Annotated in this window: 51 protein-coding genes and 2 pseudogenes (2 of these 53 only partly in view); 19 read left to right on the top strand and 34 right to left on the bottom strand. The window is 70.6% G+C overall.

The features are described from left to right. From ACWD4O_RS23240 to ACWD4O_RS23225, 4 genes are all read left to right on the top strand, one after another. Positions 1-635, top strand: partial view of an MFS transporter gene (locus ACWD4O_RS23240; protein WP_451282416.1) — the 3' portion only. The gene continues 94 nt to the left of window position 1, outside the view; 635 of the gene's 729 nt are visible here — the last part of the coding sequence; the start codon falls outside the window, past its left edge; the stop codon is at positions 633-635. Positions 636-690: 55 nt separating this feature from the next. Then, positions 691-2,085: a glucose-6-phosphate dehydrogenase gene (gene zwf, locus ACWD4O_RS23235; RefSeq protein WP_451282414.1), complete on the top strand. Its 1,395-nt coding sequence runs from the start codon at positions 691-693 to the stop codon at positions 2,083-2,085. 111 nt (positions 2,086-2,196) lie between these two features. Beyond that, positions 2,197-3,369: an MFS transporter gene (locus tag ACWD4O_RS23230; protein ID WP_451282412.1), complete on the top strand. Its 1,173-nt coding sequence runs from the start codon at positions 2,197-2,199 to the stop codon at positions 3,367-3,369. Positions 3,370-3,433: 64 nt separating this feature from the next. After that, entirely contained in the window at positions 3,434-4,396 is a 963-nt protein-coding gene (locus ACWD4O_RS23225) for an SDR family NAD(P)-dependent oxidoreductase (RefSeq protein ID WP_451282411.1), read from the top strand. A gap of 112 nt (positions 4,397-4,508) precedes the next feature. Here ACWD4O_RS23225 and ACWD4O_RS23220 read toward each other — a convergent pair whose 3' ends face one another. The 7 genes from ACWD4O_RS23220 to ACWD4O_RS23190 all read right to left on the bottom strand — a co-directional run bounded on the left by ACWD4O_RS23220 (position 4,509) and on the right by ACWD4O_RS23190 (position 8,761). After that, positions 4,509-4,685, bottom strand: coding sequence for a hypothetical protein (locus tag ACWD4O_RS23220; RefSeq protein ID WP_451282409.1), 177 nt, complete (start codon positions 4,683-4,685; stop codon positions 4,509-4,511). Between the two features lie 130 nt (positions 4,686-4,815). Beyond that, a complete protein-coding gene (locus tag ACWD4O_RS23215; protein ID WP_451282407.1) occupies positions 4,816-5,049 on the bottom strand; it encodes an alcohol dehydrogenase catalytic domain-containing protein in 234 nt (77 codons plus the stop codon). 98 nt (positions 5,050-5,147) lie between these two features. Then, complete coding sequence (locus tag ACWD4O_RS23210) at positions 5,148-6,008, bottom strand: helix-turn-helix domain-containing protein (protein WP_451282406.1); 861 nt, start codon at positions 6,006-6,008, stop codon at positions 5,148-5,150. Positions 6,009-6,162: 154 nt separating this feature from the next. Next, positions 6,163-6,861 (bottom strand): type 1 glutamine amidotransferase domain-containing protein, encoded by a 699-nt coding sequence (locus ACWD4O_RS23205; RefSeq protein ID WP_451282404.1) that lies wholly within the window; start codon positions 6,859-6,861, stop codon positions 6,163-6,165. A gap of 25 nt (positions 6,862-6,886) precedes the next feature. Beyond that, a complete protein-coding gene (locus ACWD4O_RS23200) occupies positions 6,887-7,279 on the bottom strand; it encodes a nuclear transport factor 2 family protein (protein WP_451282403.1) in 393 nt (130 codons plus the stop codon). 49 nt (positions 7,280-7,328) lie between these two features. Continuing rightward, complete coding sequence (locus tag ACWD4O_RS23195) at positions 7,329-7,928, bottom strand: flavodoxin family protein (protein WP_451282401.1); 600 nt, start codon at positions 7,926-7,928, stop codon at positions 7,329-7,331. Between the two features lie 233 nt (positions 7,929-8,161). Next, entirely contained in the window at positions 8,162-8,761 is a 600-nt protein-coding gene (locus ACWD4O_RS23190) for a TetR/AcrR family transcriptional regulator (protein ID WP_451282400.1), read from the bottom strand. A 126-nt stretch (positions 8,762-8,887) separates the two neighbouring features. On the opposite strand from ACWD4O_RS23190, the gene ACWD4O_RS23185 reads away from it, so the two are divergent. Next, a complete protein-coding gene (locus ACWD4O_RS23185) occupies positions 8,888-9,682 on the top strand; it encodes an alpha/beta fold hydrolase (RefSeq protein ID WP_451282398.1) in 795 nt (264 codons plus the stop codon). A 324-nt stretch (positions 9,683-10,006) separates the two neighbouring features. Here ACWD4O_RS23185 and ACWD4O_RS23180 read toward each other — a convergent pair whose 3' ends face one another. Both ACWD4O_RS23180 and ACWD4O_RS23175 read right to left on the bottom strand, forming a co-directional pair. Further along, entirely contained in the window at positions 10,007-10,699 is a 693-nt protein-coding gene (locus ACWD4O_RS23180) for a response regulator (protein WP_451282397.1), read from the bottom strand. A gap of 187 nt (positions 10,700-10,886) precedes the next feature. Further along, positions 10,887-11,819 (bottom strand): NADP-dependent oxidoreductase, encoded by a 933-nt coding sequence (locus ACWD4O_RS23175; RefSeq protein ID WP_451282396.1) that lies wholly within the window; start codon positions 11,817-11,819, stop codon positions 10,887-10,889. 423 nt (positions 11,820-12,242) lie between these two features. On the opposite strand from ACWD4O_RS23175, the gene ACWD4O_RS23170 reads away from it, so the two are divergent. The 4 genes from ACWD4O_RS23170 (at position 12,243) to ACWD4O_RS23155 (ending at position 17,897) form a co-directional block, all read left to right on the top strand. After that, positions 12,243-12,623 (top strand): amidohydrolase family protein, encoded by a 381-nt coding sequence (locus ACWD4O_RS23170; protein WP_451282395.1) that lies wholly within the window; start codon positions 12,243-12,245, stop codon positions 12,621-12,623. A 38-nt stretch (positions 12,624-12,661) separates the two neighbouring features. Next, the gene (locus ACWD4O_RS23165; protein WP_451282393.1) at positions 12,662-13,156 is read left to right on the top strand and encodes a hypothetical protein; all 495 of its coding nucleotides are present in this window, start codon (positions 12,662-12,664) and stop codon (positions 13,154-13,156) included. An 878-nt stretch (positions 13,157-14,034) separates the two neighbouring features. Further along, a complete protein-coding gene (uvrA, locus tag ACWD4O_RS23160; protein WP_451282391.1) occupies positions 14,035-16,881 on the top strand; it encodes an excinuclease ABC subunit UvrA in 2,847 nt (948 codons plus the stop codon). Beyond that, positions 16,878-17,897 carry an RNA polymerase sigma factor gene (locus ACWD4O_RS23155; RefSeq protein ID WP_451282389.1) on the top strand — a complete coding sequence of 340 codons (1,020 nt, stop codon included), beginning with the start codon at positions 16,878-16,880 and terminating at the stop codon, positions 17,895-17,897. Before uvrA ends, ACWD4O_RS23155 begins: the two co-directional genes overlap by 4 nt. Before the next feature lie 259 nt (positions 17,898-18,156). Here ACWD4O_RS23155 and ACWD4O_RS23150 read toward each other — a convergent pair whose 3' ends face one another. From ACWD4O_RS23150 to ACWD4O_RS23135, 4 genes and pseudogenes are all read right to left on the bottom strand, one after another. Further along, entirely contained in the window at positions 18,157-19,068 is a 912-nt protein-coding gene (locus ACWD4O_RS23150; RefSeq protein WP_451282387.1) for a helix-turn-helix domain-containing protein, read from the bottom strand. Between the two features lie 255 nt (positions 19,069-19,323). Continuing rightward, entirely contained in the window at positions 19,324-19,563 is a 240-nt protein-coding gene (locus tag ACWD4O_RS23145; RefSeq protein ID WP_451282385.1) for a transposase, read from the bottom strand. Further along, positions 19,524-19,706, bottom strand: a pseudogene (locus tag ACWD4O_RS23140) (transposase); the annotation flags it as partial. The pseudogene ACWD4O_RS23140 and the gene ACWD4O_RS23145, both read right to left, overlap by 40 nt. Beyond that, a complete protein-coding gene (locus ACWD4O_RS23135; RefSeq protein WP_451282383.1) occupies positions 19,694-20,524 on the bottom strand; it encodes an NmrA family NAD(P)-binding protein in 831 nt (276 codons plus the stop codon). The gene ACWD4O_RS23135 and the pseudogene ACWD4O_RS23140, both read right to left, overlap by 13 nt. A gap of 83 nt (positions 20,525-20,607) precedes the next feature. Here ACWD4O_RS23135 and ACWD4O_RS23130 point away from each other — a divergent pair, with 83 nt between their 5' ends. Further along, positions 20,608-21,588 carry an AraC family transcriptional regulator gene (locus ACWD4O_RS23130; RefSeq protein WP_451282381.1) on the top strand — a complete coding sequence of 327 codons (981 nt, stop codon included), beginning with the start codon at positions 20,608-20,610 and terminating at the stop codon, positions 21,586-21,588. Positions 21,589-21,797: 209 nt separating this feature from the next. On the opposite strand, the gene ACWD4O_RS23125 is transcribed toward ACWD4O_RS23130, so the two are convergent. Beyond that, entirely contained in the window at positions 21,798-22,394 is a 597-nt protein-coding gene (locus ACWD4O_RS23125; protein ID WP_451282380.1) for a TetR family transcriptional regulator, read from the bottom strand. A gap of 753 nt (positions 22,395-23,147) precedes the next feature. On the opposite strand from ACWD4O_RS23125, the gene ACWD4O_RS23120 reads away from it, so the two are divergent. Further along, positions 23,148-24,095, top strand: a complete 948-nt coding sequence (locus tag ACWD4O_RS23120) for an alpha/beta fold hydrolase (RefSeq protein WP_451282378.1) — start codon at positions 23,148-23,150, stop codon at positions 24,093-24,095. A 241-nt stretch (positions 24,096-24,336) separates the two neighbouring features. On the opposite strand, the pseudogene ACWD4O_RS23115 reads toward ACWD4O_RS23120, so the two are convergent. Then, positions 24,337-24,513 (bottom strand): annotated as a pseudogene (locus ACWD4O_RS23115) (IS5/IS1182 family transposase); the annotation flags it as partial. Positions 24,514-24,596: 83 nt separating this feature from the next. On the opposite strand from ACWD4O_RS23115, the gene ACWD4O_RS23110 reads away from it, so the two are divergent. Continuing rightward, the gene (locus ACWD4O_RS23110; RefSeq protein ID WP_451282574.1) at positions 24,597-25,352 is read left to right on the top strand and encodes a hypothetical protein; all 756 of its coding nucleotides are present in this window, start codon (positions 24,597-24,599) and stop codon (positions 25,350-25,352) included. A gap of 136 nt (positions 25,353-25,488) precedes the next feature. Here ACWD4O_RS23110 and ACWD4O_RS23105 read toward each other — a convergent pair whose 3' ends face one another. Together ACWD4O_RS23105 and ACWD4O_RS23100 are read right to left on the bottom strand one after the other, a co-directional pair. After that, positions 25,489-27,324, bottom strand: coding sequence for a glycoside hydrolase family 15 protein (locus ACWD4O_RS23105; RefSeq protein ID WP_451282376.1), 1,836 nt, complete (start codon positions 27,322-27,324; stop codon positions 25,489-25,491). Positions 27,325-27,651: 327 nt separating this feature from the next. Beyond that, the gene (locus tag ACWD4O_RS23100) at positions 27,652-28,611 is read right to left on the bottom strand and encodes a helix-turn-helix transcriptional regulator (protein ID WP_451282374.1); all 960 of its coding nucleotides are present in this window, start codon (positions 28,609-28,611) and stop codon (positions 27,652-27,654) included. Positions 28,612-28,995: 384 nt separating this feature from the next. Here ACWD4O_RS23100 and ACWD4O_RS23095 point away from each other — a divergent pair, with 384 nt between their 5' ends. Together ACWD4O_RS23095 and ACWD4O_RS23090 are read left to right on the top strand one after the other, a co-directional pair. After that, positions 28,996-29,763 (top strand): SDR family NAD(P)-dependent oxidoreductase, encoded by a 768-nt coding sequence (locus ACWD4O_RS23095; RefSeq protein WP_451282372.1) that lies wholly within the window; start codon positions 28,996-28,998, stop codon positions 29,761-29,763. An 86-nt stretch (positions 29,764-29,849) separates the two neighbouring features. Then, positions 29,850-30,695, top strand: coding sequence for an SDR family oxidoreductase (locus ACWD4O_RS23090; RefSeq protein ID WP_451282370.1), 846 nt, complete (start codon positions 29,850-29,852; stop codon positions 30,693-30,695). 83 nt (positions 30,696-30,778) lie between these two features. On the opposite strand, the gene ACWD4O_RS23085 is transcribed toward ACWD4O_RS23090, so the two are convergent. The 4 genes from ACWD4O_RS23085 to ACWD4O_RS23070 all read right to left on the bottom strand — a co-directional run bounded on the left by ACWD4O_RS23085 (position 30,779) and on the right by ACWD4O_RS23070 (position 35,559). Beyond that, the gene (locus ACWD4O_RS23085) at positions 30,779-31,765 is read right to left on the bottom strand and encodes a hypothetical protein (protein WP_451282369.1); all 987 of its coding nucleotides are present in this window, start codon (positions 31,763-31,765) and stop codon (positions 30,779-30,781) included. Positions 31,766-31,797: 32 nt separating this feature from the next. Further along, entirely contained in the window at positions 31,798-34,008 is a 2,211-nt protein-coding gene (locus ACWD4O_RS23080; RefSeq protein ID WP_451282367.1) for a hypothetical protein, read from the bottom strand. After that, positions 34,005-34,562, bottom strand: a complete 558-nt coding sequence (locus ACWD4O_RS23075) for a hypothetical protein (protein ID WP_451282365.1) — start codon at positions 34,560-34,562, stop codon at positions 34,005-34,007. The genes ACWD4O_RS23080 and ACWD4O_RS23075 overlap by 4 nt, the downstream gene beginning before the upstream one ends. Positions 34,563-34,746: 184 nt before the next feature. Further along, positions 34,747-35,559, bottom strand: a complete 813-nt coding sequence (locus ACWD4O_RS23070) for a hypothetical protein (protein ID WP_451282363.1) — start codon at positions 35,557-35,559, stop codon at positions 34,747-34,749. 442 nt (positions 35,560-36,001) lie between these two features. Here ACWD4O_RS23070 and ACWD4O_RS23065 point away from each other — a divergent pair, with 442 nt between their 5' ends. Next, a complete protein-coding gene (locus ACWD4O_RS23065) occupies positions 36,002-38,056 on the top strand; it encodes a phosphocholine-specific phospholipase C (RefSeq protein ID WP_451282361.1) in 2,055 nt (684 codons plus the stop codon). Between the two features lie 62 nt (positions 38,057-38,118). On the opposite strand, the gene ACWD4O_RS23060 is transcribed toward ACWD4O_RS23065, so the two are convergent. Further along, positions 38,119-39,072 carry a hypothetical protein gene (locus tag ACWD4O_RS23060; protein ID WP_451282359.1) on the bottom strand — a complete coding sequence of 318 codons (954 nt, stop codon included), beginning with the start codon at positions 39,070-39,072 and terminating at the stop codon, positions 38,119-38,121. Continuing rightward, on the bottom strand, positions 39,069-39,872 hold the full coding sequence (locus ACWD4O_RS23055) for a phosphatase PAP2 family protein (RefSeq protein ID WP_451282358.1): 804 nt from the start codon (positions 39,870-39,872) through the stop codon (positions 39,069-39,071). The genes ACWD4O_RS23060 and ACWD4O_RS23055 overlap by 4 nt, the downstream gene beginning before the upstream one ends. A 233-nt stretch (positions 39,873-40,105) precedes the next feature. Here ACWD4O_RS23055 and ACWD4O_RS23050 point away from each other — a divergent pair, with 233 nt between their 5' ends. Further along, a complete protein-coding gene (locus ACWD4O_RS23050; protein ID WP_451282356.1) occupies positions 40,106-40,732 on the top strand; it encodes a TetR-like C-terminal domain-containing protein in 627 nt (208 codons plus the stop codon). A 149-nt stretch (positions 40,733-40,881) separates the two neighbouring features. On the opposite strand, the gene ACWD4O_RS23045 is transcribed toward ACWD4O_RS23050, so the two are convergent. Further along, the gene (locus ACWD4O_RS23045) at positions 40,882-41,910 is read right to left on the bottom strand and encodes a DUF2510 domain-containing protein (RefSeq protein WP_451282354.1); all 1,029 of its coding nucleotides are present in this window, start codon (positions 41,908-41,910) and stop codon (positions 40,882-40,884) included. A 307-nt stretch (positions 41,911-42,217) separates the two neighbouring features. Between ACWD4O_RS23045 and ACWD4O_RS23040 the strand changes: the two genes are divergently transcribed. Beyond that, entirely contained in the window at positions 42,218-44,935 is a 2,718-nt protein-coding gene (locus tag ACWD4O_RS23040) for an ATP-binding protein (RefSeq protein WP_451282352.1), read from the top strand. A 108-nt stretch (positions 44,936-45,043) separates the two neighbouring features. Here ACWD4O_RS23040 and pcaDC read toward each other — a convergent pair whose 3' ends face one another. The 7 genes from pcaDC to ACWD4O_RS23005 all read right to left on the bottom strand — a co-directional run bounded on the left by pcaDC (position 45,044) and on the right by ACWD4O_RS23005 (position 51,641). Next, entirely contained in the window at positions 45,044-46,183 is a 1,140-nt protein-coding gene (gene pcaDC, locus ACWD4O_RS23035) for a bifunctional 3-oxoadipate enol-lactonase/4-carboxymuconolactone decarboxylase PcaDC (protein ID WP_451282350.1), read from the bottom strand. Next, complete coding sequence (gene pcaB, locus ACWD4O_RS23030) at positions 46,180-47,484, bottom strand: 3-carboxy-cis,cis-muconate cycloisomerase (protein WP_451282572.1); 1,305 nt, start codon at positions 47,482-47,484, stop codon at positions 46,180-46,182. The genes pcaDC and pcaB overlap by 4 nt, the downstream gene beginning before the upstream one ends. An 83-nt stretch (positions 47,485-47,567) precedes the next feature. Continuing rightward, positions 47,568-48,173 carry a protocatechuate 3,4-dioxygenase subunit alpha gene (gene pcaG, locus ACWD4O_RS23025; protein WP_451282348.1) on the bottom strand — a complete coding sequence of 202 codons (606 nt, stop codon included), beginning with the start codon at positions 48,171-48,173 and terminating at the stop codon, positions 47,568-47,570. A gap of 6 nt (positions 48,174-48,179) precedes the next feature. Next, positions 48,180-48,953: a protocatechuate 3,4-dioxygenase subunit beta gene (pcaH, locus tag ACWD4O_RS23020; RefSeq protein WP_358804041.1), complete on the bottom strand. Its 774-nt coding sequence runs from the start codon at positions 48,951-48,953 to the stop codon at positions 48,180-48,182. A 17-nt stretch (positions 48,954-48,970) separates the two neighbouring features. Then, entirely contained in the window at positions 48,971-50,185 is a 1,215-nt protein-coding gene (locus ACWD4O_RS23015; RefSeq protein WP_451282345.1) for a thiolase family protein, read from the bottom strand. After that, positions 50,182-50,829, bottom strand: a complete 648-nt coding sequence (locus ACWD4O_RS23010; protein WP_451282343.1) for a CoA transferase subunit B — start codon at positions 50,827-50,829, stop codon at positions 50,182-50,184. The genes ACWD4O_RS23015 and ACWD4O_RS23010 overlap by 4 nt, the downstream gene beginning before the upstream one ends. Next, complete coding sequence (locus ACWD4O_RS23005; protein WP_451282341.1) at positions 50,829-51,641, bottom strand: CoA transferase subunit A; 813 nt, start codon at positions 51,639-51,641, stop codon at positions 50,829-50,831. The genes ACWD4O_RS23010 and ACWD4O_RS23005 overlap by 1 nt, the downstream gene beginning before the upstream one ends. A 239-nt stretch (positions 51,642-51,880) precedes the next feature. Between ACWD4O_RS23005 and ACWD4O_RS23000 the strand changes: the two genes are divergently transcribed. Continuing rightward, positions 51,881-52,345 carry a MarR family winged helix-turn-helix transcriptional regulator gene (locus ACWD4O_RS23000; protein WP_358804044.1) on the top strand — a complete coding sequence of 155 codons (465 nt, stop codon included), beginning with the start codon at positions 51,881-51,883 and terminating at the stop codon, positions 52,343-52,345. An 88-nt stretch (positions 52,346-52,433) separates the two neighbouring features. On the opposite strand, the gene ACWD4O_RS22995 is transcribed toward ACWD4O_RS23000, so the two are convergent. The 3 genes from ACWD4O_RS22995 to ACWD4O_RS22985 all read right to left on the bottom strand — a co-directional run bounded on the left by ACWD4O_RS22995 (position 52,434) and on the right by ACWD4O_RS22985 (position 55,609). Continuing rightward, positions 52,434-53,459: a DUF3048 domain-containing protein gene (locus ACWD4O_RS22995; protein WP_451282339.1), complete on the bottom strand. Its 1,026-nt coding sequence runs from the start codon at positions 53,457-53,459 to the stop codon at positions 52,434-52,436. 256 nt (positions 53,460-53,715) lie between these two features. Continuing rightward, positions 53,716-54,807, bottom strand: a complete 1,092-nt coding sequence (locus ACWD4O_RS22990) for an ATP-dependent DNA ligase (protein WP_451282337.1) — start codon at positions 54,805-54,807, stop codon at positions 53,716-53,718. 151 nt (positions 54,808-54,958) lie between these two features. Further along, positions 54,959-55,609 carry a PASTA domain-containing protein gene (locus ACWD4O_RS22985; RefSeq protein ID WP_451282336.1) on the bottom strand — a complete coding sequence of 217 codons (651 nt, stop codon included), beginning with the start codon at positions 55,607-55,609 and terminating at the stop codon, positions 54,959-54,961. A gap of 185 nt (positions 55,610-55,794) precedes the next feature. Between ACWD4O_RS22985 and ACWD4O_RS22980 the strand changes: the two genes are divergently transcribed. Continuing rightward, positions 55,795-56,073 carry the 5' end (the start) of a hypothetical protein gene (locus ACWD4O_RS22980; protein WP_451282335.1) on the top strand. The gene runs 465 nt beyond the window's last position, so the window shows 279 of its 744 coding nt (coding positions 1-279); it begins with the start codon at positions 55,795-55,797; the stop codon falls past the right edge of the window.

Here is a 56,073-nt window from a genome sequence, read left to right as displayed (position 1 = left end):
CGTACTACGGCGACTACATCGCGGTGATGTCCCCGCCCACGGTCAGCAAGGCGCTGCGGGTGCGTGACGTCGTCGGTGAGGGTCAGCGGGTCTCCACGTTGAGCACGGTGCTGTCCGTCGGCGCCTTCGCCGCCGCGATCGCCTCCCCGCTCCGGGGCGCCCTGTCCGACCGCACCACCCTGCGCTTCGGGAAACGCCGGACATGGCTGGTGATCGGCCCGATCGAACCAGGGATGCGGGGCCGGGTCAGCGGCTTGATGGGCCCCGCCATGCCCGTCGGGATGGTCGCCGCAACCCTGTTGGTCAGCCTGCTGGACTTCAGCCCCGCACTGATGCTGCTCGTCCCCGGCCTCATCGGCGTGGCAGGTGCGGCTTTGCTTGTCGCCGTCGTCCCCGATGCGCCCGCCGACAAGACCGCCCTCCCGCCCCTCGGCCCGCGGGTTCTTCTCCAGCTTCTACGTGAACCCGCGCCGCCACCCCGCCTACGCCTGGGCCTTCGTCAGTCGGTTCCTGATGTTCTCCGGCGTCTTCTCATCGTCGGAGCCGACGACAGCTATCCGCCGTTGGTCGTGGTCGGCGCCGTTTGCTCGGCCCTCGCCATTGCCGCACTCGCGGGCGTGCGCGGCGTCAGGTGACGCGCACACGACCACCGCGGATCGCGCTCGTGACCCCCACGTTCCAGGAGCGATCATGACCACCCAGACCCCCCGCGCGGATGCCCTCGTCCTCTTCGGCGTCACCGGCGACCTCGCCAAGAAGATGCTGCTGCCTGCCTTGTACCACCTGACCCGCCAGGGCTTCCTCGACGTGCCCGTCATCGGCGTCGGCCGCAGCGACTGGGATGACGAACAGGTGCGCCGGCATGCTCGCGAGGTGCTGAGCGTCGCGGAAGTCCCGCTGGATGAGGGAGTGTTCGACAAGTTCGCCGCGCTGCTGAGCTATGCCCGCGTCGACTACGACGACCCCGCGACCTTCACCGCACTCGCCGACCGGGTCCGCTCGCACGGCTTCCTGACGCACTGCGTCGCCCTGCCGCCGTCCACCTACCCCGTCATCGCCCAGCGACTGGCCGAAGCCGGTCTGGCCGCCAACGCCCGGCTCGTCGTCGAGAAGCCCTTCGGCCACGACCTGCGCTCCGCCCGCGCCCTGCAGAGCGAACTGACCCGGCACTTTCCCGAGGAACGACTGCGCCGCGTCGACCACTTCCTCGCCAAGGACGTCATCGAGGACCTGCTGGCCTTCCGCTTCGGCAACACCACCATCAACGCCGTACTGGACCGCCGCTTCGTACGCAGCGTCCAGATCACCATGGCCGAGGACTTCGACGTGGCCGACCGCGGCGGCTTCTACGACGCGACGGGCTGTCTGCGCGACGTGGTCCAGAACCACCTGCTGCAGATGCTCGCCTACTTCGTCATGGACGCGCCGCACACCGGCTCGGCCCCCGATGTCCTCGACGAACGCATCCGTGCCCTCCGCGCGGTCCGTACCGTCCGGCCCGAGAATTACGTACGCGGTCAGTACGACGGCTACCTCGACGTCGAGGGCGTCAAGGCGGGATCGACCACCGACACCTACTGCGCCCTGCGCACCTGGGTGAACCTCGATCGCTGGGCCAGGGTCCCCTTCACGATCCGGGCGGGCAAGGCCATGGCTGCCACCGCCATCGAGATCGTCGTCGAACTACACCGACCCGTCGCGGGCCTTTACCGCACTGCCGGCGCTCAGCAGGCTCCTGCGAACCTGCTGCGTTTCCGCATCAGCCCTCGCGCGGGCGTCACCTTCGATCTGCTCGCCCAGCACGAGGGAGAGGCCGGCGAGGTCGACCAGGTATCCGCGACGCTCGACTTCGCCCACCTGACCGGAAGCAACTCCGTCGCGTACACCCATGTACTGGCCGACGCGATCACCGGCGACCCGCGCCGCTTCACCACCATGGACATGGTCGAGGAGCTCTGGCGCATCGTCGGCCCCGTCCTCGACCTGCCCGGCGCGCCCCACCACTACGACGTCGGCAGCTGGGGTCCCGTGGAAGCCGACCACCTGGCCACCGACGGCCGCTGGCTGCCCCTGGAACAGGCCTAGCCCAGGCCTGGCCCGGCCTGCCCCGTACTCGACTGGACACCACCCATGGCTACCCCCGACACTCCCACGCCGCCCACCGCGAGCGCCCCCGCCGCAGCGGACAGGAAAACAATGAGCCGCGGCCTGACACTGCTGTTCGCGATCGCCGGCGGCACCGCGGTCGCCAACCTCTACTGGGCACAGCCGCTGCTCGACTTCATCGGCCGCGACCTGCACGCCTCCACCGCTTCGGCAGGTTGGCTCGTGACAGCCACACAGATCGGTTACGCGGCCGGTGCCCTGCTGCTGGTGCCGCTCGGCGATGTCCTCGACCGGCGCCGGTTCATCCCCGGGATGATGCTCTGCTCAGCCCTCGCCCTCATCGCCTGCGCACTCGCTCCGTCCATCGGCTCGCTCCTGGTCGCGACGACCCTTCTGGGTCTGACCACCGTCAGCGGCCAGTTGCTCACCCCGCTCGCAGGCGACCTCGCCGACGACACCGACCGTGGGCGCTTGGTGGGAACGGTGGTCTCCGGGCTGCTCATCGGCATCCTCACCTCCCGTACCGTCAGCGGACTCATCGCGGATGCAGCCGGTTGGCGCGCCGTCTACTTCGCTGCGGCAGCGGTCTCCGCTGCCTTCGCGTTGCTTCTTCGCCGTGCGATCCCTTCACTCGCCCCGAAGGTCCACCTGCCCTACCCGCAGTTGCTGACCTCTGTCTGGCAGGTGATCCGGCAGGAGCGCGCGGTGCGCTGGACCCTCTTCCTCGGCGGAACGGCCTTCGGCGTCTTCACCATGTTCTGGACCGCACTGACCTTCCTGCTCAGCGCGCAGCCGTTCTCCTATTCGGTCTCCGCCATCGGCCTGTTCGGCCTCATCGGCCTGGCCGGAGCGCTGGCCGCCCGGCGTGCGGGGCGGTTCCACGACCGTGGCCGGTCCGTGCCGGCGTCCGGATGGGGGTGGGCCGCGATCGTGATCTCGTTCATCGTCGCAGCCTTCACCGACCGTTCCGTCGCAGGGATCGTCGTGGTCGTCGTGCTGCTCGACATCGCCGTACAGGGCGTGAACATCCTCAATCAGACTCGGCTGTTCGCGGTCGCGCCGCAGGCCCGGAGCCGCCTCAACACGGCCTTCGTCACCTGCAACTTCCTCGGCGGCGCGGTCGGCTCCGCGGCCGCCTCCGTCCTGTGGACCGTCGGCGGCTGGAAGGCCGTCACCCTGACCGGCGCCGGCCTCGCCTGCGTCGCGCTCCTCGTGTGGGCGCTCGGCCGCCGCGGACCGCTCCTCAACGAGCAAAGCCGCTGAACTGATCCACAGAGCCCCACTGGTCAAGATATTTCTCCCCTGCCCTGGTTTGGAGCAATGGAACATGAGCACTGCACAGCACAAGATCGGCTCCGGTTACGACGCCACGAGCACCGCCGACGACGTCCTCCAGGGCGTCGACCTGAGCGGCAAGCTGGCGATCGTCACCGGCGGCTACTCAGGCATCGGCGTGGAGACCACCCGCGCGCTCACTCGGGCCGGCGCCCATGTCGTCGTCCCTGCCCGTAGGCCGGACGATGCGCGGGAGGCCCTGGGCGGGGTCGACGACATCGAGGTGGGCGAACTGGACCTCGGCGACCTGGAGAGCGTGCGCGGTTTCGCGGAGCGGTTTCTCGCCTCGGGCCGGACGGTCGACCTGGTCATCGACAGTGCCGGGATCATGGCCTGCCCCGAAACGCGGGTCGGGCCCGGTTGGGAGGCGCAGTTCGCGATCAACCACCTAGGCCACTTCGCCCTTGTCAACCGTCTGTGGCCGGCTCTGGCACCTGGTGGTGCACGGGTCGTGTCCGTGTCCTCCGGCGGCCACCACATGTCCGGCATTCGCTGGGAAGACGTCCAGTGGGAGCGGGGTTACGACAAGTGGCAGGCGTACGGGCAGGCCAAGACCGCGAACGCGCTCTTCGCAGTGCATCTCGACAGGCTGGCCAAGGAGTCCGGCGTCCGAGCCTTCGCCGTGCATCCCGGCGTCATCATCACGCCGCTCCTGCGGCACGTGGCCGAGGAGGAGAAGGTGGAGTTCGGCTGGTTCGACGAGGACGGCAACCTGCGCAACCCCGAGTTCTTCAAGAGCCCGCCGCAGGGCGCGGCCACGCAGGTCTGGGCGGCTGCCTCACCCCAACTGGCCGACCTGGGTGGTCTCTACCTCGAGGACTGCGATGTCGCCGAGCCTGCTCCCGCCGACGGTGAGATGCGCGGTGTGAAGGACTGGGCGACAGACCCCGAACAGGCGGCACGTCTGTGGGAGCTGTCGGCGCAGCTGACTGGCGTGAACGCGTTCGCCGCGTAGTGAGTCTCCGGAGCGCGCGAGCGAGGCCGGACGTCGTACGACGTCCGGTCGCAGCACGGGGTGGGATTGAGGGCCGCCGCCCGGGAGCCCATGCGTGACGTTGTTCAGAACGTCAGGACCAGGCCCCCGTACACCGCCTGCGGCGAGAGGCCGGAGTGCTTCGGCGTGCCTGCTCCGCGGGAAACGTCCTGGCGACCCGGAGGGCGATGCTGCCTTCCTCCACCTGCTGCCGCAGCCGGTCGAGCTTGGCGTGCTCCCGGGCGTAGCGGAACACGACGGCGTCGGCCACTACCCGCAGCCCGTCCGCCTTGGCCAGCTGGACCGCGTGCCGCCCACCGCGCCGGCAGCTCCGGTGATCGCGACGGTCTGGCCGGGCTCCAGACCGAGCGTGTCCAGAGCCGGGCGCGCGGTCAGGCCGTTCATCGGCAGCGACGCCGCCTGCACATCGCTCGAACCGTGGGAGTACGGACGACCGATTCCGCCGGGAGCACGACCTGCTCGGCGTAGGTGCCGCGGGAGCCGTCGGCGAGCACGATCGCCATCACATGGTCGCCGAGGCTCCGGTCCGTGTCCGTACCCGCGCCTGTCTGGTCCACGACGCCTGCGGCCTCCATGCCGGGCCCGCCGAATTCCGTGAAACCTACAGCCTTCATTCGAAGCACCTCAATTGCTCGGCATGCGGTCGTTGAGGTGTCCGGCCTTCCGTCTACCCCGCGCACGGAAAAAGGGAAGGTTCTTGGCGGAAATGCGGTCATAGGGGGGACGAACTGGTCCGCCCTATGGCACGGGAAGCGAGAAGGCGCAGCCTGTCGTGGGAGGGGGTGCCGGGTTCGGCGTTCCACACGATGATGTGCTGGTCGGGATCCGTGCCGCAGGTGAGTGTGTTCCAGTCGAGTGTCAGCTCTCCCACCACCGGGTGGCGGAGCTTCTTGATGCCTTTGCCCCGCAGGGCCACGTCGTGCTCGGTCCACCACTGCCGGAACTGGCCGTCACGGGCGGAGAGCTCCTCGACCAGGGCGGTGAGGCGCTGGTCGTCGGGGTAACGCGCGCTCTCCATGCGCAACTGGGCGATGGCGAGGCGGGTGACCTCCTCCCAGTCGACGTACAGCGTGCGCATCCAGGGCTCCGTGAACAGCAGCCGGACGAACACCCGCTCCTGCGTCGGGTAACGCGCGAAGTCGGTCCACAGGGCGGCGGCGAGACTGTTCCAGCCCAGGATGTCGGTCCGTCGGCCGATCACGAAGGCCGGAGTCGCGGTGAGGTCGTCCAGCATGCGCTGCAGCTGCGGGTCCACCTGCTGGCGATCGTTTGCCGTGGTGGACCGCACCCTCTCCTTCACCGCCAGTTCGAGGAGGTAGGTGCGCTGGTCGTCGTTCAGGCGGAGCGCCTGGGCGATCTCGTTGAGGAGCGGAGTCGATGCCTGGAGCCTGCCCTGCTCGATCCGTGTGTAGTACTCGGTGCTGATCGCGGCGAGAAGGGCCACCTCCTCTCGGCGCAGACCGCTCACGCGGCGTCGTTGACCACCGCGCAGGCCGACATCCGAAGGACTCAGCTCGGCACGGCGGGCCTTGAGAAACTCACCCAGCTCGTTCAGGTGAGGGTTGCGGTGCATGTCTGCAGCCTCGCACAGAATGGTGGCGTCGCGCGGGGTGAAATGCACCCTTTTTGGGCTTACCGGCGCACGAAAACCGTACCGGTTCCGCCTGTACGGCTGCACACGGAACCGGGTCGGCGGCGCGTACCGAGCCGCCGACCCGGTTCCGTCGTCAGCGCAGTGCCTTGAGCAGTTCCTTGGCCAGCGGGACGGCCGAGTACGGGTTCTGGCCGGTGTAGAGCGTGCGGTCCACCACGACGTGCGGGGTGAACGGCTGGTCCTCGCGGTAGTCCGCCTTGAGGTCGGCCACGAGGCGGTCCTGGAGCAGCCATTTGGCCCGGTCGGCGAGGCCGTTCTGCTTCTCCTCGGCGTTGGACAGGCCGGTCATCCGGTAGCCGGTGAACGGGGAGGCCCCGTCCGGGCCGATCGTGGCCAGCAGTGCCGCGGGGCCGTGGCAGACCAGGGAGACGGGCTTGCCGGAGGCGAGCCACTCGGTGAGCAGCTTGCCGGAAGCTGCATCGTCGGGCAGGTCTTCCATCGGGCCCCAGCCGCCGGGGTAGAAGACGGCCACGTAGTCGTCGATGGTGACGTCCTCGATGCGCATCGGGTTCGCCAGTTCGGTCGCCTCGCGCAGGGCGGTCCGCATGCGCTCGGCGCCTTCCTCGCCGCCGTTGAACTCCGCGGTGAGGCTGAGCGCGTCCGCCGTGGGCGGCACACCGCCGGGCGTCGCTGCCGCGATCTCGAAACCGGCCTCCTTGAAGACCTGGTACGGACCGATTGCTTCCTCGGCCCAGAAACCGGCCGCGTGCCGGGTTCCGTCGGCCAGCGTCCAGTGGTCGGACGCGGTGATCACGAAGAGGATCTTCGCCATGGGGAGCTCCTGATGGGTGGGAGTGTCAGCCCTTGAGGGCTTCCTGGATGACGTGGCTGTCGGCGGCCTGACGCATCTCCACGACCTTGCCGTCCCGGACGGTCCAGAAGTGGATGAACCGGATGTCGGCCTTGTGTCCCGTGGTGGTCTCGGCGTGGTAGTGCCCGTAGACGAAGACATGGCCGGCCTCGTCCGCGTAGAACTCCTGGGGCACCGCGCCGAAGGTCTCGATGTTCGGCATCGGCTTGCCGAAGAAGTCCTTGGCCACGCTGTCCCAGCCGTGGTAGACGCCGCTGTTCGGGAAGCCGGGAGTGATGTCCCAGACGAAGTCCGGAGCCATCACCTCCGCGGTGACCTCGGGAGCCATTCGGGACTCGTAGACCCGGCGGATGAGGGCGAGGCTCGGGGAATCGGACATGGGTGCTCCTTGCGGGGGGTGGATGAAAGAGGGAAAGGAGGTCCTGTGATCAGGCGGCGAGGGCGGTCCGCCCGGCGCGGAAGATCGAGGCCTGGCGTGCGACGCGCGCACCCAGGTGCTCAGCGGTGGCGATGTCCGACCTGTGGACCGCTTCCGGGCCGGCGTCGGTCGGGCTCTGCGCGCCGGCGCCCAGGAAGAAGCCCAGCCGGTTGATGTCGTCCTCGCTGCCCGTGGTGGAATCCCAGCCCGGCATCAGGCCCAGACTGATCCAGTGCATGCCGTGCTGGGCCGCCAAGGTGGCGAAATAGCCGAGCGTGGAGGACTTGTCGCCACTCTTGGCGCCGGAGTTGGTGAAGCCCGCGGCCAGCTTGTCCGCCCAGGCATGGGAGAACCAGCGCCTGCTGCTCGCTTCGGCGAAGGTGTGGAAGGCTGCGGAGGCGGTGCCCATGTATGTGGCGGCACCGAAGATGATCGCGTCAGCCGCGTCCAGCTGCCCCCACTGCTCGTCGGTGATGGTGTCCACGGGGATCAAGGTCACCTCGACGCCGATTGCAGCCGCGCCACGTGCCACGGCTTCGGCGATGACAGCCGTGTGGCCGTAGCCCGAATGAAAGGCCACGGCGATCGTGGGACCGACGGAAGTGGACATGGTGATCGGGCTCCTTGAATGTCTCTCGGTGTGTGACCGAGTTTTGCACTGAAAGAGCGCGCTGTGAGGGGGAAGAATTCGTCCCCTCCCTAGTCTTCGCCGGGTAAGCGATTCTCCCCTTCGGAGTCCCGGGATTGAGCGGTGCTCGGAAAATGCGCGCATACTCCGGTCATCTTTCGAAAGCGCTCCGCAGGACCATTTCGAAGGCCCTTTCCTCGGGAGGGAGCTGCACGCTACCGGGTCCCGTCCGGTGCGTCGGCGGGCTGGATCGTGGTCCGCCAATTGGCCACCACCGCGTTGATGAAGTCGTCGGTGACCTCCCCGCGGTCGAGGAAGAGCCGCGCAAGGACGGGGCCGTAGAGCAGAGTGAACTCGTCTTCGCCGACCTGGATGCCCGAAGGTTCCAGCAGCTTGTTGAAGTCCGAGTGGCGGTCGTCGCCGATTCGGGCGAGTGCCTGGGCGCTGTCCGGGTCGTGGTCGGCCTGGGCGGCGACGGCCAGGGCCGCGGTGCGTACGGCCGGCACGCTGACACCCGCGCGCAGGCTCTTCAGCCAGGCGGTGGCGACGGCACCCACGTCGCTGCCCGGTTCGGGGTAGTCACCGAGGTCGGGGCCTTCGAGGATGAGGTCGAAGAGGAGTGCGGCTCGGGTGGGCCAGTGCCGGTAGAGCGTTTGTCGTGTGACGTCTGCCCGCTCGGCCAGCAGGGCATAGGTCAGCCCGGCCGGTCCGACCTGGGGCAGAAGTTCTCGCGCGACCGCCAGCACACGGTTGCGGGTGCGCTGCACGCGCGGGTTGCCCGGGGTCGGTCGACGGCGGTGGAGGGGCTGCTTCATGCCACCAGTCTACCCAGAAATCATACGCCACGTGTGATTTATGTCACGACCTCAATCATCCATGCTGTGTGATAAACAGGATGGGTAATCACACGCGATGGATGATTCCTTGAAGGAGAGCCGACCGTGTCGACTCACACCGTGCCCCAGCCCGTGTTCGCCCGAACCCGCCTCGGCTCCGGCCCCGGCCTGCTCCTTGCCCATGGCGCGGGCAGCAGTCTGGCCAACACCTACGGCCCTGTCATGGAAGGTCTCGCCGCCGGCCACACCGTCGTCGGTATCGACTATCCCGGCAGCGGTGAAACCCCGCGTTCGACCGCCCCGTTGACGGTCGACGACCTCGCCGACCAGCTGGTGGCCGCCGCCGACGCAGAGGGCCTCGACCGGTTCGCCGTGTCCGGCTTCTCCCTCGGTGGCGCGGTCGCCGTCCGTGCTGCCGCCCGTTATCCCGAGCGCGTCACCGCGCTCGTGCTGACCGCCGCCTTCGCGCACCGGGACAACCGGCTCGCACTCGCGTCCTCGATCTGGAACAAGATCGCTGCATCCGGCGACCGGGAGCTGCTCGCGGAGTTCTTGCTCATGGTGGCCCTCGGGACCCATGGGATCGAGTCGATGCCAACTGAGCAACTGCGGCAGACGCTCGGCTACACGGCTGCCGCCGCGGCCGACGGCAGCTCCGAGCAGAGCGACCTTGTCGGCCGGGTCGACGTCCGGGGCGACCTCGCCACCATCGCCGTTCCCACCCTGGTCATCTCGACCACCGATGACCGGCTCACTTCCACCGCCCTGCACCGCCAACTCGCCGACGCCATCCCCGGCGCCCAGCTCGCGGAGATCGCCACCGGCCATCTGCCGATGCTGGAACGGGCTGACCAGTGGCTGCAACTCATCACCGAGTTCCTCGCCAAGCACGACGCCTGAATGGCGGTGGCGCTGCGGGGCCACGCGGCGAGCAGCGGCGGGGCCCCGCAGGGCGCAGTCCTGGTACGTCGCCTCGAACCGCCAGTGCAGGCTGTTGAGTTCGTCCGGGCCGATGCCCTGTACTGGGTGACGAGAGGTCGTCATCTTCGGCTGTTCCACCCAGGAACGAGCCAAGCGCCGACTCGACTGGAGGACGACCGCAAAGCGCGACACCTGACCGGGCGGCGGACATCCTGTCCGAGGCCGCCGCTCGGCTTCCGTCGGAAGGGCGTTGCAGGGCGGGGAGTTACGACCGCGCACCTGCATGGGCGTTCTACGGATGGCTCAGGAACTCGTCGTGCCGGGGCGGAACATCGGATCGGGGTGAACGTGGCCGGACCGGTAGGCGATGGCGACGAGTTGGGCGCGGCCGCTGACGCCGAGCTTGGCCATGATGCGGTTCACGTGGGTTTTGGCGGTCGACGGCGAGACGTCCAGCTCTTCGGCTATGGCGTCATTGGAGCGACCGGCGGCCACCAGGACAAGTACTTGGCGTTCGCGCCCGGTCAGGCTCATCAGCTCCGCGGAGGGAGTGCTCGTCATGTCCGGTGTGGCGAGGCAGCCGGCGATGAGGGCCCTGGTCGCCCGTGGGGAGAGCAGCGCTTCCCCGGCGGCGACCAGCCGGATGGCGTGGAGGAGGTCGGGGAGTTCCGCCCCCTTCTCGAGGAACCCGCCGGCTCCGGCACGGAGCGCGAGGAAGACATGTTCGTCGGCTTCGAGGCCCGTCAACATCAGCACACGTACGCCTGAGAGGCCCTTGTCCGCCGAGATGACGCGGGTAGCGGCGAGGCCGTCCATACCGGGCATGCGGATGTCGATCAGTACGACGTCGGCCCGGGTGCTCCGGGCCAGTCCGACCGCCTCGTCACCCGTTGCAGCCTCTCCGACGACCTCGATGTCCGTCTCCGATGCGATGAGCAGGCGGATGCCGGCGCGGACAAGGGCCTGGCCGTCGGCGAGCAGCACGCGGATGGTCATCTCTGCCTCTGCTGAGCGGCGGTCATACACACGGCAGGCCCCGGCCGATTCGACGTGAACGACCGGCGGTGAGCGAGGGGGAGCCAAGAGGTCGGTCGCCCCCTCGCACACCGACGACCTCGGACTCCCGACAGGGCCGTGTTTCGCGCGGCCACGCCCATGCGTCCGCCTGTCCTGGACGGGATGCTCAGAACGTGAGGACCAGCCGGCCTCGGACACCGCCCGCAGCCAGTAGCCGGTGCGCCTCGGCGGCCTGTTCCGCCGGAAGTGTCCGGGCGATCCTCAGAGTGATGCGGCCCTCCTCCACCTGCTGCCGGAGCCGGTCGAGCTTGGCGCGCTCGCGGGCGTAGCGGAACACCACGATCGGCTCGAAGACGACACCGCGCTCGCCGGGGCCGTCGAAGCCGCGCAGTGAGACCACCCGGCCGCCGTCGGCGACCGCCCGGGCGGCGAGACCGCCGAGCCCGGCACCGTCGACGAATCCGTCGACCCCGTCAGGGATCTCCGCACGGATCCGGTCCGGGTACTCGGCACCACGACGGAGCACCACATCGGCACCCAGTTCCTTGACCAGTGCCTCGTCCTGCTCTGCGGCGTCGGCCACCACACGCAGGCCCTCCGTCTTGGCGAGCTGGACGGCATAGCCGCCCACCGCTCCGGCCGCTCCACTGATCGCCACGGTCCGGCCGGGCTCCAGGCCGAGCGTGTCCAGTGCCAAGCGCGCCGTGAGACCGTTCATGGGGAGGGATGCGGCCTGCACGTCCGTCGTGCCCTCAGGAGCGCGGACGACCGACTCAGCCGGGACCACGACCTGCTCGGCGTACGCGCCGCGCGAGCCACTGGCGAGCACGATCGCCGTCACGCGGTCGCCGACCTTCAGGTCCGTGTCCGTACCCGGGCCTATTTGGTCGACCACGCCTGCCGCCTCCATGCCGGGAACGAACGGCGGCGGGGTGTCGGGGCGACCGGCGGACCCGCTGCGTTGCAGAGCGTCGACTGCGTTGACGGTCGCGGCGTGCACTCGGACACGTATCTCGCCCGGGCCGGCCTCGGGTGCAGGCAGATCCAGGACCTGAAGCACCTCCGGTCCGCCGAATTCCGTGAAACCTACAGCCTTCATTTCGTTACCCCATTGCTCGCCGTGCAGCTGTTGAGGCATCCGACGCTCTCGCCTCGCGCACGCCGGGAAAAGGGGAAGGTTTTTGACCGGGATGTGCGTAGCGGGGGTACGAAGTCTTCCCCTCCCATGGGGCGTCTTTCCGGTGTTCCACTTCGAGGGTTCCTTCAGGGCCTCATTCCTCCGGCGACGACCCAGAGGGTTCGCACTGCACGTACAGGTCCCGACGACCCGTGCCGGAGGGCGGCAAGCACCGTTGACGCGGAGTCGGCCTCGTACGGCGCCACGCCGATGGAAATCATCTCGCGCGTACAGGAATGAGTCCTTGCGGCACTCGGTTGCCCTTTGACATGAACGAACTGGTGGTGCAGACATGAGTGAGGCAGTAGTAGCGAGGGACATCTGACCGAGCTGCGGCTGGCGGACATGGCCGCGAGCGGCGTTGACGTCCAGATCCTCTCGCTGTCCAAGCCCGGCGTGGAGGTGATCGAGGATCCGGCGGAGGCCGTGACCGCCGCACGGCGGGTCAACGACCATCTGGCCAAGGCGATCGCCGAACGTCCCACCCGGTTCGCTGGCTTCGCGACCCTTCCCCTGCAGGATCCGAAGGCCGCCGTAGTGGAGCTGCGTCGGATGGTCGAGGAGCTCGGATTCAAGGGTGTGCTGCACAACGACCATGTGCTCGGTCACTACCTGGACGAGCCCCAGTTCTGGCCGGTGTGGGTCGAGTTGGAACGCCTCGGGGTGACGCTGTATCTGCATCCGCCGGCGGTTCCGGCGGACAACTGGCGTGTCTTCGAGGGGTAGCCCGTGCTGGTCGGCCCACCTGGGGGTGGACTGCATCGGTGGGCGCACATGCGCTCCGGCTGATCTACAGCGGTCTGTTCGACGATTTCCCCGGTGCGTCACTGATGTTGGGGCACATGGGAGAGCTGCTGCCGTTCCAGACGGCCCGGCTCGACAGCCGCTCCGAGCAGGTGCTCGCCGAGCACAGGACCCGTCACCTGCCCTCGTACTACCTGCGGCACAACGTGTACGTCGTGCTCCGGGTGCAGCAGGAGCTGGGTCAGCTGATCGACGTTGCCGCCGGCGCGGGCGACGTGGCAGGCGATAGCCGCGGTGATCCGGTGACCGTGCTCGGCCGCTCCCTGGCGGTCCGCGCGAAGGATCACGGCCCGCCCGTTGGAGGCGAGTCGGCTGTGGCTGCCGGTGGCATAGCGGCCGGTGAGGTCGCCAAGCAGGACCAGATCGGCCGCAGCCGAGGGCAAGTGGGAGAGGCCCAAAGGGCCGTGGAAGTGGGTGAGTTGTTGTTGGGGGAGTGGCTGGTGGGTGGTGAATGACACGGTGGGGTCGTCTCGCACAGACGTGGACGCCACCCAGGCCCGCCAAAACCACGGGTTCCTGCCGAAAGTGGTCATGTGCGGCATGGCGGTTCCCGTCCCTGTCGGCGGGGCTTCGTGGCCGCGCGTGCCGTGGTTGGAATCAGGGTCGTGAGGGTTGCGGTGGCTCGGCAAGGTGGCTTCTGTCAGGCGGAAGGACTTCTGAGAACAGGCTGGTCAGAGCCCTGTTCTGTCAGCCCCTGGGTGTTTCCGCATGCGCATGACGCTGAGCGCCGCATGAACCAGCAACACGCATAAGCGCTCAGGCAAGGAAAGTCGCATGACAACCGACGTCTGGAGCTGCCCGGCGCCGACCTCTCCGGCGAGGAGCTGGTCGTCCGGGAGCCCGGCCGGAAGCGGGACCGTCGCGACGCAGGTAGGGGTAGAAGGCGTTGGAGACGCCGTGCCCACCGGGGGTACGCACGATGTGCAGGCGAGGCCCGGCACCACCCGTGAACGCGACGTCGAGGACGGTCTGCGTCGCCCTCGTCGCCCTCGGAGCAGCCGAAGGGTGTCCGGGTGCAGTCGAACGGGTCGGTGACGCGTGCCGCGTCACCGGATATCGCGGCGTATGTAGGGAGCAGGAACCGGCTGGTCAAAGGGACCGAATCCTCCCGAAGGGGCAATTGCTCATACGCCCGACGAGAAGTCAAGTGAAGCTCCTGCGTTTTTCTCGCTCCTTTTTTTGATGGGCTGACCTTCCTTGTGCTCACAGGGCCGACTTTCGTGTCAAGGGCGATATTCCCCACACGGGGAAGGTAGTGAACAGCGGACTTTTCCGGCGCTGTTGCGGTGTTACGGTTGGTCTCGGCCAGCTCTCAAGCCGTGAGGTTCGTAAAGTGAGAAATCGGCTCGTCGTCAAGGGCGCCCGTCAGCACAATCTCCGTGACGTGTCCGTTGACTTGCCCCGGGATGCGTTGATCGTATTCACGGGTGTATCCGGATCCGGAAAGTCAAGTCTGGCATTCGACACCATATTCGCCGAGGGGCAGCGGCGTTACGTCGAATCCCTTTCGGTATATGCGCGGCAGTTTCTCGGGCAGTTGGACAAGCCCGATGTCGATGCCGTCGAGGGGCTGTCCCCGGCGATCGCCATCGACCAGAAGACAACGAGCCGCAACCCGCGCTCCACGGTCGGCACCATCACCGAGGTCTACGACCACCTGCGCCTGCTGTACGCCCGGATCGGGCGCCCCCACTGCCCCGAGTGCGGGGAGCCGGTCAGCCGGCAGACCCCGCAGCGCATCGTCGACCTGCTGCTGGCCGAGGAGGAGGGAACCCGCTTCCAGGTGCTGGCCCCGGTCGTCCGTGACCGTAAGGGCGAACACACCGAGATCTTCCAGCAGTTGAACGCCGACGGGTTCAGCCGGGTCCGGGTGGACGGGACGGTCCTTTCGCCGGCCACGCCGCCCGCACTGGACAAGCGCAAGAAGCACTTCATCGACGTCGTCGTGGACCGGCTGGCCGTCAAGCCGGGTGTCCGGCAGCGGCTGACGGAATCCGTGGAGACCGCGCTGGGACTCGCAGGCGGTGTGCTCCGGGTCGAGTTCGTGGATCAGGAACCCGGCTCGGACGGACGCGAGCTGGTGTTCTCCGAGGCGATGGCCTGCCCCCGCGCCCACGACATCGGCCTGGAGTCGCTGGAGCCGAGGCTGTTTTCCTTCAACGCCCCCTGGGGCGCCTGTCCCGCCTGTACCGGCCTCGGCTCGCGCATGGAGGTCGACCCCGCTCTCATCGTGCCGGATGACACCAAGTCGCTGGCGGAAGGCGCCATCGCGCCGTGGACCAACACCAGCGGCGCCGACTACTTCACCCGCCTGCTCGAAGCCCTGGCCGCCGACGCCGGCTTCAGCACCGCCACACCCTGGGGGCAACTTCCCTTCGACATAAGGGAGATGGTGCTGCACGGGGCGGAGCGGCGGCTGCACCTCGCGTACCAGAACCGGTTCGGCCGAGAGCGCTCGCACCTGGCACGCTATGAGGGCGTGGTCCCGCACATCAGGCGCCGCTACGCCGAGGGCATCGAGTCCGGAACCGCCAACCGGTTCGCGGGGTACATGCGCGAGGTGCCGTGCGCGGCCTGCGAAGGGGCCCGGCTCGCCCCGGCCGTCCTGGCGATCACGGTCGGCGAGCGCAGCATCGCGCAGGCGGCCGCGCTGCCGCTCGGCGAACTCGCCACGTTCGTACAGGCGTTGGAGCTGACGGACAGCGAGCGGCGGATCGCCGAAGCCGTGCTGTCGGAGATCGGTGAGCGGCTGCGGTTCCTGCTCGACGTCGGCCTGGACTACCTCTCGCTCGACCGGCCCGCCGCCTCCCTCTCCGGTGGCGAGGCGCAGCGGATCCGGCTGGCGACCCAGATCGGAACCGGGCTGACCGGCGTGCTCTACGTCCTGGACGAGCCGTCCGTCGGACTGCACCAGCGTGACAACCAGCGACTCATCGAGACGCTGAAGCGACTACGTGACCGCGGTAACACGGTGATCGTCGTGGAGCACGACGAGGAGATGCTGAGGGTCGCCGACTGGGTGGTGGACATCGGCCCCGGCGCCGGTACTCACGGCGGCCGGATCGTGTGCTCGGGCACCGTGCAGGAACTGGTGGAGCATCCCGAGTCCGTCACCGGCGCGTACCTGTCCGGCCGCCGTACGATCCCGCTGCCCGCACGGCGAAGAAAGCCGACGGACGGCCGTGCGCTCACGGTGCACGAGGCGTCCGAGCACAACCTGCGGGACGTGACGGTGTCGTTCCCGCTCGGGGTGTTCACCGCGGTCACCGGTGTTTCCGGCTCCGGCAAGTCGACGCTGGTCAACGACATCCTGCACACCGCTCTGGCCCAGCGGATCCACCGCGCGCACAATGTGCCGGGCCGGCACCGCACCATTGCCGGCGTCGAACATGTCGACAAGGTCGTCCAGGTCGACCAGTCGCCGATCGGTCGCAGCCCCCGCTCCAACCCGGCGACGTACACGGGCGTCTTCGACCACTTGCGCAAGTTGTTCGCGCAGACTCCGGAGGCGAAGGTGCGCGGCTACCAGCCCGGCCGGTTCTCGTTCAACGTCAAGGGTGGCCGCTGCGAGCCCTGCTTCGGCGACGGCACCATCAAGGTCGAGATGAACTTTCTGCCGGACGTGTATGTCCCGTGCGAGGTGTGCAAGGGCGCCCAGTACAACCGCGAGACCCTCGACGTGCACTACAAGGGCAGGTCCATCGCGGACGTCCTCGCCATGACCGTGGCGGAGAGCCTGGACTTTTTCGACGGTCATCAGATCATCTCCCGACACCTGCGGACCCTGGACGAGGTCGGGCTCGGCTATGTGAAACTCGGCCAGGCGGCCACCACCCTGTCCGGCGGAGAGGCGCAACGCGTCAAACTCGCCACCGAACTCCAGCGGCGTACTCGCGGTCGCACCCTCTACGTGCTGGACGAACCCACCACCGGCCTCCACATCGCCGACGTCGACAGGCTGCTCACGGCGCTGCAACGGCTGGTCGACGGCGGCAACACGGTCGTCGTCATCGAGCACAACCTCGACGTGATCAAGGCGGCCGACTGGCTGATCGACATGGGCCCGGAGGGCGGTCACCGGGGCGGTGAGGTGGTAGCCGAAGGCACCCCGGAACAGGTCGCGGCCGACTCCCGGTCGCACACCGGAAGATTCCTGAGTTCTCTGCTGGAGACGACGTGAGCATCACGGAGACAGAAGCCCGGGTCGAGGACCCGGCGGAATTCCTTCTCACGGAGGCCGACGAGACCGATGCGCCTGCCCCCCGGCTCTCCTCCGGAGGAGGCACGGTCGATCAGGTGAAGGACTACCTGCGGCTCATCTCCAGGGTCCGGCTGCTGACCGCCGAACAGGAGGTGGAACTGGGCAAGCGCATCGAAGCCGGCCTGTACGCCGAGCACCTCCTCGCCGAAGGATCCGTGCCGGATCCGTGCCTCCGCCGGGAACTGACCCTGCTCGCCGAAGACGGACACCACGCGAAGAACCACCTCACCGAGGCCAACCTCCGCCTGGTGGTCTCCGTCGCCAAGCGTTTCACCGGCCGCGGACTGCTGTTCCTGGACCTCATCCAGGAAGGGAACACCGGGCTGATGAGGGCAGTGGAGAAGTTCGACTACACCAAGGGCTTCAAGTTCTCCACGTACGCGACCTGGTGGATCAAACAGGGGATCACCCGGGCCTTGGCCGACCAGAGCCGCACCATCCGCATCCCCGTCCACACCGTGGAGATCATCAACCGCGTGGCACGGTTCCGCCGCGAGCTGCTCCAGGAGACCGGCGCCGAGCCCACCCCGGAGGCCCTGGCGGAGAAGGCGGAGATCACCGTGGAACGCCTGGCCGAACTCAACACCTACACCAAGGAACCCGTCTCACTCGACACCCCCCTTTCCGACGCCGGTGAAACCGAGTTCGGCGATCTCATCATGGACAGCGATTCCCCCACCCCCTGGGACGTGGTCACCTTCGGCCTCCTCCAGCGAACCATCCAGACCATCCTGGCGGAGATGACCCCACGTGAGGCCGGCGTCATCTCCCTGCGCTACGGCCTCCTCGGCGGCCGCCCCCGCACTTTGGAGGAGATCGGTCAGATCTACGGCGTGACCCGCGAACGCATACGCCAGATCGAGGGCAAGACGATGAGCAAGCTGCGCCACCCCTCGCGCTCGCAGGTGCTGCGGGACTACCTCGATGACGAGTGACGGAAGAGTCGGCGACCAAGGCACATCGAGTGAGCCGGCGCCGAGGCCGAGGAGGGTGTGGGTCAGGCAGGCGCGGCAGGTCGCGGCCTGTGGACCGACCGGAACCAAGAGACACGGGTATGGCGGCTCTGCGTGGAGCCGGAACAGGACTGAGCCATCCACAAGTTGAGCGAGCCCGTACCGGCCAGTCCGAGTGAGGTCCACTCTCGCATGCTGGATGGCCAAGAGCTCGGGGCGTTTCATATCGCTCCGCAACTGCTCAGCCCGCCATGGCAGAGGCGTCGAGCAGTCGCAGGGCTACCAGAGTGGAGACCAGCCCGTCCCCCTCGCGCGGGTTCCACCCCGAAGCGTCGTGCCAACGATCGAGGCGGTACGCGACCGAGTTGGGATGGAGGCCCAGGGCGCGGCCGGCGGCGGCGATCGGGAGGCCGTGGTCGGCGTAGGCGCGTACGGCATCGGCAAGATGTGGCGTCCTGCGGGCTGCCTCGACGGCGCGCGCAAACAGCGGCGCGAGCCGCTCGGCCTGGGGAGCCAGGGCGATGGTGAGCCAGTCCTCGGCGAACCGAACGGTGCCTCCCCGGGCTCCTGCCGCACTCAGCGCCGCCGCCGCCGCGTCGCGGATGCTGTCGCTCGCCCCGGCCAGGCCCTGGCGGACGAGCCCGACTCCCACCGGGCCCCGCGTGTGCTTCTCCACGGCCCGGATGATCTCCAACACCGGCTCGGCGGCTGAGCGCTGTGTGAGGACGAGGACCGATGCACCCCGGGTGACACAGTGGCCCACCCCCATGGCCGTGGTGAGTCTGCGCTGAAGGCTCTCGACCAGTTCGTCGGGCCAGTGATCGGCGGACATGCAGTGGACCTGGAAGTCTCCGTCGGGCCGGAAGCCGAGGGCCGCCGTGGCTTCGGTGTCGGGCTCCTGCGAGGCGAGTGCGTCCAGGAAACGGTGGCGCAGGGCGATCCGTGCCGCCCGCTCCCGGCTGTTCTCCTCGCCGTGCGCGTCGGCGATCGCACCGCCGATGATCCGCAGCCACACCCACAGCAGCCCCGCCTCGTGGGCGAGCGGTCCGGCCATTTCCGGGTCGTGCGCCGCCACCTCGCGCAGCAGGGACTCCCAGGTCTCCTGGTGCGCGATGGCACAGATGTCGAACAACAGCGGCAGCGGCGTGCCCACCCGCGCTTGTGCCGCGCTGTGTTCCCTTACCGCGGCCACCTGCCCGGCGCCGGGAGGCCGCCGCTCGGCGATGCCGGACAGCAGGTCGCCTACGAGGCGGCGTACCCACTCCTGCTGTTCGCGGTTCGGCTGCCAGGGCGTGGGCGACTTCGCTACCGGTCAGTGCCAGGACGTAGGACAGCCCCCGTTCCTCCAGGGCGAGGCGGAAGGCGGTGCTGGCGCCGTGACCGGCGTCGGCGACCATGACCGGCGCGTTCAGCCGCCAGCGGTGAGCGTGTCGGGCAGGCCGAGCGCAAGCCGCCGTCTCTCCCGGTGGCCGATGCCGTCCGCCGCTCCCACCCGGCGGCAGGGGTCCCGCTCGTCCGTCCATTCCGCAGGCAGATACAACTGCCACGCAAGTGGGCAGGAAGCGGCGTCGCCGGCGGCATGGACGCCGACCGCGAACGGGCGTTCGCCCGTTTCCGGATCCGCTGCCGGACCGGCAGCGGATCCCACGGTGACTGGTTCACGAACTGCTGCGGGGCCTGCATGTTGCCGTCCGGCAGCCGCTCGGCCATCGGCTGGATCGACTTGCACAGCCCGTCGAGTATCAGGCCCCGCAGACAGCACTCGGGGCAGGAGCCGGTCAGGTGTTCCACGCGCCCTCTGCAGCGGCGGTGCGGGCGTAGTCGGTGAAGTCCCGGGGCGGGCGGCCCAGTACTTGCTCCACGTCGTCGGTCACCGAGTTCAGGACGCCGGACCGAACATCGGCATAGAGGTCGATGGTCAGCCGTATCCATTCCTCGGGCACGCCGTGGGCACGCTGCTCGGTGGCGTACTCCTCGGCGGCCAGCGCGGTGTAGCGGATGTCGCGGCCGGTGGCGTGCGCGATGGCCGTGACGGCGTCGGCGAACGACATCAGCCTCGGGCCGCTCAGCTCGTACGTCCGGCCGACGTGCCCGCCTTCGGTCAGCGCGGCGACGGCGACGGCGGCGATGTCATCGGCGTCGACGAACGCCTCCTTGCCGTCGCCGGCGGGCAGCCGTACGTCGCCGGACAGGATCGGGGCGCGCAGGAAGTCCTCGCTGAAATTCTGGAAGAACCAGCGCAGCTGGAGCACCGTCGCGTCCAGACCGGCCTCGCCCAGCGCCCGTTCCGCCGCCCGTGCACTCTCGAGACTTCCGGTGTCGGGGAAGGAAGCAAGCACCGCACGACGTACTCCGGCCGCCGCAGCCTCATGGGCGAGAGCAGCGACGTCCTCGGCGGCCTGCGGGTCTCCGAGATGAGGCGCGACCACGTACACAGCGGTCGCGCCTTTGACGGCAGGCAGCCAGGTGCTGCGGTCGTTCCAGTCGAAGCGGACCTCGCCGGAGCGGGCCGCCGCCCTTACCGTCACCGCTTTGTCCCGAAGCCGCCGCACCACACGGCGACCGGTCTTGCCGGTGGCGCCTGTCACCAGAATCGTCTCGTTGTTCATGGCTTCCAGCGAACCAGCCGGTGCACGTCCGCGACCATGGCGAGCAGGCTCACCTCCATACGCGTTCGTCTACGCTGGCCGTCATGGACGCCCTGACACAGGCCGACACGGATCCGCTGACCGAACTGCTCAACGGGGTGCGTACCACAGGGGCGGTCTTCAACTGGTCCCCGCTGTCCGGCAGTTGGGCGGTGCGCTTCGAGGAGGCGGCTCCACTCGCGCTCGCGGTCCCCTTGCACGGTCCTGCTTGGGTGATTCCTGATGGCGGCCGGCCGGTGCGGCTCGGTCCAGAGGATGTGGCCGTGTTCAGCGGTGCCACCCCGTACGTGATCGCAAGCCACCTGGCCGCCGAACCGGAGGCGATCATCCGCTCTGATGGACGCTGTACCCCCCTGGACGGACGAGAGCAGGGCAGCGCACGGGATCCGGGCACCTGGGACGCATCCGCGCCGGACGACACAGTGGTGCTGAACGGCCTGTACACCGTGGGGGCCGGTGCCCCCGGACGACTGCTCGCGGCCCTGCCGCCGCTCGCTTTCATTCCGGCGGAGCAGGGAACCTGCCCCATCAACCCAGCGGCGTTCGAGGACATCGCCCGCCCGGCCCCAGGCCGGCAGGTCCTGCTCGACCGTCTGCTGGACCTGATGCTCATCGCCGCGTTGCGTTCCTGGTTCACCCGCCCCGGTGCTGACGTGCCCGGCTGGTACCGCGCACTCAGCGACCCGGTGGTCGGACGCGCTCTTCGGATGCTGGACGCCGACATGGCCCGCCAGTGGACCGTCGACGTCCTGGCGGCCAAGGCCGGTGTGTCCCGCGCGGCGCTGGCCAGGCGCTTCACCGCCCTGGTCGGGCAGCCCCCGATGACCTACCTGCGCGAGAAGCGCATCACCCTGGCCTCTGCCATGCTGCACGAACCGGATGCCACGATCGGCGCCGTGGCAGCCAGGGTCGGCTTTTCCAGTGCCTTCGCGCTGAGCACCGCGTTCAAACAGGCTCGCGGGATCAGCCCGAGCGAGTACCGGGCAGGAACAGCTCCGACGAGGGACACCGCAGCGAAGGCGTGACCCGGCCGCTGCCGAGGTCGCGCGGGCTGCGGCAAGGACGGCAGGATCACGGTCGCCCCGCTCTGGCCCTCGGCGCGAGCCGCGAAGAAATCGTTCGCCATTGCCCCGAGGATGCCCAGGCGGAACACGGCGCTGGAGTCACCAATGTGACGCTATCCGGGCTCCTGTGATCAGCGAGAGCTCAACCGGTGCTGTTTTGCCTTGCCTTGTCAGGAAGGGAGAGTAAAGGCCGGGGGGCTCGTTGCGCCGGTTCCTGCCTGGTGCAGGCAGTACTTCAACCGTCGCAGGTAGTCGTCGAAGGACTCGTCCGCGCCCCAGGTCTGGTAGGCGGTGGTCTGCGCCGCGAAGGCCAGGTTGAGCTGCAGGGCCGCGGTCATGGGGTCGCCTTCGGGGGCGTGTGACGCCGTCCACTCGCGCACGTCGGTGAGGAACTGTTCGCCGACGACGTCCCAGCTCGACTGGGCGAGGGCAGGGGAGCGGTCCGTGAGTCGTCGTTGCAGGGGGATGCGGTCACCGAGGAGCTCGTTGAAGCCGACCAGGATGGCCGTCAATGAGTCCCACAGCGGCTCGTCGGCGGGGCGGTCCGCCATGATCGCTCGCCAGTGGTCCCGTTGTTCGGGGTCCTGGTCGAAGACGACGGCTTCCTTGCTGGCGAAATAGTTGAAGAAGGTGCTGCGGGAGACGTTCGCGGCGGCCGCGATCTCCTCGACGCTGACGGCCTCGAACCCGCGCTCCTCGAAGAGCTGAAGCGCAGCGGTCCGGATGGCGCGCCAGGCTGCCACCTTCTTACGTTCACGCAGACTCATGACTCATCCTCCCAGGAGGAGCATACAGAAGTAAACGCCGTGCAGATTTGCACGCAGTCCAAAATTCTGTATGGTTGAGCCCAGAACGGATGCGGTCTCCCCCCCGGGGATGACCAAGGCCGTCCCTGCCTTCCGCACACCCTGTCGAGTCCGTTGAGCGGCACCAGGAAAGTGAGCCGAACACATGCCCAGTCCTGACGACGTCGTCCGTGCGATGGTCGCGTGCTGGAACGTCCCCGACCCCGACCCCGGCCGGCGTGACTACTTCGACATGGCCGAGGTCAACCGGGCCCTGGGCCACTGAGCAGTCGGCGCGCCAGAACAGATCCGCGCAGCGCGCACCCCTGGCCACGATGACCTCGTCGCCCGTCGTCCCTCCCACCGTCTGACCCTCGCCGCGACCAGCGCGGATGCAAGCCTTTCCATCAACATCGCCGCCGGCGTTCCTGCCCCGCGATTCCACGCCGTCACCCGCGCCCCACCAGGCCTGCAACGGCCCTGACCTCCGTGGGATCGGCTCATCGACGCCCCCGCTGACCGGGGACGGCGAACCGCCCGCCCGCAGGGCGAGGTCCACCACGTCGCCCTGTCCGGCACCACCGGCCCCAAAGGGCTTCCTCGCCGCGAGAAGCGGCGGCTTCCGCCCCCGACATCGGGGCCCCATGTCCCAGGACTCGCCATGGCGCACGCGCCGTCGGTCCTGTCGCACCACATCACCCGATCCACACCCTCTACGAAGGACGTTCTACGACCATGAATGCCTCCACCGGAGCTCCCACGACCACCGCAGCCGTCGAGTCGGAGGAGCCGCTCAGCCCCGGCTACGACACGGCGACCAAGGACGACGCCGAGTTCAACAAGGACTTCCGCCACTGCTTCACCACCATCGACGACGTGCAGATGCACTACGTCATCGGCGGCGACGGACCGCAGGTCATGGTGCTGCTGCACGGCTGGCCGCACAGCTGGTACGTGTACCGCGAGATCATGCACTCGCTGCTGCCCGGCCGCACCGTCATCGCCATCGACCTGCCGGGCATGGGCGACTCGACCGGAAACCCGCCCTCCATGGCCCGGACGGTCCTGGCCGACTACGTCCACCGGCTGCTGGACCACCTCGGACACCGAGAGAACGTGCAGGTCGTCGCCCACGACTTCGGCGTCGGCGTTGCCTACCCGCTGGCCGCCAACCACCGCGAACAGGTGGCGGGGCTGTTCCTCATGGACTACATACTGCCGGGCAAGAACGCGAAGGGCGCCGACCTTCTCCCCATCTCGTTCCACTTCTCCTTCAACCAGCAGAATCCGCTCGCGGAGGAACTGGTCACCGGCCGGGTCGAGACCTTCCTCTCCCGCTTCCTCCAGTCGATGAAGTCCGGCGCCGGCGAGCCCGTCTCCGACGCAGAGTTCGCCGAGTACGTCCGCGTGTACTCCCGCGACCAGGTCCTGCACGCCGGCTTCGAGCTCTACCGGGTCTGGGACCGGGACGAGACCGAGAACGCCGCCCTGCAGGAGACCCCGCTGACCATCCCGGTCCGCCTGCTCACCCAGGCCGGCTTCGCCCCGTTCATGCTGCCGGCCCTGCAGGACGGCGCCCCCGACGCCACCGCCGGCGACGTCCCCGGCGCCGGGCACTTCCTCGTCCACGAAGCACCCGACCGCGTCCTGGCCGAGATCAACGCCTTCTACCCCACCCGCTGAACGACTCCTCCGCTCGGGGCCTCGAGCACGCCATCAGCGACGTGCTCAAGGCCCCGCCGTGCGGGGCTACTTGAGGCACTGTGGTGGCGGTCTGAAGTCGATTGCCGGAGATCAGCCGCTGCGTGACCATCGTCGGATGGATACGACGGCGGTGTCATCAGCCTTGAGGACTTCCTCGCGGCAGCGGGCCTGGAGTTGGCACCGGGTGCCTCGGTGAGCTGAGGTCGTTGCACGAGGTCAGGTCACAACGGGTCGCGACGGCAAGGGAGTTCTTCAGTCTGTTGACGGCCCGCTCGATCGTGTCGCGCTTCCTGTACCGCTCCTCGTCGAAGCCCGGCGGCCGTCCGCCTCCTGATCCTCTACGCAGGCGGACGGCTCGGCCGTCGGCCTTCTCCGGGATCGTGTGCCGGATGGTGCGCGCGCACGACATGCCCGACACATGAGGCCACGCGAATTCACATGACAGTTGCGAGCCAGCTCCGCGATCATTGGCCGGTGACCATGAGACCTGACCTTCTCAGTCTGAGCATCGTGTGCCCTCCACCCGACGAGGGCAGCGTGCAGGTCCGCCCGATCGTCAATGGCCGGGATCTTCTGGCCGAGGTGGTCCCCGGTGGCCTGGGAGGCTCCTGGTATCTGGGAGTGGGCCCCAGGCATCTGCTGGGCCAGGACGGGCCGTTGCACGCCACGGCGACGCCCCACGAGGTTCGTCTCGCTTCGTCCGGGTGCGGCGTGGAGGAGTGCTGTGGCGCGCTGTACATGACGGTCACGCGTGACGGGGATCATGTTGTCTGGGCGGGCTGGCGCGACCCGGCCAATCAGGACTTCCACCCGCCGGAGCTTCGTTTCACCGCAGATCAGTACGAGGCCGAGGTCCTGCGAGCCGGAGAGGACCGCAGCTGGGAGTGGCCGGCAGGAGCGGTTGCGCGGCTGCTTGAGGCGGGGCTGAGGGGACGCGGGGACTGGCTCGTCAGGTGGGACTGCGAGTTGGAAGGCGTCTGGGCCTTCCGCATGGAACCCGATCGAATCCACGTCGTCCTGTGGCATCCCCGTGACCGGGCCGATGCAGATCTGCCCTGGCTCCAGTTCGGGATGACCTTCCCGATCTCCGCGGACGCCCCATCGGTCCAAGCCGAGCGCCTTGAAGCGCGGCTGACCGCAGGCGATCCCCGTGCCACCGCCGAGGTCTGGGGAGGTTCGCATGATGCCGAGCAACTGGGCTACCCATGGCCGCCGGTCGACCCGCTGTCCATGTGAACGGCAGGCAGAGGCGGAGTTGGCGTGACCGCTGACACCCCTGCGACGTCACCCCCGCCCCGTACGACACCGCCGAACCCGCGTCCTCCTGCCTGACACACGTCAGCATCACCGTCGGCCCGGCGGTGATGCTGTGTCAGCCCAGCGCGCGGTCGAGGTTGAAGGCGGCGCTGATCAGCGAGAGGTGGGTGAAGGCCTGGGGGAAGTTGCCCAGCTGTTCTCCGGTCGGGCCGATCTCCTCTGCGAACAGACCGAGGTGGTTGGCGTAGGTGAGCATCTTCTCGAAGGCGAGCCTAGCCTCCTCCAGCCGGCCTGCGCGGGCCAGCGCCTCCACGTACCAGAAGGAGCAGATCGAGAAGGTGCCCTCGGGGCCGTGCAGGCCGTCCGGGCTGGCGGTCGAGTCGTAGCGGTACACCAGCGAGTCGGAGACCAGGTCCGTGGTGAGCGCGTCCAGGGTGGAGAGCCACTTGGGGTCGGTGGGCGAGACGAATTTGGCCATCGGCATCATCAGCAGCGAGGCGTCCAGCATGTGGTCGTCCAGTGCCTGGACGAATGCTCCTCGCTCGGCCGACCAGCCGCGCCGCATGATCTGCCGGTAGATCGCGTCCCGGGACTCCCGCCAGCGGGGCAGGTCCGCCGGCAGACCGCGGCGGTTCGCCATGCGCATCGCGCGCTCCAGCGCCACCCAGCACATCAGCCGCGAGTACACGAAGTTCCGCCTGCCCGCCCTGGTCTCCCACACCCCTTCGTCGGGCTGGTCCCAGTGCTCGCACAGCCAGTCCACCACGGCGCCGACCTCGTCCCAGCGGTCACTGCTGATCGGCTGCCCCCACTTGTCGTAGAGGTAGATCGAGTCGATCAGCGCACCGTAGATGTCCAGCTGGAGCTGGCCGGTGGCGGCGTTGCCCACCCGGACCGGCGCGGAGCCGAGGTATCCCTCCAGGTGCGGAAGCTCGTGTTCGGGCAGCTCGGTGCGCCCGTCGATGCCGTACATGATCTGCAACGGACCGCTCTCCCCCGTGCCCCGCAGGATGCCCCGGTCGGAGATGAACCCCATGAACGCCTCGGCCTCCGAGGTGAACCCCAGGCGCAGCATCGCGTAGACGCAGAAGGCGGCGTCGCGGACCCAGACATAGCGGTAGTCCCAGTTGCGCCCGCCGCCGATCTGCTCGGGCAGGCTGGTGGTCGGTGCGGCGACGATCGCACCGGTCGGCGCGTAGGTGAGCAGCTTCAGCACCAGCGCGGAGCGGTTCACCATCTCCCGCCACCGCCCGTGGTAGCGCGAACCGGCCAGCCAGTGGCGCCAGAACCGGACGGTCGCCTCGGCCTGCTCCTGCGCCTCGGCGCGCGGGCACGACCGGAGCGGGACGTCGTCGCCGATCTGGTCGAGGGCGAACACATTGGACTCGCCCTCACGGAGCTTGAAGTGCGACCACACGTCCAGGCCGTCGCTTTCCAGGGGTGCGGTGGCGGTCAACGCGAGCGTCAGTGACGGGGAGCGGAACACTGCCGTGCGGCCTTCGAGGTGCGTGGTGTGCGCTTCGGCGCCGTAGCCGAAGCGAGGGGCTATCCGCACCCTGAACGGGAGGGTTCCGCGTACGCAGACCACCCGCCGGATCAGCCGGTGCCGGGCCGCCTCGCGCGACTCGTCGACCACGGGCATGAAGTCCTGGATCTCCGCCACCCCGTCCGCGGCGAAGAACCGCGTGATCAGCACGTTCGTGTCGGGGAAGTAGAACTGCCTGGTGCGGGTCGGGACCTCGGCGGCCAACTCGAACGACCCGCCCCGGTCGGCGTCGAGGATGGACCCGAAGACGCTGGGCGCATCGAAGCGAGGGCAGCAGTACCAGTCGATGGTGCCGTTCGTGCCGACCAGGGCCGTCGTACGAAGATCGCCGATCAGGCCGTGCTCGGAGATCGGTATGTAACGGCAGCCGTCCGCCTGCTCGAAACCAGTCGCGTCGAACGCCATACCGGCCTCCCTGCCGCTGCGGCCCGGGCCTGGAGATGAAGCCTTGCATTTCATGCTAGACCCGCTGCTCTAGGCGTGGGTCTACTGACCTTGCTGGGGTGATGTCGTCAAGGTGAGGCCGGTTTCAGCGAGGCAAAGCGGTTGCGGCGGTCAGCAGATCACGGTCGTCGGTCCAGGTGAGGCTGCGTCTGCCGTCCTGCCGGCCGACGCTCGCCTCGCGGTCTGGCTCGTGCTGGACCTCGTCCGTCTCGCGGGCCTCAGCGTCATGTTCGCGACGGCGTCCCCCGGCCTGACCATCACGCCCGCGCTTGAGGGCGCAGACGCCGGTCAGTCGGGCGTCTCGGCCGGCTCGGCCGGCCCTGAGTCACCGGTCGCGGCGAGCTGCTCGGCTGAGTCAGTGGTCGCCGCCCAGCTGGCCAGCAGGTTCAGCGCGTCCTGCGAGTGCGTTGCGGGCTCGGCGGTGTAGGCGAGGAGGAACTGGCCGGGATCGGCGCCCAGCGGGAAGGTTTCGAAGGGCAGCTCGAGATCCCCGACGACCGGGTGGTGGAGCCGTTTCAGGCCCGTGGTGTGGATCCGGACGTTGTGTGCGGCCCAGCGACGGCGGAAGTCCTCACTGCGGGTGGACAGCTCCCCGATCAGGTCTGTCAGCCGCCGGTCGTGGACATCGCGGCCGGCCTCGGCGCGCAGCATGGCGACCGTGTCGTTGGCGACCTGGTCCCAGTCGCGGAAGAACTCGGTCGCGTGGGGGTCGAGGAAGACGAACCGGGCGTTGCTGGGCGGCCTCGATGGGTCGGCGTAGAGCGGCGAGAACAGGGCGCGCCCGAGGTGGTTGGCGGCGAGGACGTCCAGACGTCCGTTCAGGACGAACGCGGGCGTGCCGCTCATCGAGTCGATGACGCGCTGCACCGCGGGCCGTACGCGCTGCTGGGCCGGTCGACGGCGTGGCGGACGGGTCGTGCCGGCGGTGCGAAGGAGATCCAGCAGATGGGCTCGCTCGGCTTCATCGAGCTGCAGGGCTCGCACGATGCCGTCGAGGACGCCCTCGGAGACGCCGGTGGCGTTGCCACGCTCCAGCCGGATGTAGTACTCGCTCGAGATGCCCGCCAAGAGGGCGACCTCCTCGCGGCGCAGGCCCGATACCTGCCGACGGTCTCCTCCATACACAGGCAGTCCGGCTTGCTCAGGAGTGATCCTGGCGCGTCGCGTGCTCAGGAATTCCCGAATCTCCGAGCGGATATCGCTACGGATATCGCGGTGTGAGTCGTGCGCGTCGTTTGTGCCCGCCATGTCTTTCACTCTACGAGCGATTCCGCATGGCCGGGGGTCCCTGTCAGTACCCCTCTCATCAGGGTCTCCCGCTCGCCCGCGCCAACGGGTTCTGTAGGGGGTGCATCGCCGATGGCGGTCTGAATGGCCAGGAAACGGTAACGCATCTGGCGCCCATCTCCAGTGCCTTCCCGGCCGCCTAGCGCGACCTCATTTCGTCCAGGGTGGCCCGTTCACGCATGTGGCCGACGCACGTGCGAGGACCACATCGCTGACAGAGCAGGCCCGGGCACCTTTCGCCGGCCCGACCTGGCGGTTTACGGCGTCTCATCGGCCCCGAGCGGCTGATGTGACACCTCCCGGACCGCTTCCCCCGCTTCGTACGTCTGGAAAGAGAACCTCCCCATGACAACAAACCTGACCGGCAGTGTCGCGCTCGTCACTGGAGCGAGCAGCGGTATCGGCGCTGCAACCGCCCGTCGACTCGCCGAGCACGGTGCCTCCGTGGTGCTTGTGGCCCGACGCAAGGACCGTCTGGACGACCTCGCCTCCGTGATCGAGAAGGCGGGAGGCACGGCCCTGGTCGTCGAGGCGGACATCACCGACCGCGCTCAGGCCGAGGCCGCCGTGCAGCAGACGGTCGAGCGCTCGGGACGCCTGGACATCCTGGTCAACAACGCCGGCCTGATGCTCCTGGGCCCCGTCGTCGACGCGGACGTCGAGGAGTGGGAGCGCATGATCGCCATCAACCTCCAGGGCCTCCTGTACACCACCCGCGCCGCCCTCCCGCACCTGCTCAAGGCCGCCGAGGAAAGCCCTCGCCGGGTCGCCGACATCGTCAACATCAGCTCGATCGCCGGCCGCGTGGCCTGGAACGGCTACGGCGTCTACAACCTCACCAAGTTCGGCGTCAACGGCTTCACCGAGTCCCTGCGCCAAGAGGTCACCCAGCGGCACGTACGCGTCGGCGTCCTGGAGCCGGGCGGCGTGGACACCGAACTCGGCTCGCACAACGACCACAAGCCCGAGCTCCGCGAAGCGATCCGCACCTTCTACGAGCAGACCGAGGTACTCGCCCCCGACGACATCGCCGACGGTGTCGCCTACATGGTCACCCGGCCCCGCCACACCTCCGTCGGCGAGCTGTGGATCATGCCCACCGACCAGGCCTGATTCCGTCCTCATCACTACCCCACTGCGCACTACCCCACTGCGCACTGCACCGGGCGCCGGAACCGGCGCCTGAAAGGAACCCCCTCATGAGCAAGGTCATCCTCGTCACCGGAGCCGGACGCGGCCTGGGCACCGACATCGCCCGCGAAGCACTCAAGGCGGGCCACCAGGTCGTCGCCACCGGCCGCCGCCCCGCCGAGGTCGAAAAGACCCTCGGCGGCCCCCAGGACAACCTCCTCGTCACCAAACTCGACATCACCGACCCCGCCGACGCCGAAGCCGCCGCCCAGGCCGCCCTCGACCGCTTCGGCCGCATCGACGTCCTCATCAACAACGCCGGCAATTTCTACGCCGGCTACTTCGAAGAGATCCCGGCCGCGCAGATGCGCCGGCAGATCGAGACCAACCTCTTCGGCCCCATGAACGTCACCCGCGCCGTCCTGCCCATCCTGCGCAAGCAGCGCGCCGGCCACATCATCACCCTCTCCTCCTCCGCCGGCATCACCGGCCAGGAGTTCTGCGTCGCCTACGCCGCCTCCAAATTCGCCGTCGAGGGCTGGATGGAATCCCTGCGCTACGACGTCGAGCCGTACGGCATCCACACCACCGTCGTCGAGCCCGGCTTCTTCCGCACCGAACTCCTCGTCGACGCCTCCACCACCTGGCCCGAGCCGACCATCGACGACTACGCCGAACGCACCACCGCCACCGTCGCCGCCTGGAAGAGCATGAACGGCCGGCAGAGCGGCGACCCCGCCAAACTCGCCCGCGCCCTGCTCACCATCACCGACCAGGACAAGCCCCTCCACCGCTTCGTCGCCGGTGCCGACGCCATCCAGGGCGTCCAGGCCAAAGCCAACGAACTCCTCGCACAAGCCGAAGCCTCCCGCGCACTCGGCAACAACCTCGCCCACGACGACACCAACGCGTAGGGCCGGCCGTATTGAGGCCGGACCGACGCCGGACCCGGGCCCAGTGCTGGTCGCCGGTACCGTTGGAACGCCATTGGGGTCGGTCAGGGGACGCGGGCCGTCGCGGCGCGGGCCAGGGCGACGGTGCGGGAGCGGGAGGGCGCCGTGGGGCTGCCCGCCTCGCTGAGGACGACCAGGGTCTTCCCCACGACCGCCAGGACCAGCGTCTCCTGCACGGTGAACGTCCCGGTGGTCGCGGTGACGGTGGCGTGCCACGAGGCGTCCCCGATGCCCGCCGAGCCGTGCGCGACCACCCGCTCCTTGCCGGTCATGCCGTCGCTCCAGCCGATGGCGAACTCGGCGCAGCCGGACAGCACGGCCGCCGCCTGCTGAAGGTCCTGGCGCGCACCGGTGCCCGGCAGCCACCGCACGACCTCCTGCAGGAACGGCCCGCTCTGGCTCTGCGCGAAGGTGGCCCTGGCCTCGACCGCGCCGGGGCGGGTGCTGCGGTAGGACTCCAGGGCGTTGAGCGCATTGAGGCAGTCGGGGCGGTCGGAGCGGGTGGGGGGATCGTTCGGCAGCACGGTCTTCCGATAGCCGGAGGGCAGCTGACCGGTCGTCAGCAGGGCGGAGGACAGCGCGGCGGCGGTCGGGGGCCTGGGCGCAGCGGGAGTGCCGGGGGCTTTCGTCCCGGGCGTGGCGTTGCCCCCGCTCCCGCCTCCGCTCCCGCCTCCGCCGCCCCCGCCTCCGCTGCCGCCGGATCCGCGGCCTCCTGAGGAGCCGCCGGTCCCGCCCGTCGCGGTCGTACCGCTCGGGCGCGTCGAGGGGGACGACGATCCGGCCGAGGCCGTCGGCGAGACGGACGGGGAGCCGGAGACGGTCGGTGACGCGGTCGGGGCCGTCGTCGCGGTCGAGGTGGTACTCGGCGACGTGGACAGTGACGGCTGCGTCGGCGCGACGGTGTCCGCCGACCGGTCGCCCGCGTCGCCGCACGCCGTAAGGGCGGCGGCCAGCAGCGCCGCCACGAGCGGCGGGGCGACCGTCCGGCGCCGACCGGCGGCCCTGGTCATCACGGCGGGTGTCCGGCTCACACATGCCTCCTCGGAGGGCGGGGCGGGGCGGGTCAGCGGCGGTAGCGGAAGTACAGATCGCACCGGAGGACGGACGCGACCAGCGCGTCGCGGTCCACCGGACCGGTCGGGTCGCGCCGGAGCACGGCGGAGGCGGCGCGCAGAACGGTGTCGTCGAGGCCGCCCAGCAGGTCGGCCGTGTCGCGCCGACGCTCCGGGTCGGACCAGACGACGGTTCCGCCGAGGGTCAGCGCACGGCACACCAGGGCGGTGTCCGCGCGCAGTTGCGGCGTGCGCTCCGCCGCGGGCGGGAGGACGGGGAGCTCGTCCAGGGGGACGGTCTCGTCGCCTCCGGCGGCCGCCGAGCCCGGCCGGACGGTGACCGTCGCCGGGGGACCGGAGGACCGGCCGGCCGAGGCCGCCGACACCCCGGCGAACCGGCCGCCGACCATGGCCCACCCGGCCCCCGCCGCGACGACGACCCCGGCGACCACGAACACCGCCACCGGAGGGAACCGGCGTGCGGCGGTGCCCGCCGCGGGGCCGTGGTCGGGCGGTGTCTCCGTTCCCGGAGTTCGTCCCCGGACCCTTGCGACGGCGGCCGACCAGGCGAGGGGGGTCAGCGCGCCGCAGACGGTCACCGCGAACCCCGTCACCCACCAGGGCGAGTCGATCACGCTCCAGCGGATGTCCGGGGTGGCGCGGGCCGCCGTGAGCCGGGCGAAGAGGAACCAACTGCCCAGCGGGACCGCCGTCAGAAGCCCGGAGAGGACGACGGCCGCCGCGCACGCCGGCGCCGAGCGGGGCCCGGTGACCGCGGCTTGCGCGGCTCGGGCGAGGGCAGTGGTCCAGACGCCGAGCAGCGCCCCGCCGATCACCAACGCCGTTGCCAGGGCGAGCACTTGCGCGCGAGGGGCGTGGGCGAGGGAGAGCGCCGTGGCCAGTCCGTCGGCTGCCCCGGTGTCCCGCAGCCAGTCGCCGGCCGCGCGGCCGGACAGCTGGCTCCCGACGAGGACGCCGAGCCCGAGCGCGGCCCCGGCCAGCGCCGGGCGCCCTCCGCGGGCGTCCCGGTGCCCCACCGCGACGGCCCGCCACCACGCCACGGTCGCCACCCCTGCCACCGCCCAGCCGACGAGCAACCCCGTGATGATGTAGGCGAGTTGGGCCTGACTGGGTATCAGGGACGCGACCAGCAGGGCGAGATCGGTGAAGAGCAGGCCCGCGGCGAGTCCCGTCGTCAGGCACTCGGCGGCGGACAGTCCCCAGGTGCGCGCCGGGTCGGCCAGTACGCCGAGTCGGGCGGCGGCGGTGGGGTGGCTGGCGAGGCCCGCGGCCCGCAGGAGCCGACCGCGGCGGTTCTGCGGGAGGTCGGAGCCGAGGTGGTCGGCGGTGGCGCCCACCGGCGCGCGCGGATCCGCCTCCGCGCCGAGATCGGCGTCGTGCTCCCGGACGCGCAGCACCGCGCACAGGGTCAGCAGGAAGATCACCAGTACGACCGTCATCCGTACCAGCAGGTCCGTGCCGAGGAGGCCGGGGTCCAGCACCAGGGCCGCGCCCATCGGCAGGGTGACCCCCATGAGCAGGATCCACCAGGCCGCTGCGGCGAGCCGTACCCGGCTCACGTCCCGCAGGCGCAGATGGGCCAGTTCATGGCGGAAGATCGCCTCCACCTCCCAGTCGGGCCGGCTGAAGACGTGCGAGTCGGCCACGATCCACGGCTTGCGGACGGTCCCCGACGCCCGGGCCTGGACGCCGACGCGCCGTGGGCTGCGCACCCACAGCGTCGGCCGGAGGCCGTCGCCGTCATCGCGGTCGTCGCCGTCGGGCAGTACGGCGGCCAGGCGTGCGGCGAGGGACGAGTCCTCGTCGGCCTTCTCCGCCGCCCACCGCCACAGGCTCAGCCGGCGTGCGGCGGCCCGGCCGAGCAGGGCGAGGGCCAGCAGCGCGAGCGGCCCGCACAGCACCATCGCCGACTGGGCCAGCCGGACGTCGTTGACGCAACCGGTGAAGCGGGCCAGAACCGCGTCCGGTGAGGCGGCAGCCGTGGTCTCGGGGGCGGGCAGACAGGCGAGTTGGGCGCCCGGCCAGTTGTCCCGGCCCAGGACCAGCCACCACCACGTGGCGAACGTGGCTCCCGCGGCGGCCACGAGGACCAGCAGCACCAGCCGGGTGGTGGTGGGCAGCGGCAGCGGGCTGGAGACGAGCGCGCGGGCGACCTCGCGGCGGTCGGCGGCGGGCGTGGCGGCGCCCGGCGCGACGCTCACGACGGCGGCGTGTCGGCGGACGCCTGCACATCGCCGGCCTCGTCGCCGGCCTCCGCGCGGGCGTCCGTCGCCGGGGTGCCCGCCGGCTCGGCCTCGGGCCGGACCACGGCCACCACGATGACGTGGGCGCATGCTTCGGCCTGGGCCGGCGACAGGCCGACGGCCCGGCTCTGGGCCAGCGCCCACTCGGTGAGTTCCTGCCGTGTCACGTCGGAGAGCTGCGGCACGGCGGAGGTCAGCGCGGCGCGTCGGCCCTCGGCCTCGGCCCGGCTCGCTCGCCGTCGCCACCACCGGGACAGCCGGCCGCCGCCCGCGCGGATGCGTCCGGAGGCCAGGTCGGCGAGGATCTGCGAGACCACGGCCACCAGGACCGGCAGGAGGACGAGCGTCTGGATGCCGTCGCCCAGCGGGTCCCCGGTCGGCCGATGCAGGGGCTGCGGGGGGTAGGGCCGAGCGAGGTAGACCCGGCACGTCTCGTCCAGCTTCTCCAGTTCGGCCGGCGCGACGCTGCGGACCACGTCCCGCAGGACGTCCTGCCCGTTGCGTGGGTGCATGAGTTCCTCCCGTGGAGACATGGGGACATGGGGACATGCGGATATGGAGACACAGGGACGTGGGGACGTTGAGACGTGAGGACGCTGAGGAGCGGGGACGGCGAGACGTGGGACGGACCGCTGTTGCGCACCCGCGTCCCGCGGCGGGCGCAGCGGGCGCGACGGGCGCGGCGGCCCGCCGGGATCAGTCCTGTCCCTGTCCCCGTCCCTGTCCCCGTCCCCGCGCCCGTCCGTGGGCCGGGCGTCGGGTCATGGCGAGGGCGACACCGGCGGCGCACACGAGCACGGACACGCCGGCGATCGCGGCCGCGGCCGGGGTTCCACTGTTCGCGAGCTGGTCGCCTCCGGTGCCGCCGGTCAGTGCCGACGGGGCCGGAACGGCGGACAGCGTCGGCGCGCCGGACGTCGGTGACGCGGACGGTGTCGAGGAGCCGGGGGCGCCGCCGCTCGGTGTCGCGGTGTCGCTCGCGGAGGCGCTCGGCGTGGCACTGGCGGACGTCGAGGCCGACGTCGACGGCGAGTTCGAGGCCGTCGTCCGTGTGACGACGGTGTACGAGGCCTTGCCGTCCATCAGCACCACCGGGTCGATCAGCGGGCTGGGCTGGATGAGGCCCTGCGCCACGAACTGGAGCGTGGTCGCGGTCGGCACCTCCGGGGCGAGCGAGATGCGCAGGCCGATCCGGGCGCTGCCGGCGGCCGGGAGCGAGCCCACGGAGGGCAGCCCGGCGTCCGTGCTGAGGTAGCCGCTGAGCGCGGTCGTGCCCGAGGTCAGCTCCACCGCCCGCCACACCGACGCGGCCGCGTCGAACCATTCCACGGTGACCTGTTGGGGCGTCAGAAGTGGTGCGGGCGGGGCGAGTCGGATGCCCACGGCGACGATGAAGCTGTCCGTGATGGCCGTGTCCAGGGTGTTGTGGAACACGGCGTCGACGGTCAGTGGGGTGCCGCCGGGCGACAACTGCCCCGAATCCGGGGCCAGTTCCACGTATGGTGCCACCGGGTCCGCGGCGTGTGCCGGCGCCGGGTGAATCCCCGATGAGAACAGAAGTGCGGCACAGCCCAACAGGGTGGCGAAAAACGCTCTACGGCGCACGTCGACCAGCTCCCCCCGACAGCGCGCCCCCGGCGCGCTTCCTGGCGTGATGTCGGAGAGTTTAAAGGATAAAACACCTAAAGCGATAGTCTCGCTACATTCGGTCAATAATTAACAGAAGTGGGTGTTTTCGTCTCCTGTGGCGAAAGAGAACGCACTTCCCGGACAGGGGATTTCGGGCGGGTTCGCGGACCTCTTGGCCCGTCGCACCCCCCACGTACCGGCGACCTTCACACCGGCGTCATCCGACCCTTCCCGGACGTTCTGTGCCCTTGGAACACTCCTTGCGCGCGCATTCCGCATGAACCGGCCGGCAGAACCCTTCTGCACGAGAGGTGCCTCACCCATGTCCGAAGTCAACCGGCGCCGCTTCCTCCAGCTCACCGGCGCCACCACGGCGTTCACCGCTCTGTCCAGCAGCATCGCACGCGCCGCGGCGCTGCCCGCGAACCACCGCACGGGGTCGATCGAGGACGTCGAGCACATCGTCGTCCTGATGCAGGAGAACCGCTCCTTCGACCACTACTTCGGCAAGCTGAGGGGCGTGCGGGGCTTCGGCGACCCGCGCCCGGTCACCCTCGCGAACGGCAGGTCCGTCTGGCACCAGGCGGACGCCGGCGGCAAGGACGTCCTGCCCTTCCACCCGGACGCCGACGACCTGGGCATGGCCTTCCTCCAGGACCTCCCGCACGGCTGGAACGACGGGCACGCCGCCTTCGACGGGGGCAAGTACGACAAGTGGGTCCCCTCCAAGGGCGCCACGACCATGGCGTACCTGACCCGCGACGACATCCCCTTCCACTACGCGCTCGCCGACTCCTTCACCATCTGCGACGCCTACCACTGCTCGTTCATCGGCTCGACCGACCCGAACCGCTACTACCTGTGGACGGGTTACACCGGCAACGACGGCAAGGGCGGCGGCCCGGTCCTCGGCAACGACGAGGTCGGCTACAGCTGGACGACGTACCCCGAACGTCTGGAGCAGGCGGGCGTCTCCTGGAAGATCTACCAGGACATCGGCGACGGCCTCGACAAGGAAGGCAGCTGGGGCTGGATCCAGGACGCCTACCGGGGCAACTACGGCGACAACTCGCTGCTCTACTTCACCCAGTACCAGAACGCCCAGCCCGGCGACCCGCTGTACGACAAGGCCCGCACCGGCACCGACGCCCGTAAGGGCGAGGGTTTCTTCGACCAGCTGAAGGCCGACGTCAAGGGCGGCAAGCTGCCGCAGATCTCCTGGGTCGTCGCCCCCGAGGCCTTCACCGAACACCCCAACTGGCCCGCCAACTACGGCGCCTGGTACGTCGCCCAGGTCCTCGACGCGCTCACCGCCGACCCCGAGGTGTGGGCGAAGACGGCCCTGTTCGTCACCTACGACGAGAACGACGGCTTCTTCGACCACCTGCTCCCGCCGTTCCCGCCGGCCTCGGCCGCGCAGGGCAGGTCGACGGTCGACGTCGGACCGGACCTCTTCAAGGGCGACGCCGGCCACACCGCCGGCCCCTACGGGCTCGGCCAGCGGGTGCCGATGCTCGTCGTGTCCCCCTGGAGCAAGGGCGGTTACGTCTGCTCCGAGACGCTCGACCACACCTCGGTCATCCGGTTCATGGAGCGCCGCTTCGGCGTCCACGAGCCGAACATCTCGCCGTGGCGGCGCGCGGTCTGCGGCGACCTGACCTCCGCGTTCGACTTCTCCCGCAGGGACACCCGGCCGGTCGTCCTGCCGGAGACCGACGGTTACCGGCCCCCGGACAAGGACCGTCACCCCGACTACGTGCCCACCCTGCCCGCCCAGCCGGTCCTGCCGAAGCAGGAGCGTGGCCTGCGGCCCACCCGCCCGCTCAGGTACACGCCCAGCGTGGACGGTTCGGTGGACTCGACCGCCGGGACCCTCACCCTCACCTTCGCCTCCGGGGCCAAGGCCGGCGCCGCCTTCCTGGTCACCTCCGGCAACCGCGCCGACGGCCCGTGGAGCTACACCACCGGGGCGGGCGCGACCGTCTCCGACACCTGGAACTCGGCGTACTCCGGCGGTGCGCACGACCTGACCGTGCACGGCCCGAACGGATTCCTGCGCGTCTTCAAGGGGAGGGCGAAGGCGGCCGGCACCGAGGTGGTCGCCCGGCACGTCGGCGACTGCGTCGAGCTCACCTTCAACCACCGGGGCTACGGCACGGCGGAGCTGAAGGTGGCGGACGGGTACGGCGGCCGGACCACGACCGTCAAGCTGCGCCCCGGCGCCATCGTCAAGCGCACCGTGGACCTGCGGGCGAGCCGGCGGTGGTACGACCTGACCGTCACGTCGTCCGCCGATCCGACGTTCCTGCGGCGGTTCGCCGGTCACGTCGAGAACGGCCGCCCCGGCGTCAGCGACCCGGCGATCGTCACGGAGTGACCTTGCCTGTGGAGGAATGTGACGCACTCGACAGCGCCACATTCCTCTACAGAGCTACAGAGCTACAGAGCGGTGAGGTGCCCCGGTTCGGACGTCGGCCGGGGCAGCAGCGCGGGCTCCGCCGACGCCGTCTCCGGCCGCAGGGCCAGCACCGCCGCCACGGGGTGGTCCTCCTCGGGGACGGCCAGGGGCTCGGGCTCCGGTGCGGCCTGCGACAGCTGCACCACGCCCCACCCCGCGAGTCCCGCTCCGGCCAGCGCGAGGAGCACGCCCGCCGCCCCGCCCTGGAGTCGCTCGCCCAGGAGCACGAGGCCGATCGCCGCGGCGGCCACCGGGTTCGCCAGGGTCACCATCGCCAGCGGGGCGCCGAGGCCGCCGCGATAGGCGGTCTGCGACAGCAGCAGCCCGCCGGTCGCGAAGGCCGCGACCAGCAGCGCCACCCCGATCACCTGCACGCTGAGCAGCGGGCCCGAACGGTCCGTCGCGGCCACCGTCACCGTCTGGGTGAGCGCCGAGGCGACGCCCGAGGCGAAGCCGGACGCGGTCGCGTGCCGCAGCCCGGGCTTGGCGCCGGGCCGGGCCAGCAGCCCGATCAGCGCCGAGGTGGCGCCCGCCACCGCGACCGCCTCCGGCACGCTCAGGACGTCCTCGGGAGCCGGGCCCGACGCCGTGACCAGGATCGCGGCCAGACCGGCCAGGGTGAACGCGGTGCCGCGCCACTCGGCGGCGCTGACCCGGCGCCCGGCGACCCGGGCGCCCATCGGCACCGCCGCGACCAGGGTGAGCGCGCCGAGCGGCTGCACCACGGTGAGCGGCCCGTACTTGAGCGCGACGACGTGCAGCAGCGCGGCGGAGGCGTTCAGCCCCACCGAGGACCACCAGGCCCCGTTGCCGAGCAGCCGCGTCAGGCCCGTGCCGGGATTCCGGGAGGCCAGCCGCTCCTGGGCGACGGCGGCGGCCGCGTAGGCGGCGGCCGAGAAGAGGGACAGGGCGACGGCGACCAGGGTGGCGTTCATCGGCGCGCCCCCACCAGGACCGGCTCCTCGGCCGGGACGACGGTGTCCGCACCGGGTTCCGCCGTGGCGGCCGGGGCCGTGCGCCGGGGGGCGTGGATCAGCGCGAGCGCGAGCGAGAGCAGGACGCCCGCCACGATCGCGTCGAGCCAGTAGTGGTTGGCCGTGCCCACGATCACCAGCAGGGTCACCAGCGGATGCAGCAGCCACAGCCACCGCAGGCGCGAGCGGGTGGCGACGATCAGGCCGATCGCGACCATCAGGGCCCAGCCGAAGTGCAGCGAGGGCATCGCCGCGAACTGGTTCGACAGATGGTCCGTCTGCGGCGGGCCGTACACCGACGGCCCGAACACGCTCGCGGTGTCGACCAGGCCCGTCGCCGCCAGCATCCGCGGCGGGGCGAGCGGGAACACGAGATGCACCGCCAGCGCGGCGGCGGTGACCACGGCCAGCACCCGGCGGGCCCACACGTAGTGGGCCGGCCGCCGCAGGTACAGCCAGACCAGGAAGGCCAGGGTGGCGGGGAAGTGGACGGTCGCGTAGAAGGTGTTCGCGGCCTCGGCCAGGGCGTCCCCGTGCAGCAGCAGGGACTGCACCGAGCCCTCGCCGGGCAGCCGCAGCCACCGTTCGAGATGCCACACGTCGTGGGCGTTGCGGAAGGCCTCGGCGGTATGGCCGGCGGCCAGCTGCCTGCCGAACTTGTAGACGAGGAAGAGCCCTGCGACAAGCAGGAGCTCGCGGACTATGGGCGGCCGCGCCGGTGTGGCCGGCTCCGCTTCTGCAGGCTCGGTGCGGGCATTCATCCCCCGACCCCTTCGCTGACGGTGGTGCGTGTGAGGCGGTGCTGCCGTGCTCATGACCCGTGCATGCACCACCGATACGATTTCGTACCGATACGCCAGTGTACCGATACGCGCTCGTACCGGTACACTGGCGTATCGATTGACATAGGACACACTGGAGAAGAGGCCCCCGGCAGGCGGCAGGGGCCTCGAGGCGAGTGGCCCGAGTGGCAGAGAAGCGAGGCGAAGAGCAGATGACGTCGCAGGCAGCGGACGGACCCGAGTCGGTCTCCGCCACGCGCCGCTCCAAGATCACGCCCGAGCGTGAGCGGGAGTTCTTCGACGCCGTCCTCGACCAGGTCCGCGAGTGCGGGTACGAGGCAGTCACCATGGAGGGCGTCGCCGCCACCACCCGCTGCAGCAAGTCCACGCTCTACCGGCAGTGGAAGACCAAGCCCCAGTTCGTGGTGGCCGCCCTGCGCGCCCGCCGGCAGGCCCGGCTCACCGGCATCGACACCGGCTCGCTCGCGGAGGACCTGCGCGAGGCCGCGCGGGCCACCGGCCGCTGGTCCAGCAACGACACCAAACTGCTGCAGGCTCTCGGCCACGCCGTCACCGGCGACGAGGAACTCGCCCTGGCGCTGCGCGAGGCGCTCGTCGACCCCGAGATCGCCGCGCTGCGGGAGATCCTGCGGCGCGGGGTCGAACGCGGCGAGATCGCCTGCGACCACCCGGCGCTGGAGTACATCCCGGCGCAGATGTTCGGAGTGATCCGCGCACGTCCCGTCGTCGACGGGCAGTACGCCGACCAGGAATACCTGGTCCGCTTCGTGGAGGCAGCCGTGCTGCCGGCGCTCGGCCTCACCGGGCCGAAGACATAAGGCTCAGGCCGCCGTCCACGGGATGACTGGACGGCGACCTGTATCGCGCCGCACCGTGGGGACGGGGGCGGCGCGCACCACCGGCCGGGTGGGGCTCCCCTTTGAGCGGAGGGGCCCCCGCCCGGCCGACCGTGTCTGCGCGGGCCGGGTCAGACGTCCTGTCCGCTGCCGCCGCCCGTCGACACCTTGATCCCCTTGGTGATCGTGTCGATGACGGACACGCTCTGGTCGGCGTCGACACCGAAGCGCAGCACCACCAGCCGCTTGGTGTCCGCGGGGGCCGGGAAGGCCAGCGACTCGACGTAGCCGTCCGCGCCCTTGCTCGTGACCGCCTTCCAGCGCACCAGATAGCCCTTCTGCCCGGCCACCGTCACCGCCTTCGAGGCGAGCACCGTGTGCGAGGTGATCGCGCCGTACGTCGTGCCGCCGTAGGACTCCTCGGCGTTGGCAGCGATGTCCGCCTTCGCGACCTCCTCGGCGGTGTCGCCCTTGGTCTCCAGGACCTCGACGGGCGCCGAGTACACGCCTCCCTTGGTGCAGGTCTTGGAGGTGTCGCCGGGGCACTTGTAGGAGGCGTCGGAGGTTATCTGCGCGCCGACGCTGAGCTCCTGGCCGGTCCAGCCGGCCGGGATGGGGATGCTGATCCCGTTGAGCGCGTCGGTCACCGAACCGCTCTTGATCTTCGGCGCCTCGGACGCCTCGGGCGAGGGGGACGCCCCGCCCGAACCGCCGGAGCCCCCCGAACCGCCCGAGCCGCCCGACCCGCCGGAGTCGCCGAAGGGCCCGCCCTGGCCGCCGGAGCCGCCCTGTCCGCCCTGCCCGCCCGGGCCCTGGGCCGTGCCGCTGCCGCCGCCCGAGCCGTCGTTGGACAGCGCCCACACGCCGACCCCGATGCTGGCCAGGACCGCGACGGCCACGCCGACGGCTATCCCGGTCCGCAGCCCGCGCCGCGGCGCCGCGACCGGCACCGCCGGATACCCCGGCTGCCCCGGATACCCCGGGTACGCCGGATACGTTCCGTCGGCCGGGGTCTGCGCCGGCGGACCCCATACGGCGGCCGAGCCCGCGGCGCGGGTCTGGTCCGTCCATGCCTTGCCGTCCCACCAGCGTTCGGTGGCGGGACCGTCACTTGTCTGCCCCGGGTCGGGATACCACCCGGGAGGAGTCACCTGCGTCATGCCCCCACCGTATGAGGCATCGGTGAAAGCCGGATGAGAGGGAGGGCACTCTCTTGAAATCGGTTCCGGACATCCCGCCACCCGTACGCCACCCTCCGCCACCCGCGTGGCGCGAATTCGACGTCAATTCGGCGCGCGTCACTCGCTGTTGACGTCATGGGGGCACATCCGCAGGCCCGCCGGGGCATCCCGGGCCGCCCCCTGTCACTCGTGGAGGCGGACCTGCCCGGACCGCCCTCCGCGAGGGCCCCCGGACGGCTACGCTCGACGTCGGTACGTCGTTCGGGCGACTTGGGGAGGTAGCGGGATGACGGAGGTCAGGCCGGCGGCGGCCGCCTCGGCTTCCCTGTGGGAGCGCGACGAGGAAGTGGCCGCCATCGCAGAGGCGGTGGAGACACTCTGTGCCGACACGTCCTCCTCGGGGCACCTGCTGGTGCTCCGGGGCGAGGCGGGGTTCGGCAAGACCGCGTTGCTGGCCGAGACACGCCGGATCGCCGAGGACCGCGGCTGCGCCGTGTGGTCGGCCCGCGGCGGCGAGACACTGAGGTCCGTCCCCTTCAACGTGGTACGGCAGCTGCTCCAGCCGGCGCTGCTGTCCCTGCACCCGGAGGAGGCCCGCGAGTACCTCGGCGACTGGCACGACATCGCGGGCCCCGCCCTGGGCATAGCGGAACCCGGCGAGGGCCACGCCGACCCGCAGGGCGTGTGTGACGGCCTGGTGGCCGCCGTGACCCGGCTCGCCCGGCGGGACTACCCGCTGGTGCTGCTGGTCGACGACGCGCACTGGGCCGACCAGGAGACCCTGCGCTGGCTCTCCGTGTTCGTCGAACGCCTCGACGAACTCGCCGTCCTGATCGTCGTGGCCCGCAGGCCGGGCGAGGTGAAGGGCGAGGCCGCCCGCCACCTCGACGCCGTCGGCGAGGCCGCCGGCCGCGCCGTCACCGTCCTCAACGCGCTCACCCCGCCCGCGGTCGCCGGACTCACCCGGGCCACGCTCGGCGAGCACGCCGACGCCGCGTTCTGCCGTGAGGTGTGGGCGGTCACCGCCGGCAACCCCTACGAGACCGTCGAGCTCCTCGCCAAGGTCCGCGAGAGCCGACTGGAACCGAGCGAGTCCTCGGCCACCGAGCTGCGCCCCCTGAACCGCGCGGCCCGCGGCGGCGGCCTCGTCGACCGCCTGGAGACCCTGGGCATGGAGGCCCACAAGTTCGCCATGGCGGCCGCGATCCTCGGCGCCGACATCTCCGTCGCCCAGGCGGCCCGGCTCGCCGGCCTGGAGCGGGACGAAGCGGTGCGCTGTGCCGAACTGCTGCGCAACGCCCGCATCCTCACCGAGCCCGACCCCGGCGCGGTCCCCGCGGACGACGGCGACCTGGAGTTCGTCCACCCGCTGATCGCCACCGCCGTCTACGACTCCATCCCCGGCGGCCTGCGCACCGCGATGCACGGCATCGCCGCCCAGGTCGTCACCGACGCCGGCAAGGGCCTCGCGGCCGCCTCCCGGCACCTGCTCCAGGTCCACGCGGACGGCGACGAGGAACTCGTCGAGCAGCTGCGCGAAGCCGCCCGGGAACACCTGGCCGTCGGCGCCCCCGACGCGGCCCGCCGCTGTCTGGAGCGGGCCCTGAAGGAACCGCCCGCCCCCGAGGTCCACGCGCGCGTGCTCTACGAACTGGGCTGCGCCACTCTCCTCACCGCGCCCGCCCGGACCATCGAACACCTGCGCACGGCACTCGCCACCCTGCCGGGCCTCGAGGGCGACGACCGCGTCGACGCCGTCTACCGCCTGTCCCAGGCACTCCTGCACAACAACCAGTTGGAGGAGGCCGTCCGCACCGTCGAGGCGGAGGCCGCCCGGCACGCGCCCGGACCGGCTCGGCTGCGGCTGCAGGCCGTGCAGTTCATGTGGGAGGGCGTCCACGCGGGCGAGGCGACCACACCGCGCCGTTCGGAGCGGCTCGCCGAGCTCGCCTCGACCTGCACCGGCCGGGACAACGCCGAACGCGCGCTGCTCATCCTGCGCGGCTTCGACGCCGTGACCCGCGGCGAGAACGCCGAGGAGGTCGCCGAGTTCTGCGACCGCGCCCTGGTCAACGGCAGCCTCGCCCCCGGGCTCGGCTGGACCGACCAGGAGTGGGGCATCGAGCTGCTGATGATGCTGGCCAGCTCCTACGCCTACACCGACCGGCTCGACCGCGCCGTCGGCCTCTTCAACGATGCCCTGCGCACCTATGTGTCGGCGGGCTGGAGCGGCGGCCACCTCGCCCTGGCCCACGCCTACCTCGGACTGGGCCTGCGCCGCCGGGGCCGGCTGAAGGAGGCGGAGGAGTCCCTCAGGGAATCCCTGCGGGTCGCCGAACGCGTCGGCCGCGGCCTGCCCCTCTACTGGTCCGCCACCTGCAACCTCGTCGACACACTGCTGGCCCGCGGCCATGTCGCCGAGGCCTGGGAGATCGCCGAACAGTACGACTTCGCCCCGCCCTACCCGTCGACGATCGTGCTGCCCGACCCCCGTTCCGTGCGCGGACGGCTGCTGCTGGCCGTCGGCCGCGTCAAGGACGGCATCAACGAACTGGAGGCGGCCGAGAAGGCGGCCGCCGTCCGCGGTCACCTCAACCCGGTGATGGTCCCCTGGGCCGTCGACCTCGCCCGCGCCCTGGCCGTCGAGGACCCGGCCCGCGCGAGCCGGCTCGCCACCGAGGCCCGCCGCCAGGCCGAGCGCTTCGGCACCGACACCGCGATCGGCGAGGCCCTGCGCTGCGCCGCCGCCCTGGAGACCGGCCAGCGCGCGGTCCGGCTCGCCCAACAGGCCGTCACCTACCTGGAGTCCTCGCCCTGCCAGTACGAACACGCGGCCGCACGCGTCGAGTACGGCATCCTCTCCCGCTCGGTGTCCGAACTCGGCCGGGGTCTCACCCTGGCCCGGTCCTGCGGCGCGGACGGCCTGGCGGACAAGGCACAGCAGGCCCTGCAGAGCCTGGGCGCACCACAGGTGGGACTGGTCCCCGGACAGACCCGGAGGTAGCGGTCCAGGACAGGGGCCGCGGACGAAGACGTCCGCCGCCGGCCCTGCGCACGCGCGCAGGGCCGGAGGTGCCGGCGGTGGCCGCGGTGCCGGAAGGCGGGATCCCGCTCATCCGGTCCCGGCTTCCCCCTCCGTGTCCTCCTCCGCCAGGACCCGCTGGGCCGTCGCGAACGCCGAGTTCGCCGCCGGGACCCCGCAGTAGACGGCCGTCTGGAGCAGGACGGCGCCGATCTCCTCCGGAGTCAGCCCGTTGCGCCGGGCCGCCCGTACATGCATGGCCAGCTCGTCGTAGTGGCCGTGCGCCACCAGCGCGGTCAGTGTGATCATGCTGCGCTCACGGCGGCTGAGCGTGGGATCGGTCCAGATCTCGCCCCAGGCATAGCGGGAGATGAAGTCCTGGTAACGCGCGGTGAACGTGTTCTGCCGGGCCTGCGCCCGGTCCACGTGCGCGTCGCCGAGCACCTCGCGCCGCACCGCCATGCCCCGCTTCGCCCCGCCGTCCAGATGGGCCCGCAGCGCGGTCAGCACGGCCTCCGGGCACTGGGCGGGCGCGAGGTGAGCCGCCGCAGGCAGCTCGACCAGCGTCGCGTCCGGCACCGCGTCCGCGATCTCCCGCAGATGCGCGGGCGGCGTCGCCTGATCCTTGCGCCCGGCGATCAGCAGGGTCCGTACGGCGATCTCCGGCAGCCGCTCGCGCACATCGAACGCGCCCAGCGCGTCACAGCACGCGGCGTAGCCCGCCGGGTCGGCGTCGCGGTGGTCGGCGACCAGCTCCGGCACGGTGAACCCCGGGGTGAACCAACGGGCGTTCGCGGTCTCGGCGAGCCCCGCCAGCCCCTCGCGGCGCACCAGCGCGGCCCGCTCCTCCCACGGCTTCGACCCGTTGAAGTGGGCCGACGAGCAGATCACCGCCAGCGACGACACCCGCTCCGGGTGGTCCAGCGCCAACTGCAGCCCCACCGCGCCGCCCAGCGACACGCCCGCATACGCGAACCGCTCCACACCGAGCGAGTCGGCCAGCGCCAGCACCAGGTCGGCGAGGTCGCCCACGGTCGCGCCGGGGCCGATCAGGTCGGCCGCCGAACCCCCGTGTCCGGGCAGGTCCCAGCGGATCACCCGATGCGTGATGGACAGCTCGGGGGCGACCTTGTCCCACAGCGCGTACGACGTGCCCAGCGAGGGGCCGAGCAACAGCGGGGGAGCGGAAGTCGGCCCCTCCGCACGGTGGTTGAGCAGCTTCTCGGTCAACGTCGCTCCAGCGCACGGTCGGTGAGGGCTCCGGCGGAGCCGGTGTAGCGGGCGGGGTCGGTGAGGTCGCCGAGATCGACGCCCTTCAAGTCGGGCTCCTCGGCCAGGAGTTCCGCCAGCGGACGGTTCTCCGCGTAGGTGCGCCGGGCCAGCTCGGTGAGGAGTTCCCTGGCGCGGGCCCGGCCCAGCAGGACGGACAGCTCGGCGGACAGCCGCTCGGAGACGATCAGCCCGTGGGTGCGATCGAGGTTCGAGCGCATCGCGTCCGCTTCGACCCGCAGCCCCTCCGTCAGCTCGGCCGCGTCCCGGGCGGCCCCGCCGACCAGCCGCAGCAGATCCCTGAGCGGCTCCCACTCGGCGTGCCAGGCCCCGGCCGGCCGTTCGTCATCCGCCACCAGCGACCCGAACAGCGTGGCCGCGAGCTGCGGGCCGCGTCGGGCGGCGGCCGCGATCAGCGTGGACCGTACGGGATTGGCCTTGTGCGGCATGGCCGAGGAACCGCCCCCGCTGCCCTCCGTCAGCTCGCCGATCTCGGTGCGGGCGAGGGTGAGCACGTCCGTCGCGATCTTCCCGAGGGCGCCCACCGTGAAGGCGAGGCAGCCGGCCAGGTCGGCGATCGGCGTCCGCAGGGTGTGCCACGGCAACAGGGGCGGCCGCAGCCCGAGTTCACCGGCGAACGCGGCGGGCAGCGCGGTCGCGTCGACGGCGCCGTACGCGGCGAAGGCCGCCAACGTACCGGCGGCGCCCCCCAGTTGGGCGGGCAGCGTGTCCCGTACGGCAGTCACCCGGTCCCGTGCGTCCAGCACCAGGGACCGCCAGCCGGCCGCCTTCAGTCCGAACGTGGTCGGTACGGCGTGCTGGGTGAGCGTCCGGCCGGGCATCGGCGTGTCGCGGTGCTCGGCGGCGAGCCGGGCAAGCGCCCGCCCGGTGCGGTCGAGGTCGGCCAGGACGAGGCCGAGGGTGCGCACCGCGACCAGCATCGTCGCGGTGTCCATGATGTCCTGGCTGGTCGCGCCCCGGTGGACGTACGGCCCGAACTCCTCGCCGACGGCTTTCGTCAGGTCGGAGACCAGCGGGATCACCGGGTTTCCGCCGCCGCGGGCGCGCTCGGCGAGGGAACGCACGTCGAAACCGTTGTCGTCGGCCGCCGCGGTGACCGCGGCCCCGGCCCCTTTCGGGGCCAATTCCAGTGCTTCCTGGGCGCGGGTCAGCGCGGCCTCTGCGTCGAGCAGCGCCCGCAGAAAGGCGCCGTCACCGGTCGCGGAGGCGGCGGGGGAGCCGGTCCACCCGGGGGCGAGCAGACCGGCGTCGGACCGGGCGTCGGACCGGGTGTCGCACGAGGTGCCGGACCGGGCGCCGGACGAAGCATCGGACTGCGCAGCTGTCACTGGAACTCCAGGAAGACCGTTTCGCCCTCGCCCTGAAGGCGGATGTCGAAACGGTAGGTCCCCAGCTCGCCGCGTGTCGCGATCAGCGTGTCGCGCCGCGCCGGGTCCACCTGCCGCAGCAGCGGGTCCGCGGCCAGCGCGGCCTCGTCGCCCGGCAGATAGATCCGGGTGAACAGATGGACGAGCAGACCGCGCGCGAACACGCACACGCTCAGATACGGCGCGCTCAGGCCACGCGCGCCGGGCCGCAGCGTCCGCGCCGACCAGTGGCCGTTCGCGTCCGTCTGGATCCGGCCCCAGCCCGTGAACTCGACGCCGTTGCGGCCGAGAAAGCCGCCGCTCGACGGATCGCGCCGCATCGAGCCGTCGACCTGCGGCAGATGGCCCTCGGGGTCCGCGCCCCACAGCTCCAGGAACGCGTCCGGCAGCGGGTTGCCCTCGCCGTCGTACACATAGCCCTGCAACGCGATCGTGTCCGGGTGGCCGGCCGGGGCGATGTCACCGCCGCCGGGGAACGGCAGGGCGTGGCCGTAGAACGGGCCGACCGTGTGCGACGGAGTGGGCAGCACGCTCTCCGGACGGCTTGTGTCGATCTTCGTCATGGCAGGTCAGCGTCCTTCTTCGATCCAGGTGGCGTGCGGCCCGTCGAGCACGATGTCCCAGTGGTAGCCCATCGAGAACTCCGGCACCGACAGACTGTGGTCGTAGGTCGCGACCAGCCGCTGGCGGGCCGCGTCGTCCGTCACCGACTGGATGATCGGGTCGTACGGGAACAGCGGGTCGCTCGGAAAGTACATCTGCGTCACCAGCCGCTGGGTGAACGCCGAGCCGAACAGCGAGAAGTGGATATGGGCCGGCCGCCAGGCGTTGACGTGCTGACGCCACGGGTAGGGGCCCGGCTGGACCGTGGTGAAGCGGTAGAAACCGCTGTCGTCGGTCAGCGTGCGGCCGACGCCCGTGAAGTTCGGGTCCAGCGGCGCGTCGTGCTGCTCGCGCTGGTGCGCATAGCGACCCGCCGAGTTGGCCTGCCAGATCTCGACCAGCTGACCGCGGACCGGACGTCCGTCGCGGTCCAGCAACCGGCCGGAAACCGTGATCCGCTCACCGATCGGCTCGCCGTTGTGCTGCCGGGTCAGATCGTTGTCGATCTCGGTGATGTCCCGCTCGCCGAACGCGGGGGAGGACAGCTCCACCAGCTCCGGGTCCTGGCTCACGTCGATGGCGACGGGCGGCTGCTTCGGGTGGCGCAGGACGGAGGAGCGGTACGGCGCGTAGTCGCGGCGCGGCTGGTGCTCGACGGGGGCGCCGTCGGCGATGCGCTTCTCGTAGGCGGCGTGCTCGGCCGCGATCTCCTGATCGATGTCATGCTGCGTGAGAGTCATGGTGTTTCCTGGGTTTCTCAGCGTTCGAGGACGAGGGCGAGGCCTTGGCCCACGCCGATGCAGAGGGTGGCGACCCCGACGCCGCCGCCCCGACGGGCGAGCTGATGGGCGACGGTGCCGGCGAGCCGGGCGCCCGACGCGCCGAGCGGGTGACCGAGGGCGATCGCGCCGCCCTGCGGATTGAGGACCGCCGGGTCGAACTCGGGCCACTCGGCTACGCAGCCGAGCACCTGGGCGGCGAAGGCCTCGTTCAGCTCGAGCACCGACAGATCGTCAAATCCCTTGCCCGCCTTGGCGAGTGCGCGGTTGACGGCCTCGACGGGGGCCAGCCCGAAGTAGTGCGGGTCGATCGCGGACACCCCGGTGGCGCTGATGCGCGCCAGCGGTTCGCGACCGGTCGCCTTCAGGCCCTCCTCGTCCACGAGCAGCAGGGCGGCGGCGCCGTCGTTCAGCGGCGACGCGTTGCCGGCCGTCACCGTGCCCTCCTCCGTCCGGAACGACGGCTTGAGCTTCGCCATCGCCTCCAGCGAGGCGTCCGGCCGTACGCATTCGTCGGCGTCGAAGACGACCGGGTCGCCCTTGCGGCGCGGGATCGACACGGGCGCGAGCTCGGCGTCGAACAGACCCGCCTGCTGAGCGGCGGCGGCCTTGCGGTGGCTGGCCAGGGCGAACTCGTCCTGCTGGGCGCGGCTGATCTTGTGTTTGTCGGCGATGAGCTCGGCCGACTCGCCCAGCGGGATCGTCCACTGCGGGTCCATCCTGGGGTTGACCATCCGCCAGCCCAGCGTGGTCGAGTACAGCTCGGCGTGCCCGGCGGGAAACGCGCGATCCGACTTCGGCAGCACATACGGCGCCCGGGTCATCGACTCCACCCCGCCGGCGACGGCGACGGAGGCGTCGCCGACCGCGATGGCGCGGGCCGCCTGGACGACCGCCTCCAGACCGGAGGCGCACAGCCGGTTGACGGTGACACCCGGCACCGAGGTGGGCAGGCCCGCGAGCAGCGCGCCCATGCGGCCGACGTTGCGGTTGTCCTCGCCGGCCCCGTTGGCGTTGCCGAAGTACACGTCCTCGACCCGGGCGGGGTCCAACGCGGGTGTACGGGCGAGGAGTTCACGGATGGCGTGCGCGGCGAGGTCGTCCGGGCGCACCGAGGCCAGCGCGCCGTTGTAGCGCCCGATCGGGGAGCGGACGGCGTCGACGATGTAAACGGTCTTGAGAGTGTTGCTCATGACTGGATCCCCTCGGCCACCCGGACCTTGGCGGCGGTCTTGGTCGCGATCTCCTCGGCGGTGACGCCCGGCGCGGTCTCCACCAGCAGCAGTCCCTCCTCGGTGACGTCGAGGACGCCGAGGTCGGTGATGATCCGGTTCACGCACGCCTTTCCGGTCAGCGGCAGAGCGCAGTCGGCAAGGATCTTGGGGCTGCCGTCCTTGGCCGTGTGGGTCATGACGACGATGACCGTACGGGCGCCGTGCACCAGGTCCATCGCCCCGCCGATACCGGTGATCATCTTGCCGGGGATCGCCCAGTTCGCCAGGTCGCCGCGCTCGGAGACCTGCATCGCGCCGAGCACGGCCACGTCGATGTGCCCGCCGCGGATCATGCCGAACGACAGCGCCGAGTCGAAGTAGGACGCGCCCGGCAGGACCGTGACGGTCTCCTTGCCGGCGTTGATCAGATCCGGGTCGACGGCGTCCTCGGCGGGGTAGGGCCCGGTGCCGAGGATGCCGTTCTCGCTCTCCAGCACCACCTCGACGTCGGCCGGGAGGTAGTTGGGGATGAGCGTCGGCAGTCCGATGCCGAGATTGACGTACTGGCCGTCCTCCAGCTCGCGCGCGGCGCGGGCGGCCATCTGCTCGCGTGTCCAGCCCATCACTCGCTCACCGTTCCCTCGGCCGCCGTTTCATGCGCTGCGGTTTCCCGTGCGACGGGCGTGGAGATCGTCCGCTGCTCGATCTTCTTGTCCGCAGCCTGCTCCGGGGTGAGCGCGATCACGCGTTGCACGAAGATGCCCGGCAGATGCACCGCGTCCGGGTCGATCTCCCCGGGCTCGACCAGCTCCTCGACCTCGGCGATCGTGATCTTCCCGGCCATCGCGGAGAGGGGGTTGAAGTTGCGGGCGGACTTGTTGAACACGAGGTTGCCGTGCCGGTCGCCCTTCGCGGCCCTGACCAGCGCGAAGTCGGTGCGGATGGCGCGCTCGAGCACATACTCCACGCCGTCGAACTCCCGGACCTCCTTCGGCGGCGAGGCCAGCGCGACGCCGCCCGCACCGTCGTAACGCCAGGGCAGCCCGCCCTCGGCGACCTGTGTGCCCACGCCCGCCGGGGTGAAGAAGGCGGGGATGCCGGCGCCGCCGGCCCGCAGCCGCTCGGCCAGCGTCCCCTGCGGGATCATCTCGACCTCGAGCTCACCGCCCAGGTACTGACGGGCGAACTCCTTGTTGGCGCCGATGTAGGAACCGGTTACCCGGGCGATCCGCCCGGCGGCGAGCAGCACCGCGAGGCCCGACTCCATCGCACCGCAGTTGTTGGAGACGACCGACAGTCCGGCGACGCCCCGCTCGTACAGAGCCTGGATGAGGACGTTGGGCACGCCGCTCAGCCCGAAGCCACCCACTGCCAGCGACGCGCCGTCCGGCACGTCGGCCACCGCCTCCAGGGCCGTGGCGACCACCTTGTCCATGCGTGCAGCCTCATCTCTGCGAATTAATCAGCGCACTGAGTATTTCAGCGAGGTTTCTCACGCTGCCATCCGAGCGCCGAGGCGTCAAGGACTTGGATGAGGTCTTGAGGTCTTGAGGCCTTGGGTGGTGGCGTCGGGCTCGCTCCGGCACGGAGACAGGATGGCGCGGGTTGGGTAGTGTTCAGTACACAGACTAATTCGGGACTGATCCGGGACTGATCCGGACGACGGGAGTGCACATGGCTGCGGTGGACCTCACCAGCCACCCCGGGCACCTGGCCCGGCGGCTGCAGCAGGCGCACTACCTGCTGTGGAACACGATGGTCTCCGAGGAGATCACCTCCCCCCAGTTCGCGGTCCTCAACGCGCTCGTCGCCGAGCCGGGCCTCGACCAGCGCACGGTGGGGGAGCGGGTGGGGCTCGACCGCTCCACCGTCGCCGAGGTCATCAGCAGGCTCATCCGCCGAGGACTCCTCGACAAGGTCCGCGACCCGCAGGACGGGCGCCGTTTCCTGCTGGGACTCACCGAGGACGGACTGCGCACCCACCGCAAGCTGACCGTGCGCACGGCCCGGATGAACCAGGTCTTCCTGTCCCCGCTCTCGGCCGCCGAGCAGACCCAGTTCCTCGAACTCATCCAGCGCGTCTCGGACGCGGCGGAGGGGCTGCGCAATCCGGGAGAACCCCTGGTCTCGTCATCCTGACGGGCCTGACGGGCCTGACGGGCCTGACGGGGCCGACGGGGCCGACGGGTGGGCGGGCCGGGTCCGATGGTGGGTGGGCCGGGGCCGATCAGGGCGCCTTCGCGAGCACCACCCATACCTGGCCCTGGGCGAAGGCGACCGGTTTGCCGTCGGTGGTCGTGAAGTCAGTGCCGTCCGCCGCTGTCGCCCGCGTCCAGTTCACGTCGTAGGCGCGTCCGTCGCGCAGCACCTCCGCCTTCCCCGAGCCCACCGTCTCGGTGTACGGCGTGTTGTTTCCGAGGAAGTCCTGGAAAGCCGATGCGCGCACGTTCACGTACTGCACGACCACCGTCGCCGGGGCCGACCGCCGCCCGTCGGCCGACACGGTAGGGCGGCCGTCCGTGGCGACCAGCCAGCGTGCCCTGCTCTCGGACCAGCTGAAGGTGAAACGGGCCGCCGGGTAGCGCACGGTGCGCGTGGTCGTCGCCTCGCCGCCGGAGGGCGCAGCTCCGTAGCGGAAGCCCGTGGTCAGCGCGGCGGCGCCCGGGGCGGAGGGCAGCAGACGGCTCGGCCGCAGGTAGAGGTTGTGCGGCGCGGCCCGGTCCGTTCCCCGGACGTAGGCGCCGGAGGCGTCCTCGGGCGTGACGGCGTCGAGCGGCGCCCTGTCGATCAGCGGCAGCAGCCTGCCCTGCGCGCCGGAGAACGCCAGCAGCGGCTGCTCGAACTGGCGCAGCAGCTCCAGATCGGACTCACGGGCGCTGCGCACGGGGCCCACGGCCTCGGGCAGCGTGGTCGCGTACACGGCCATCAGCCGGCTCAGCCCGCCTTCGACCTGCTCGACGTACACGATGTCCGCGGAGTCGAGCCCGGTCTGCGGCCGGGCGTCCGGCGCGTTGTCGATCTTCACGGCGAGCACGGAGCCGACGCCGGTGGTGGGGCTGGCGGTGCCGCTCGGGCTCTGTTGATTCGACGGGCTCCGGCCGTCGTCCGTCGAGGGCGCGCGGCTCGTCGTGCAGCCCACCGCGAGGGATAGCGCCAGGGTGCCGGCCAGTGCAGTCGCCAGCAGTGCCGCGGCGGCCGGGGAGCGCGGCGCGCGCCCTCCGCGCACCGTACGTCTCGAACGACTCCTGCTCATTTCCTTCACCCCGTTTCGTGTCTCGATTGTGCGCTCATCCGTTCGAAAGTGGCTATGCGTGACGGCGGAGGGTGGACGGCGGCGGGTGGATGGTGGACGGCGGGTGGACGGCGGCAGGCGGCAGGCGGCAGGCAGAGCGTGCCGGAGGCGGCCGTCGGCTGTCGAGGACGGCCCTCGGCTGTCGGGTGGCTGTCGCGCGACGGCGCGGTGAGGATCCTGATGACACCGTGGAACCGGTTGTGGAACCGGTTGTGGATCAGATCGGTTCGGTGGCCGTTGTGGGCGGTGTCCCGAGGATCTCGGCCAGGTCGTAGCGCACCGGCTCCTCCAGCTGCGCGTAGGTGCAGCTCTCCGGGGTGCGGTCCGGGCGCCAGCGGCGGAAGCGGGCGGTGTGCCGGAACCGTGCCCCGTTCTCCATGTGGTCGTACGCCACCTCGGCCACCCGCTCGGCCCGCAGCGGCACCCAGGACAGATCCTTCTTGCCCGACCAGCGGCTCGGCGCCCCGGGCAGCCGCGCCGACTCGTGGGCGGCCTCGTCCGACCAGGCCGCCCACGGATGCCCGGCCGCGTCCGCCATGCGCAGCGGCTCCAGTTCCTCGATCAGCTCCGCCCGGCGCTTCATGGCGAAGGCGGCGGACACACCGACGTGCTGGAGGACGCCCCGGTCGTCGTACAGGCCCAGCAGCAGTGAGCCCACCACCGGCCCGCTCTTGTGGAAGCGGTAACCGGCCACGACGACGTCCGCGGTGCGTTCGTGCTTGATCTTGAACATGGCGCGTTCGTCCGGCAGGTAGTGCAGGGTGAGCGGCTTGGCGATCACACCGTCCAGGCCCGCGCCCTCGTACTCCTCGAACCACCGCCGAGCCACCTCGGCGTCGGTCGTCGCCGGCGCCACGTGCACCGGGGGCGTCACTCCGGAGAGCGCCCTGGTCAGCAGCTCACGCCGGTCGGCGAGCGGTACGTCGAGGAGCGACTTGTCGGCCAGCGCCAGGAGGTCGAAGGCGACGAACGACGCCGGGGTCCGCTCGGCGAGGGTGCGCACCCGGGAGGCCGCGGGGTGGATGCGCTCGGTGAGGGCGTCGAAGTCGAGCCGTCCCTCCCGGGCGATGACGATCTCGCCGTCCAGCACGCACCGCTCCGGCACTCGCTCCCGCAACGCCTCCACCAGCTCGGGAAAATATCTGGTAAGCGTTTTCCCGGTGCGACTGCCCAGCTCCACCTCGTCCCCGTCGCGGAAAACGATCGCCCGGAAGCCGTCCCACTTCGCCTCGTACTGCATGCCCGGCGGGATCGCCGCGACCGACTTGGCGAGCATCGGTTTCACGGGCGGCATCACCGGCAGATCCATGTTTCCGACTCTACGAGCCGCGCATGGTGTCCGCTCGTTGCGCCGGTCCGCCCGGAAACAGTGCGCACGGTCCCGTCCGCCGCGAGCCCGCCCACCGTCGGAAGCGGAAAATCGTCGCAGCCCCGGTTCCACCGCCGGGGGCCCGGTTCGGTCAGGGGCAGCTCTCGCCGAACTTGACCGCGGTGAACTCGACCGGCTGCCCGGACGACTTCGCCCCGGCGGCGGGCTTCTGCGTGCACACCTGCCAGTTCGACTCCACGAGCACGAAACGGTCGTCGCCGGATGCGTCGGTGACGGTGACGGAGGTGCCCGCGTCGAGCGCGCGGCGTGCGGCCTTCACCGACTTCCCCCTGAAGTCCGGCATGGTCGCGCCGGCCTCGGCCGGCGCGGTCTCGTCCTCGGCCGGGCAGGTCTCGTCCAACTTGACGGCGCCGAAGTCGAGTTCGGTGTCCGTCGGCACGGTCTTCCCGGCTGCAGGCGTCTGGGAGCAGACTTTCCAGCCGCGGTCGAGGATCTGGTTGCGTTCGCGGCCGAGGGAGTCGTGCGAGGTGAGGCTGCGGAACCCGGCGGCCTGGGCGGTGTCCTGGGCGGACTGAAGGCCCATGCCGACGAACCCGGGGACGGTCTTCGTGTCGGCGGTGGCCTTGGCGTCGCCGCTGCTGGTGGTCGCCCCTGCGCCGGTTTCGGCCCCCGGGACTCCGCTGCCGCCGCTCGTGACACCGTCGTCCTCGCAGGCGGATCCGATGACGCCGAGGACGATGACGCCCACGACGATCGGGCCGACAAGTTTCCAGTTGGCCATGCTTGCCCCCTTGGTGCGGGTTGTGATGAAGGGTGAGCGTACGGTCGCTATGGGCGCGGTGGTGCCCAAGCGGCGGGTCTGTGACCTGAACGGGTGGGGCAAGTCGGCGGCGTACGCACCTCGGTGGCCCGCACTCCGAGGAGGGGGCAGCGGCATCGCCTCCCTCCGCATGGTTGGATTCCCGCATGACGGACTGGTCGCAACTCAGCCACGCATACGGCTCCGCGGAGGACATACCCGCACAGCTGGACCGCCTCGCCTCGGACCCCACCCCCGAGTTGTGGAGCGATCTGTGGTCGTCGCTCTGCCACCAGGGCAGCGTCTATTCGGCGAGCTTCGCGGCGCTGCCCTGGCTGGCCGAGGTGGCCGGCGGGGACGATCCCGGGCAGACCGTGAACGCACTGACCCTGGCGGGCGCGATCATGGCGGGCGCAGAGCCGTCGCACGAACCCGGCGATGTCCGG

The organism is Streptomyces sp. NPDC002623, from assembly GCF_053592635.1.
The sequence above is the reverse complement of the archived record's forward strand: the minus strand, read 5'-3'. Positions and strand labels throughout refer to the sequence as shown.

Coding starts and splice junctions, on each gene's coding strand:
- zwf (WP_451282414.1), top strand. CDS start 691: ATGACCACCCAGACCCCCCGCGCGGATGCCCTCGTCCTCTTCGGCGTC.
- ACWD4O_RS23230 (WP_451282412.1), top strand. CDS start 2,197: ATGAGCCGCGGCCTGACACTGCTGTTCGCGATCGCCGGCGGCACCGCG.
- ACWD4O_RS23225 (WP_451282411.1), top strand. CDS start 3,434: ATGAGCACTGCACAGCACAAGATCGGCTCCGGTTACGACGCCACGAGC.
- ACWD4O_RS23215 (WP_451282407.1), bottom strand. CDS start 5,049: ATGAAGGCTGTAGGTTTCACGGAATTCGGCGGGCCCGGCATGGAGGCC.
- ACWD4O_RS23210 (WP_451282406.1), bottom strand. CDS start 6,008: ATGCACCGCAACCCTCACCTGAACGAGCTGGGTGAGTTTCTCAAGGCC.
- ACWD4O_RS23205 (WP_451282404.1), bottom strand. CDS start 6,861: ATGGCGAAGATCCTCTTCGTGATCACCGCGTCCGACCACTGGACGCTG.
- ACWD4O_RS23200 (WP_451282403.1), bottom strand. CDS start 7,279: ATGTCCGATTCCCCGAGCCTCGCCCTCATCCGCCGGGTCTACGAGTCC.
- ACWD4O_RS23195 (WP_451282401.1), bottom strand. CDS start 7,928: ATGTCCACTTCCGTCGGTCCCACGATCGCCGTGGCCTTTCATTCGGGC.
- ACWD4O_RS23190 (WP_451282400.1), bottom strand. CDS start 8,761: ATGAAGCAGCCCCTCCACCGCCGTCGACCGACCCCGGGCAACCCGCGC.
- ACWD4O_RS23180 (WP_451282397.1), bottom strand. CDS start 10,699: ATGACCATCCGCGTGCTGCTCGCCGACGGCCAGGCCCTTGTCCGCGCC.
- ACWD4O_RS23175 (WP_451282396.1), bottom strand. CDS start 11,819: ATGAAGGCTGTAGGTTTCACGGAATTCGGCGGACCGGAGGTGCTTCAG.
- ACWD4O_RS23170 (WP_451282395.1), top strand. CDS start 12,243: ATGGCCGCGAGCGGCGTTGACGTCCAGATCCTCTCGCTGTCCAAGCCC.
- ACWD4O_RS23135 (WP_451282383.1), bottom strand. CDS start 20,524: ATGAACAACGAGACGATTCTGGTGACAGGCGCCACCGGCAAGACCGGT.
- ACWD4O_RS23130 (WP_451282381.1), top strand. CDS start 20,608: ATGGACGCCCTGACACAGGCCGACACGGATCCGCTGACCGAACTGCTC.
- ACWD4O_RS23125 (WP_451282380.1), bottom strand. CDS start 22,394: ATGAGTCTGCGTGAACGTAAGAAGGTGGCAGCCTGGCGCGCCATCCGG.
- ACWD4O_RS23120 (WP_451282378.1), top strand. CDS start 23,148: ATGAATGCCTCCACCGGAGCTCCCACGACCACCGCAGCCGTCGAGTCG.
- ACWD4O_RS23110 (WP_451282574.1), top strand. CDS start 24,597: ATGAGACCTGACCTTCTCAGTCTGAGCATCGTGTGCCCTCCACCCGAC.
- ACWD4O_RS23105 (WP_451282376.1), bottom strand. CDS start 27,324: ATGGCGTTCGACGCGACTGGTTTCGAGCAGGCGGACGGCTGCCGTTAC.
- ACWD4O_RS23100 (WP_451282374.1), bottom strand. CDS start 28,611: ATGGCGGGCACAAACGACGCGCACGACTCACACCGCGATATCCGTAGC.
- ACWD4O_RS23095 (WP_451282372.1), top strand. CDS start 28,996: ATGACAACAAACCTGACCGGCAGTGTCGCGCTCGTCACTGGAGCGAGC.
- ACWD4O_RS23090 (WP_451282370.1), top strand. CDS start 29,850: ATGAGCAAGGTCATCCTCGTCACCGGAGCCGGACGCGGCCTGGGCACC.
- ACWD4O_RS23075 (WP_451282365.1), bottom strand. CDS start 34,562: ATGCACCCACGCAACGGGCAGGACGTCCTGCGGGACGTGGTCCGCAGC.
- ACWD4O_RS23065 (WP_451282361.1), top strand. CDS start 36,002: ATGTCCGAAGTCAACCGGCGCCGCTTCCTCCAGCTCACCGGCGCCACC.
- ACWD4O_RS23060 (WP_451282359.1), bottom strand. CDS start 39,072: ATGAACGCCACCCTGGTCGCCGTCGCCCTGTCCCTCTTCTCGGCCGCC.
- ACWD4O_RS23055 (WP_451282358.1), bottom strand. CDS start 39,872: ATGAATGCCCGCACCGAGCCTGCAGAAGCGGAGCCGGCCACACCGGCG.
- ACWD4O_RS23050 (WP_451282356.1), top strand. CDS start 40,106: ATGACGTCGCAGGCAGCGGACGGACCCGAGTCGGTCTCCGCCACGCGC.
- ACWD4O_RS23045 (WP_451282354.1), bottom strand. CDS start 41,910: ATGACGCAGGTGACTCCTCCCGGGTGGTATCCCGACCCGGGGCAGACA.
- ACWD4O_RS23040 (WP_451282352.1), top strand. CDS start 42,218: ATGACGGAGGTCAGGCCGGCGGCGGCCGCCTCGGCTTCCCTGTGGGAG.
- pcaG (WP_451282348.1), bottom strand. CDS start 48,173: ATGACGAAGATCGACACAAGCCGTCCGGAGAGCGTGCTGCCCACTCCG.
- pcaH (WP_358804041.1), bottom strand. CDS start 48,953: ATGACTCTCACGCAGCATGACATCGATCAGGAGATCGCGGCCGAGCAC.
- ACWD4O_RS23015 (WP_451282345.1), bottom strand. CDS start 50,185: ATGAGCAACACTCTCAAGACCGTTTACATCGTCGACGCCGTCCGCTCC.
- ACWD4O_RS23010 (WP_451282343.1), bottom strand. CDS start 50,829: ATGGGCTGGACACGCGAGCAGATGGCCGCCCGCGCCGCGCGCGAGCTG.
- ACWD4O_RS23005 (WP_451282341.1), bottom strand. CDS start 51,641: ATGGACAAGGTGGTCGCCACGGCCCTGGAGGCGGTGGCCGACGTGCCG.
- ACWD4O_RS23000 (WP_358804044.1), top strand. CDS start 51,881: ATGGCTGCGGTGGACCTCACCAGCCACCCCGGGCACCTGGCCCGGCGG.
- ACWD4O_RS22995 (WP_451282339.1), bottom strand. CDS start 53,459: ATGAGCAGGAGTCGTTCGAGACGTACGGTGCGCGGAGGGCGCGCGCCG.
- ACWD4O_RS22990 (WP_451282337.1), bottom strand. CDS start 54,807: ATGGATCTGCCGGTGATGCCGCCCGTGAAACCGATGCTCGCCAAGTCG.
- ACWD4O_RS22985 (WP_451282336.1), bottom strand. CDS start 55,609: ATGGCCAACTGGAAACTTGTCGGCCCGATCGTCGTGGGCGTCATCGTC.